Source organism: Wolbachia endosymbiont (group A) of Sphaerophoria taeniata (genome assembly GCF_947250735.1).
Taxonomy (GTDB): domain Bacteria; phylum Pseudomonadota; class Alphaproteobacteria; order Rickettsiales; family Anaplasmataceae; genus Wolbachia.
In genome coordinates, this window is sequence record NZ_OX366344.1 from 57672 (window position 1) to 115342 (window position 57671).

General features: G+C 34.2%; 50 protein-coding genes and 9 pseudogenes (2 of these 59 cut by a window edge). 35 read left to right on the top strand and 24 right to left on the bottom strand.

Annotated elements, in window-relative coordinates:
• From OOK84_RS00255 to OOK84_RS00325, 15 genes are all read left to right on the top strand, one after another.
• Nucleotides 1-45 carry the 3' portion of a head decoration protein gene (locus OOK84_RS00255; RefSeq protein ID WP_047759659.1) on the top strand. It extends 324 nt beyond the left edge of the window, so only the last 45 of its 369 coding nucleotides appear in the window; its start codon lies beyond the left edge, outside the window; the stop codon is at nt 43-45.
• A gap of 32 nt (nt 46-77) precedes the next feature.
• The gene (locus OOK84_RS00260) at nt 78-1082 is read left to right on the top strand and encodes a major capsid protein (RefSeq protein ID WP_264731784.1); all 1005 of its coding nucleotides are present in this window, start codon (nt 78-80) and stop codon (nt 1080-1082) included.
• A gap of 109 nt (nt 1083-1191) precedes the next feature.
• Nucleotides 1192-1497 (top strand): head-tail joining protein, encoded by a 306-nt coding sequence (locus OOK84_RS00265; protein ID WP_264731785.1) that lies wholly within the window; start codon nt 1192-1194, stop codon nt 1495-1497.
• Complete coding sequence (locus tag OOK84_RS00270; protein WP_264731786.1) at nt 1498-1986, top strand: phage tail protein; 489 nt, start codon at nt 1498-1500, stop codon at nt 1984-1986.
• Between the two features lie 9 nt (nt 1987-1995).
• Nucleotides 1996-2475 carry a hypothetical protein gene (locus tag OOK84_RS00275; RefSeq protein WP_264731787.1) on the top strand — a complete coding sequence of 160 codons (480 nt, stop codon included), beginning with the start codon at nt 1996-1998 and terminating at the stop codon, nt 2473-2475.
• Nucleotides 2462-2926 (top strand): phage baseplate assembly protein V, encoded by a 465-nt coding sequence (locus tag OOK84_RS00280; protein WP_264731788.1) that lies wholly within the window; start codon nt 2462-2464, stop codon nt 2924-2926. Before OOK84_RS00275 ends, OOK84_RS00280 begins: the two co-directional genes overlap by 14 nt.
• A 5-nt stretch (nt 2927-2931) precedes the next feature.
• On the top strand, nt 2932-3186 hold the full coding sequence (locus tag OOK84_RS00285; protein ID WP_264731789.1) for a PAAR domain-containing protein: 255 nt from the start codon (nt 2932-2934) through the stop codon (nt 3184-3186).
• Nucleotides 3187-3190: 4 nt separating this feature from the next.
• A complete protein-coding gene (locus tag OOK84_RS00290; RefSeq protein WP_264731790.1) occupies nt 3191-3526 on the top strand; it encodes a GPW/gp25 family protein in 336 nt (111 codons plus the stop codon).
• 2 nt (nt 3527-3528) lie between these two features.
• Nucleotides 3529-4329: a baseplate assembly protein gene (locus OOK84_RS00295; RefSeq protein WP_264731791.1), complete on the top strand. Its 801-nt coding sequence runs from the start codon at nt 3529-3531 to the stop codon at nt 4327-4329.
• A complete protein-coding gene (locus tag OOK84_RS00300) occupies nt 4329-5489 on the top strand; it encodes a phage tail protein (protein WP_264731792.1) in 1161 nt (386 codons plus the stop codon). Before OOK84_RS00295 ends, OOK84_RS00300 begins: the two co-directional genes overlap by 1 nt.
• Before the next feature lie 168 nt (nt 5490-5657).
• Nucleotides 5658-6368 carry an ankyrin repeat domain-containing protein gene (locus OOK84_RS00305; protein ID WP_264731793.1) on the top strand — a complete coding sequence of 237 codons (711 nt, stop codon included), beginning with the start codon at nt 5658-5660 and terminating at the stop codon, nt 6366-6368.
• A gap of 38 nt (nt 6369-6406) precedes the next feature.
• Nucleotides 6407-6868, top strand: coding sequence for an ankyrin repeat domain-containing protein (locus OOK84_RS00310; protein ID WP_174515822.1), 462 nt, complete (start codon nt 6407-6409; stop codon nt 6866-6868).
• Between the two features lie 4 nt (nt 6869-6872).
• Nucleotides 6873-7304: a DUF2924 domain-containing protein gene (locus OOK84_RS00315; protein WP_155968579.1), complete on the top strand. Its 432-nt coding sequence runs from the start codon at nt 6873-6875 to the stop codon at nt 7302-7304.
• A gap of 9 nt (nt 7305-7313) precedes the next feature.
• On the top strand, nt 7314-8813 hold the full coding sequence (locus OOK84_RS00320; protein ID WP_264731794.1) for a recombinase family protein: 1500 nt from the start codon (nt 7314-7316) through the stop codon (nt 8811-8813).
• Nucleotides 8814-8924: 111 nt separating this feature from the next.
• A complete protein-coding gene (locus OOK84_RS00325) occupies nt 8925-9056 on the top strand; it encodes a hypothetical protein (protein WP_264731795.1) in 132 nt (43 codons plus the stop codon).
• 18 nt (nt 9057-9074) lie between these two features.
• On the opposite strand, the gene OOK84_RS00330 is transcribed toward OOK84_RS00325, so the two are convergent.
• Nucleotides 9075-11081 (bottom strand): ankyrin repeat domain-containing protein, encoded by a 2007-nt coding sequence (locus tag OOK84_RS00330; protein WP_155968577.1) that lies wholly within the window; start codon nt 11079-11081, stop codon nt 9075-9077.
• A 216-nt stretch (nt 11082-11297) separates the two neighbouring features.
• Between OOK84_RS00330 and OOK84_RS00335 the strand changes: the two are divergent.
• Nucleotides 11298-12038, top strand: a pseudogene (locus OOK84_RS00335) (IS110 family RNA-guided transposase); the annotation flags it as partial.
• A 189-nt stretch (nt 12039-12227) separates the two neighbouring features.
• Here the strand turns inward: OOK84_RS00335 and OOK84_RS00340 are convergent.
• Complete coding sequence (locus tag OOK84_RS00340; RefSeq protein WP_264731797.1) at nt 12228-12581, bottom strand: hypothetical protein; 354 nt, start codon at nt 12579-12581, stop codon at nt 12228-12230.
• 8 nt (nt 12582-12589) lie between these two features.
• Nucleotides 12590-14371, bottom strand: coding sequence for a hypothetical protein (locus tag OOK84_RS00345; protein WP_264731799.1), 1782 nt, complete (start codon nt 14369-14371; stop codon nt 12590-12592).
• A 324-nt stretch (nt 14372-14695) separates the two neighbouring features.
• Between OOK84_RS00345 and OOK84_RS00350 the strand changes: the two are divergent.
• A pseudogene (locus OOK84_RS00350) lies at nt 14696-14833 on the top strand (IS982 family transposase); the annotation flags it as partial.
• Between the two features lie 392 nt (nt 14834-15225).
• Here OOK84_RS00350 and OOK84_RS00355 read toward each other — a convergent pair.
• The 6 genes and pseudogenes from OOK84_RS00355 to OOK84_RS00380 form a co-directional block, all read right to left on the bottom strand.
• Nucleotides 15226-16701 (bottom strand): recombinase family protein, encoded by a 1476-nt coding sequence (locus tag OOK84_RS00355; protein WP_264731800.1) that lies wholly within the window; start codon nt 16699-16701, stop codon nt 15226-15228.
• Between the two features lie 2 nt (nt 16702-16703).
• Nucleotides 16704-17135 (bottom strand): DUF2924 domain-containing protein, encoded by a 432-nt coding sequence (locus OOK84_RS00360; RefSeq protein WP_264731802.1) that lies wholly within the window; start codon nt 17133-17135, stop codon nt 16704-16706.
• Nucleotides 17136-17139: 4 nt separating this feature from the next.
• Nucleotides 17140-17601: an ankyrin repeat domain-containing protein gene (locus OOK84_RS00365; RefSeq protein ID WP_174515822.1), complete on the bottom strand. Its 462-nt coding sequence runs from the start codon at nt 17599-17601 to the stop codon at nt 17140-17142.
• A 38-nt stretch (nt 17602-17639) separates the two neighbouring features.
• Nucleotides 17640-18350: an ankyrin repeat domain-containing protein gene (locus tag OOK84_RS00370; RefSeq protein ID WP_264731793.1), complete on the bottom strand. Its 711-nt coding sequence runs from the start codon at nt 18348-18350 to the stop codon at nt 17640-17642.
• 168 nt (nt 18351-18518) lie between these two features.
• Nucleotides 18519-19679, bottom strand: coding sequence for a phage tail protein (locus OOK84_RS00375; protein ID WP_264731792.1), 1161 nt, complete (start codon nt 19677-19679; stop codon nt 18519-18521).
• Nucleotides 19679-20098: pseudogene (locus tag OOK84_RS00380) on the bottom strand (baseplate assembly protein); the annotation flags it as partial. The gene OOK84_RS00375 and the pseudogene OOK84_RS00380, both read right to left, overlap by 1 nt.
• Nucleotides 20099-20279: 181 nt before the next feature.
• Between OOK84_RS00380 and OOK84_RS00385 the strand changes: the two are divergent.
• Complete coding sequence (locus tag OOK84_RS00385; protein WP_264731805.1) at nt 20280-21161, top strand: Rpn family recombination-promoting nuclease/putative transposase; 882 nt, start codon at nt 20280-20282, stop codon at nt 21159-21161.
• A gap of 289 nt (nt 21162-21450) precedes the next feature.
• Here OOK84_RS00385 and OOK84_RS00390 read toward each other — a convergent pair whose 3' ends face one another.
• Nucleotides 21451-27081 (bottom strand): ankyrin repeat domain-containing protein, encoded by a 5631-nt coding sequence (locus tag OOK84_RS00390; RefSeq protein ID WP_264731807.1) that lies wholly within the window; start codon nt 27079-27081, stop codon nt 21451-21453.
• 47 nt (nt 27082-27128) lie between these two features.
• Nucleotides 27129-29783, bottom strand: coding sequence for an ankyrin repeat domain-containing protein (locus tag OOK84_RS00395; protein WP_264731809.1), 2655 nt, complete (start codon nt 29781-29783; stop codon nt 27129-27131).
• 126 nt (nt 29784-29909) lie between these two features.
• Here OOK84_RS00395 and OOK84_RS00400 point away from each other — a divergent pair, with 126 nt between their 5' ends.
• The 8 genes and pseudogenes from OOK84_RS00400 (at nt 29910) to OOK84_RS00435 (ending at nt 33448) form a co-directional block, all read left to right on the top strand.
• On the top strand, nt 29910-30164 hold the full coding sequence (locus OOK84_RS00400) for an ankyrin repeat domain-containing protein (RefSeq protein WP_041581417.1): 255 nt from the start codon (nt 29910-29912) through the stop codon (nt 30162-30164).
• Nucleotides 30165-30203: 39 nt separating this feature from the next.
• Nucleotides 30204-30320, top strand: a pseudogene (locus OOK84_RS06700) (hypothetical protein); the annotation flags it as partial.
• Nucleotides 30294-30704, top strand: coding sequence for an ankyrin repeat domain-containing protein (locus OOK84_RS06705; RefSeq protein WP_406719230.1), 411 nt, complete (start codon nt 30294-30296; stop codon nt 30702-30704). The pseudogene OOK84_RS06700 and the gene OOK84_RS06705, both read left to right, overlap by 27 nt.
• Nucleotides 30705-30728: 24 nt before the next feature.
• On the top strand, nt 30729-30893 hold the full coding sequence (locus OOK84_RS00415; RefSeq protein ID WP_319803094.1) for an ankyrin repeat domain-containing protein: 165 nt from the start codon (nt 30729-30731) through the stop codon (nt 30891-30893).
• A gap of 19 nt (nt 30894-30912) precedes the next feature.
• A complete protein-coding gene (locus OOK84_RS00420; RefSeq protein ID WP_251373708.1) occupies nt 30913-31035 on the top strand; it encodes a hypothetical protein in 123 nt (40 codons plus the stop codon).
• Entirely contained in the window at nt 30981-31889 is a 909-nt protein-coding gene (locus tag OOK84_RS00425; RefSeq protein WP_264731817.1) for an ankyrin repeat domain-containing protein, read from the top strand. Before OOK84_RS00420 ends, OOK84_RS00425 begins: the two co-directional genes overlap by 55 nt.
• Before the next feature lie 33 nt (nt 31890-31922).
• Entirely contained in the window at nt 31923-32282 is a 360-nt protein-coding gene (locus tag OOK84_RS06710; protein WP_333782285.1) for a hypothetical protein, read from the top strand.
• Between the two features lie 332 nt (nt 32283-32614).
• A complete protein-coding gene (locus tag OOK84_RS00435; RefSeq protein WP_264731820.1) occupies nt 32615-33448 on the top strand; it encodes a transposase family protein in 834 nt (277 codons plus the stop codon).
• 64 nt (nt 33449-33512) lie between these two features.
• Here OOK84_RS00435 and OOK84_RS00440 read toward each other — a convergent pair whose 3' ends face one another.
• The 4 genes and pseudogenes from OOK84_RS00440 to OOK84_RS00460 all read right to left on the bottom strand — a co-directional run bounded on the left by OOK84_RS00440 (nt 33513) and on the right by OOK84_RS00460 (nt 39093).
• Nucleotides 33513-34094, bottom strand: coding sequence for a hypothetical protein (locus OOK84_RS00440; RefSeq protein ID WP_264731822.1), 582 nt, complete (start codon nt 34092-34094; stop codon nt 33513-33515).
• Nucleotides 34095-34126: 32 nt separating this feature from the next.
• Nucleotides 34127-35067, bottom strand: a pseudogene (locus tag OOK84_RS06795) (IS5 family transposase).
• Nucleotides 35068-35110: 43 nt separating this feature from the next.
• On the bottom strand, nt 35111-36400 hold the full coding sequence (locus OOK84_RS00455) for a hypothetical protein (protein WP_264731824.1): 1290 nt from the start codon (nt 36398-36400) through the stop codon (nt 35111-35113).
• Nucleotides 36401-36963: 563 nt separating this feature from the next.
• Complete coding sequence (locus OOK84_RS00460; RefSeq protein WP_264731826.1) at nt 36964-39093, bottom strand: hypothetical protein; 2130 nt, start codon at nt 39091-39093, stop codon at nt 36964-36966.
• 181 nt (nt 39094-39274) lie between these two features.
• Between OOK84_RS00460 and OOK84_RS00465 the strand changes: the two are divergent.
• Nucleotides 39275-39556 (top strand): annotated as a pseudogene (locus tag OOK84_RS00465) (IS110 family transposase); the annotation flags it as partial.
• Between the two features lie 860 nt (nt 39557-40416).
• On the opposite strand, the gene OOK84_RS00470 reads toward OOK84_RS00465, so the two are convergent.
• From OOK84_RS00470 to OOK84_RS00480, 3 genes are all read right to left on the bottom strand, one after another.
• On the bottom strand, nt 40417-42534 hold the full coding sequence (locus OOK84_RS00470) for a hypothetical protein (RefSeq protein WP_264731828.1): 2118 nt from the start codon (nt 42532-42534) through the stop codon (nt 40417-40419).
• An 8-nt stretch (nt 42535-42542) separates the two neighbouring features.
• Nucleotides 42543-43934 carry a hypothetical protein gene (locus OOK84_RS00475; RefSeq protein WP_264731830.1) on the bottom strand — a complete coding sequence of 464 codons (1392 nt, stop codon included), beginning with the start codon at nt 43932-43934 and terminating at the stop codon, nt 42543-42545.
• Nucleotides 43935-44207: 273 nt separating this feature from the next.
• On the bottom strand, nt 44208-45161 hold the full coding sequence (locus OOK84_RS00480) for an Rpn family recombination-promoting nuclease/putative transposase (RefSeq protein WP_264731832.1): 954 nt from the start codon (nt 45159-45161) through the stop codon (nt 44208-44210).
• Between the two features lie 409 nt (nt 45162-45570).
• Between OOK84_RS00480 and rnhA the strand changes: the two are divergent.
• From rnhA to OOK84_RS00505, 5 genes and pseudogenes are all read left to right on the top strand, one after another.
• A pseudogene (gene rnhA / locus OOK84_RS00485) lies at nt 45571-45997 on the top strand (ribonuclease HI); the annotation flags it as partial.
• Between the two features lie 92 nt (nt 45998-46089).
• Nucleotides 46090-47907 carry a DNA mismatch repair endonuclease MutL gene (gene mutL, locus OOK84_RS00490; protein ID WP_264731833.1) on the top strand — a complete coding sequence of 606 codons (1818 nt, stop codon included), beginning with the start codon at nt 46090-46092 and terminating at the stop codon, nt 47905-47907.
• 67 nt (nt 47908-47974) lie between these two features.
• The gene (gene wmk / locus OOK84_RS00495; RefSeq protein ID WP_264731835.1) at nt 47975-48913 is read left to right on the top strand and encodes a WO male-killing family protein Wmk; all 939 of its coding nucleotides are present in this window, start codon (nt 47975-47977) and stop codon (nt 48911-48913) included.
• 171 nt (nt 48914-49084) lie between these two features.
• Entirely contained in the window at nt 49085-49750 is a 666-nt protein-coding gene (locus tag OOK84_RS00500) for a JAB domain-containing protein (protein ID WP_264731837.1), read from the top strand.
• A 170-nt stretch (nt 49751-49920) separates the two neighbouring features.
• A pseudogene (locus OOK84_RS00505) lies at nt 49921-50946 on the top strand (hypothetical protein); the annotation flags it as partial.
• Between the two features lie 237 nt (nt 50947-51183).
• On the opposite strand, the gene OOK84_RS00510 reads toward OOK84_RS00505, so the two are convergent.
• Nucleotides 51184-52206 carry an IS110 family RNA-guided transposase gene (locus tag OOK84_RS00510; protein WP_264731025.1) on the bottom strand — a complete coding sequence of 341 codons (1023 nt, stop codon included), beginning with the start codon at nt 52204-52206 and terminating at the stop codon, nt 51184-51186.
• Between the two features lie 223 nt (nt 52207-52429).
• Here OOK84_RS00510 and OOK84_RS00515 point away from each other — a divergent pair.
• The 3 genes and pseudogenes from OOK84_RS00515 to wmk (OOK84_RS00525) form a co-directional block, all read left to right on the top strand.
• Nucleotides 52430-52621, top strand: a pseudogene (locus OOK84_RS00515) (hypothetical protein); the annotation flags it as partial.
• 86 nt (nt 52622-52707) lie between these two features.
• Entirely contained in the window at nt 52708-53616 is a 909-nt protein-coding gene (wmk, locus tag OOK84_RS00520; RefSeq protein WP_264731841.1) for a WO male-killing family protein Wmk, read from the top strand.
• A 46-nt stretch (nt 53617-53662) separates the two neighbouring features.
• Nucleotides 53663-54649, top strand: a complete 987-nt coding sequence (gene wmk, locus OOK84_RS00525) for a WO male-killing family protein Wmk (protein ID WP_264732617.1) — start codon at nt 53663-53665, stop codon at nt 54647-54649.
• 95 nt (nt 54650-54744) lie between these two features.
• Here wmk (OOK84_RS00525) and OOK84_RS00530 read toward each other — a convergent pair whose 3' ends face one another.
• The 5 genes from OOK84_RS00530 to OOK84_RS00550 form a co-directional block, all read right to left on the bottom strand.
• Complete coding sequence (locus OOK84_RS00530; protein WP_264731843.1) at nt 54745-55659, bottom strand: patatin-like phospholipase family protein; 915 nt, start codon at nt 55657-55659, stop codon at nt 54745-54747.
• 8 nt (nt 55660-55667) lie between these two features.
• The gene (locus tag OOK84_RS00535) at nt 55668-55889 is read right to left on the bottom strand and encodes a hypothetical protein (RefSeq protein WP_264731845.1); all 222 of its coding nucleotides are present in this window, start codon (nt 55887-55889) and stop codon (nt 55668-55670) included.
• A 67-nt stretch (nt 55890-55956) separates the two neighbouring features.
• Nucleotides 55957-56490 carry an ankyrin repeat domain-containing protein gene (locus OOK84_RS00540; RefSeq protein ID WP_155968672.1) on the bottom strand — a complete coding sequence of 178 codons (534 nt, stop codon included), beginning with the start codon at nt 56488-56490 and terminating at the stop codon, nt 55957-55959.
• Nucleotides 56491-56542: 52 nt separating this feature from the next.
• Nucleotides 56543-57487 (bottom strand): contractile injection system protein, VgrG/Pvc8 family, encoded by a 945-nt coding sequence (locus OOK84_RS00545; protein ID WP_264731847.1) that lies wholly within the window; start codon nt 57485-57487, stop codon nt 56543-56545.
• Nucleotides 57488-57671 carry the 3' portion of a tail protein X gene (locus OOK84_RS00550; protein WP_264731849.1) on the bottom strand. The gene runs 26 nt beyond the window's last position, so the window shows 184 of its 210 coding nt (coding positions 27-210); the start codon falls outside the window, past its right edge; it ends in the stop codon at nt 57488-57490.

A 57671-nucleotide genomic window follows, 5' to 3' on the forward strand; every position in this document is an offset into this window, starting at 1 on the left:
AAGCAACTTGAAGCACGAGGGATCATTGTCCGCAAGGGAATTTAACTAAAATTAATAGGAAAAAAAGGAGAGAAAAAATGCAAAATCCATTTACAAATACAGCATTTAGCATGACGGCACTAACAAATGCGATAAATATATTGCCGATAAATTATGGACGAGTTGAAAATCTAAATTTGTTTCCAAGTAGGTCAGTAAGATTTAGACATATTACCATAGAAGAACACAACGGAGTATTAAGTTTATTACCAACGCAAGTACCAGGGGCGCCAGCAACAGTAGGAAAAAGAGGAAAAAGAAAGGTAAGAACATTTACGATTCCACATATTCCGCATGATGATGTAGTGTTACCAGAGGAAGTACAGGGAATAAGGGCATTTGGATCAGAAAGTGAACTTAAAGCGCTAGCAGACGTAATAACTGACCATTTACAGCTAATGAGAAACAAACATGCAATAACATTAGAGCATTTGCGAATGGGAGCGCTGAAGGGAATAATTTTAGATGCTGATGGGTCAGAATTATTAAATCTGTACAACGAATTTGAAATAACACCAAAAGTAGTAAATTTTGCCCTTGGAACAGCAACAACTGATGTAAAACGTAAGTGTCTGGAAGTATTGCGGCATATAGAAGATAACCTAAATGGTGAATATATGACTGGAATTCATGCCTTGGTAAGCCCTGAGTTTTTTGATGCACTAACTTCTCATGCAAAAGTAAAAGAAGCATATGAAAGATGGCAAGAAGGAGCAGCACTTCGAAATGATATGAGATCAGGATTTACGTTCTGTGGAATTACATTTGAGGAATATAGAGGGCAAGCAACTGATCCTGAAGGAACCGTAAGAAGATTTATTGAGAAAGATACAGGGCACTGTTTTCCACTAGGAACAGCAAGCACATTTACAACATATTTTGCACCAGCAGATTTTAATGAAACAGTAAATACTCTTGGACAGCCACTATATGCAAAACAAGAACCAAGGAGATTTGATAGAGGAACAGATTTACATACGCAGTCAAATCCTCTGCCAATGTGCCATCGTCCGGCCGTTTTAGCGAAAATAGTAACAACATAGTAGGGTCCCCACATAGAAAACTCTATTTATGACCTTAAAAATATACCATAAAAATATAAGATATGCAATATGTTTAAAATAATATGTAAAGACTTTTAGAAAAAATGGTATGCAGGAAAATATAAAGAGATTATTTAAAGATTGTTTTGCCCATTTAGGAGAGTTAGCTTTGTATAAGTCGAAAAATAAGGCGTACATGGTACAAGTATTAAAGCAAGAGCCAGATAAATTATACGAGATTGGTGAAGGGCAATTTGTAGGAGAAACTTTAGTGTTGGAAGTAAGTGCGTTTGATGTACTGCAGCCAATTGTAGGAGATATTTTTGTTATATGTGACCGTAAATATAAAGTATATTCTTCACCGCTGCAAGATAATTCAGGAATGGTATGGAAAATTCGAGCGTCAGGAGTATAAATGCGTATTAACACCGGTAGTATTGTACAAAGTATAGATACTGAAAGGAAAAAAGTGGAAAAAGCGACAGTGAGAGCATTAAACAAAACAGCAATATGGCTAAAATCAAAAACAGCTAAGGAAATCAGTGAGGAAAAGAAGATAAAATTAAGTTTGATAAGAAAGAGATTAAGAATTTTTAAGGCGAAAACTAGCAGATTAGAAGTGTTAATTAGAGCAAATCTCTATGACATTAGAGCATCGGCAATTGGCAAAATACAAAAAACAAGAAGAGGATCGAAAGTAGGAAAGCATGAGTTTATAGGAGGATTTGCAGCAGTTATGCCAAAAGGAAATAGCGGTATGTTTAAACGTGAAGGAAGGGCAGCATTGCCAATAAAGGAAGTTAAGTTGCCATTAGAACCTGAGGCTTCAAGGATAATAGGGAATCTTGTTAATTATGAAGTTGAAAAGGTATTTGAAAAATATTTTATACATTACATGAGTTAAATTATATGCATGACAAAGTTCTGGAAAGATTTACATCAAGCAATTTGCAGCACACTGAAGGAAGAAATACCGGCTATACAGACATGTGAAATTTATCCAGCAATAAGAAAAGAATTATTAGCGCCAGCGGTATTTGTAGAGCTTGTGAGTTTAGAATCGGGAAAAGATCCTGGAACAGAAGAATTAGCGCTAAAAGCAAGATTTGAAGCAAGGGTTGTAGTTGATGGAACAGTCGAGGATTCCTCGGTAGTTGTTAGAACATTAGCTACAGAAGTAGCAAGAGTAGTAAATAAAAATACTTGGAACGTGAAGAGTGTTTCACCAGGAGAATTTATCTCTGCGGAAATTGACGGATTTAGGCCAGAATTGGATGCGTATTTAGTGTGGTTAGTGGAGTGGACTCATGAAGTGCATGCGGGTAAATCAGTATGGTCAACTGGCATAATGCCACATGTTATTGAGATAGGTGAAGTGCATGTTAGACCATAGTTTTGCAATTTCAGAGCTAAATAGAAAAGTAGCGAATATCATTCGTATAGGCCTAGTTAAAGAAATAGACTATGAAAAAGCAAAAGTAAGAGTGAAAATAGGAGAATTTTTAACAGATTATTTACCATGGATAACAAGCAAAGCAGGAAAAGATAGAGATTGGTCTCCTCCAGATATTGATGAGCAGGTTATGGTATTTTCTCCTCTTGGTGAATTATCATTAGGAGTAGTGTTAGGAGGGATATACCAGGAAAAATACCCTGCACCAGAGAATAAAAAAGAAATAAATAGTGTGAAGTTTCAAGATGGAACAAAGTTGTCATACGATAAAGATAAACATCATTTAGAGATTGAAGTAGTAGATAAAATAACACTGAAGGCTGGGGAATCGAGCATAGAGATGACAAAAAGTGGAATAAAACTGAAAGGAAGTAGAATAGACCTAAATTAAAATACATGCGAAAAACAGTAGCTTGTGTAGGAGATTATTGCAGTGGGATACCAGCTCATGTTTGTATGAGTGGAAGCAGCAATGTTTTTGAGAAAGGAAGATCTGTGTGTCGAAAAGGTGATATTGCAACTTTGGGAGAGACGATAGTACAAGGTTCAAACAGAGTATTTGTGAATGGTATTGGTGTAGCGAGAACAGGAGATTTAGTATCGTGTGGTTTTCATATGATGGGTAATAGTAAAAATGTATTTGTAGGGTAAAAAGATGCGCGGTATGAGTGCTACTAGTGGAAAGGAGTTGGAAGGTTTAGACCATCTTAAACAATCGATAATTGATATATTAACCACTCCAGTAAACAGTAGAATAATGAGGAGAAGTTATGGTTCAAGGCTACTTGAATTAGTTGATAAACCGATAAATAGAGATTTAACACTTGAGATATATGCAGCAACAGCAGAAGCTTTGGAAAAATGGGAAAAAAGGTTTAAATTAGAAAAAGTAAAAATTACAGAAGTAAAAGAGGGAAAAGTAACGCTTGACCTGGAAGGATTATACGTGCCAAGTGGGAAAAACATTCGCTTTGATGGGGTTGTGGTATAAAGATGCAGCAGCCAAATATTATCGAGCCACTGAACTTTGAGGAAATCTTTTCGAGAATGAAGGAAGAGTTAGTGCGTAGAGATGAAAGTTTTACAGCATTAGTAGAAAGTGACCCAGCGATGAAGGTATTAGAAGTAACAGCATGGAGGGAATTGTTACTAAGACAAAGAATAAATGAATCAGTAAAGAGCAATTTACTAAAATTTGCAACGGGAGAAGATCTTGATAATTTAGCTAAGTTTTATGGAGTGGAGAGGCAGAAAGAAGAAGAGGATGAACGATTTAGAAAAAGAATTAAAGCAAAGATAGTAGGCTCAAGCACGTGTGGAAGCAAGGAGTATTATAGATATCATGCACTGTCGGCAGATAGTAGAGTAAAAGATGCATTAGTAGAATCACCTATACCAGGAAAAGTACAAATTTCAATCTTATCAACACAATTATCCACAACTGGCATAGCGTTAGAAGAGCTACTTAAAATTGTAAAAAAGCAGGTTACTAGAGATGATATAAGGGTTTTAACAGATACGATAACAGTAATTGGTTGCAATATTACGGAAATAGATATTCACAGCAGAATGAGCATAAGTCCTGTAATATCGAAGGAGGAAATCAAGAAGCAGTTCATTAAGAAGTTTGAAGCAAATAGAAGACTGGGATGGAATGTTACAAGATCATGGATAATAGCAAATCTATTTGTAGAGGGTGTAGAAAATGTGGAATTAATCGAGCCAAGAGAGGATGTTATGGTGCTAGGTAACGAGTGTGCAAATTTGGGAAATTTAAAGATTGAGTTGAATTAATGTTACTGCCACCAAATGCAACAAAACAGGAAAAAGCGCTAGTAGATGCGATAGATTATAAAGTAGATCCAGGCTGTATCAGAGGATTTAAGTTTAGTCTTAAAGAAGAAACATTGCCGTGGTTGATTGAGGAATATGAATTGGGGGAAATTTTACGTTGGATAAAAGATAAAAGAAAAGCCGTAGTAGAAGGAGTAAAATTTCAAAGACTGAGAGGAACTCCAGCATCACTCAAAATAGCACTAAAATGGGCAAATATAGAAGATATTACAATTATTGAGGAGCCACCTGGCAAGCACTTTTTTGAATTACAGATAGGAATAAAAGATGTTCCAAATGACTTTTTTGTGGATGCAGTAGTAGAACTTGCAAAACTATCGTTACCAGCAAGATCGCGGCTAATGAGGATTTTCAATGATCACTATAACGTTGATAGGTTTATTTTAGATGAAAGTTTATTCGGCAGCTTATTGTCAGACTATTCAGGTAGAAAAGTTGAAAAAGATGGACCAGTACTGTCATTTGGTCGGAAGAATACATTTGAGCTAAAAAGCTTAAATCCAAATTTTAAGTTTAGCACTTTTCGGATTCATTATGAGCAAGCATTTAGTAATGACATATATCGATTAGATGTAGCAGTACTTGGAGAAACAGAGCCTCACACAAAGGATTACAAAGGCATCTATGAAAGGAGTCATCAGTGGTACAATTTAAAAGCACTATATCCATTACCACAAAGTTTATTACCAGAAATAAAGTTTGCTAAGGCACAGATAGTATTATCGGACAGTTGGAATTTAGGAGAAATAAACACATGTTTTCCAGTTGGTAGTATAGAGGAAAGAGGAAATAAATTTGTATTGGGAAGCGATAAACTTTCAGGGCAACATTGGAGTTTAAAACACAAGCCAATTTTAGAAAGATTCAGCATTACTCACAACTATAAAGTAGAAAATTATACAGATCAGAAGGTCAGAAAATATGTTTTAGCAGAACACAACGTTTACTATAAAAATGATTTGGATTCAGAGCAAAAAGACTCAATACACGAATTAGAAAAGCACATTTTAGTATTTTACCCGGGAGTACTGAAGTGGCATGAACATCGACATTTGCACAGAAGTTGGAAAGATAGTCAAGCAATATGTATAATAAGTTAAATATTTATATTTAGATCCTCACATATTATATTAATATTAGGTTAAAGTGTATGAAATAAAAAGAAAAAGACTTGCTTTCTTATGCTAAAAAGGACATGACTTGAATAGCAGCAGGTAAACATAAGAAATTTGTCTGGCGCTAGAAAAGCTAATTTTGTGAGGTATGAAATGAGTTTTAGCAAGAGTAAGTTTTTTAAAGAAGTATCAAGTAACGGATTTAAAGACATTAATAAAAGAAATGAAGAAGGAGAGACGATATTACACCAAGCAGTAGAAATCTCCGATTACAAAACAGTGAGGTTCTTAATAAAAAAAGGAGCAGAGGTAAATGCAAGAGATAAAAATGGTTATACACCTCTACACTGTGCAGTATTCGCAAAGAGTTTAGAAAATGTAAAAGTGCTGCTAAGGTCGGGAGCAGAAGTAAATGCCACTCAATATGTCACTGGATGTACGCCACTCCACTCTGCGTGCAAGATGGGAGGAGCAGGAATTGAAATAATAAAAGAGCTAGTAAAGGCAGGAGCTGAAGTTAATCAACTGAATAAGTATGGTGCAACACCAATGTACTATATCTGGGAAAGTGAAAAGTATTCTCTGTGTGATAGTAAAGAAAGTGAAAAGGCAAGTAAATTTTTGAGAGAACAAGGAGGAGTAACAAAAAGTAGAGAACTGACGTGCTATGGAATAGAGAGGTTAGTAGGAGAAATAGCAGACATGTTGAATGGAAGCTACATGCCGGAGCTAAAAATAATAGAGATAGGAGAAATAAGGAAGAGAGACAAATCGCTAATAAAGAAAGAATGTCAAAATTTAGCAAGCAAGATAATGAGCCAAGTGAACGAAATGATAGATGAGGTGGTGAGAAAGAAGGCCTAAAAGAGGGGTTAAAATTTAAAGAAAAGGTGAGGTAGATTATGAGTAAAAAAGAAAAAGAGGAGTCACTATTAGAGAACTCAAGTAAAAATATTTATGAAAGAGACGAGAATGGAAGAACAGTTCTACATTATGCAGTAGACGCAAAAACAGTGAGGTTATTAATCGAAAAAGGAGCGAATGTGAATGCAGCAGATGTAGAAGGATACACAGCACTGCACTTAGCGGTAACGGAGAAATATCTAGAAACCGTGAGAGAATTGATAAAATCAGGAGGGAATGTAAATGCTGAGGAATATGGAAGTAAATGCACTCCATTGCACCTTGCATGTATGGTGGGGAAAGTGGAAATAGTAAAAGAGTTAGTGGAAGCAGGGGCTGAAATAGAGCAAGCAGATAAATTTGGAATGACAGCGATGGATTATGCTAAAAATAGCAAAAAGATAACCGAGGTATTAAAGAAAGAAACAGACAGAATTGAAAAGCTATTTATGAAGGGCTAAAAATATGGAGAAAGAAATAGAAAAGAAAGTAATGAATTTAGAGAGAAAACCTTTGGATGAGCTGAGAAAAATATGGAAGAAGGTATTTGGGAAAGAGGCACCTAAACACTCAAAGAAATATCTGATACCTAGATTAGCGTATAGAATGCAGGAGGAAGCATATGGAGAAATGTCAAGAAAAGGATTAAAAAGACTAGAGTATCTGGCAGATCGGCTAGAGAAGGGAAAAAGAATAAGTAGCGATAAATTACCAGTAGAAGGGACAGAATTAATACTAGAGAGAGGGGAAGAGACTCATGCAGTGATGGTAACAGATAAGGGTTTAATCTACAAAGAAGAGTTTTATACATCATTGTCAGCAGTGGCAGGAAAAATAATGGGAATGAGCTACAACGGACCTTTATTATTCGGGATGCGTGATAAAAGTGGAAATTGAGGAGAGAGAATGCTAAAAGAGGTGAGATGCGCAATATATACAAGAAAATCAAATGAAGACGGTCTAGAGCAAAAGTTTAATAGCCTTGATGCGCAACGAGTAGCATGTGAAAAATATATAAAGAGCAGAGAGGGCTGGGTAGTATTGGCCAAAAAGTACGATGATGGAGGATTTTCAGGGAAAAATTTAGAAAGACCAGCAATAAAGGAATTGTTTGAAGATGTAAAAAAAGGAGAAGTAGATTGTGTAGTAGTATATACATTAGACAGACTATCAAGAGAAACAAAAGACAGCATCGAAGTAACGTCATTTTTTAGAAGGCATAGAGTAAATTTTGTAGCAGTAACGCAGATATTTGACAATAATACGCCAATGGGAAAATTTGTACAAACGGTATTATCAGGAGCAGCACAGCTAGAAAGAGAAATGATAGTAGAGAGAGTAAAAAATAAAATAGCAACATCAAAAGAACAAGGATTATGGATGGGTGGAACTTTACCGCTAGGGTATGATGTAAAAGATAAAGAATTAATAATAAATGAGAAAGAAGCAAAAACAGTAAAGCATATATTTGAAAGATATTTGGAGCTGAAGTCAATGGCAGAACTGGCAAGGGAGCTAAATAGAGAAGGTTACAGAACAAAATCAGATATCTTTAAAAAGGCCACGGTGAGAAGAATAATAACAAATCCAATATATATGGGAAAAATACGGCATTATGAGAAAGAGTATGAGGGAAAGCATGAAGCAATAATAAAAGAGGAAAAATGGCAAAAAGCGCAGGAATTGATAAAGAATCAACCATATAGAAAGGCGAAATACGAGGAAGCGTTGCTAAAGGGAATAATTAAGTGCAAGGGCTGTGATGTAAACATGACTCTGACATACTCAAAAAAAGAGAATAAAAGGTATCGATATTATGTGTGCAACAATCATTTAAGGGGAAAGAATTGTGAATCAGTAAATCGAACAATAGTTGCTGGAGAAGTGGAAAAAGAAGTGATGAAGAAAGCTGAACAGCTATATGAAAAATGGGGAGAAAAAGCAGAAGAATGGAAAAATTTAAGTTTTGGAAAGCAGAAAGAAATAGTGAAAAATTTAATAAAGGGAGTGATGGTGAGAGAGGATGGAATAGAGGTGCATTCTGAATCAGAGGAAAAATTTATACCAATAAAAAAGAAAGGAAATAAATGTACAGTAGTAGAGCCAGAAGGAAAAACAAATAATGCGCTACTGAAAGCAGTGGTGAGAGCACATTCCTGGAAACGTCAACTAGAGGAAGGAAAATATGGGAGTGTGAAGGAGCTGAGCATTAAAATTAATATAGGTACAAGACGAATACAACAAATTTTAAGATTAAATTATTTAGCACCAAAAATTAAAGAAGATATAGTAAATGGGAGGCAGCCAAGGAGTTTGAGGTTAGTGGATTTAAAAGAAATACCAATGTTATGGAGTGAGCAAATAGAAAAATTTTATGGATTAACGTTTATAAAAGTAACAATATGAAAAAATGTCGAAAAAAGTATGTGCCAGAAAATTAAAAAAGGTTATTACAAAAGGAGCTACTACAAAGGGCTACACAAAAAGATGCTGAAATTGATATAGAAAAGTAAGTCAATGTTACAGAATCAATTATGTGAAAATATCAATATAAATAATGAAGATTTTAGCATACTGGATGCAACAATGGTAGAAAATGATCCAAAATCTATAAATTATAGTAGTTTATATTTAAATAATAATCTTTAACCTTTATGGCAAATTAATCTACCTAGAAACTTCTCTCCTAGGATCAGAAGTCCTTCTTAATTCTTCACGTTCTGTCCATTTGTTGTTAGACTCGCTTATTACTTCAGGACGCATTAATCCACCAGATCTAGCAAAAACACCTTGATCTATAGCTTCAATAACCGATAAACCTCCCAATAAGCAGTTTTGCCCTATTTCTTCATGACTTGCTATTTCTTCAAATAGATCTTCATCGCTCACTTCTACTCTTATCAATTTTTTATTGTTCTCATCAGGATATAATCTAACTTCTAATTCTCCTAAACTAGTATAAAAAGTTAATACTATACCGCTGCCTTCTGTAAGGTCTATGTAATTCCTTTTGCCATCTTCAGTTTTAATTTCTACTTCACTATTGCCGATCTTTACTATATTTCTTCCACACTTTACATCTCCATGGATTAGTCCTAAATCCCTTGTTCTATTTGTGATTTTTGCAACATCTATTATACTATCCTCTGAGTATTCTAAGTAAGATACACTGTTATCGATTTTTCCATCACACAGTTGACCACTGGTAGCATCCTTTGCAACTCTAAAAAATTCTTCAGCATAATTAATGTACTCTACATGAGCCTTGATTACATTAGCTTTATGATCTTTAAACTCTCGTTCCATTGTATCAATGACTTTTAAACTATCTGAGTTTTTTAACTTTGCTCCTCTCGATATTAATGCACATACTATATCACTGGCAATTCCATAGCTTCTTTCTAGCTGAGCAATTTTTTCTAGTACGTGATCTGCAAAGTAATAGTCTTTGTCTTTAGCAAAATTTAATCTCATTCCAGAAGCTATAATCTCATTTACAACTTCCTGTAGTTCAATCATGCTTTTAGCTTTTACTACCTTACTCAAAAACTTATTTAGCTTAGCAAGTTGATTTGTTTGATACATCTCTGATAAGAGACTATCACATTTTTCACAATTATCTTGCTTATTACCTACAAAGTCAGTTGCTCCTGCTTTTAAGAGTAAAGCTTTTACATCAGGAAATTGACAAAACGGCCAAATTGAACTATCACCTTTAACATTTAAAACTATCTTTAAATCTTGGTTATTTTTATGTTTATCTAAAAATTTTTTCAGATCTTCAACACCTGGACCATAAGGATTATCCCAATCTTCATCAGAATCTGTAGCTTTAACCATTTTACGTAGTTGGTCTCTTAACTTTTTTTGGTTGTCAGTTAAAAAACACTCTATAATATTGTTGCTATCAATTGCAATTTGCAGTGGGGTTTTTCCATTGTTATTTTTTATGTTTAAATCAGCTCCTTTGCTTATGAGTAAATCCATAACCTTTCTGCTATAATCATTACAATTAGCAGCATAATAGTGTAAAGGTGTATTACCTTTTTTATCTTGTATATTTGGATCAGTTTTTGCATCTAAGAGATACTTTAGACCTTCATACTTACTGGAATAAATAGCAGTATCATGCAAAAGTGTTTTACCTTTATTATCCTGCATATTTAAATCAGCACCAGCTTTGAGAAGAGGATGAATGGCTTCATCGTGTGCGACAAACACATTCAATACTGTTGTTCCTAGATGCCCTCTTTTTAGATTAAGAACGTACTTCAGGTCTTTATTTTTCTCGTTACTTTCTAAAAACTGCTTAAGATTTGAAAATGAGTCATAATTTCCCATATTAAAATCTTTTATAATACTATTGAGTAATTTTTGATTTAACTTTTTTTGACTTTCTTCCAGTTTTAAGTTAGGTGCATGAATAAGCCACTCATCTATTAAATCCTCTAAGTATTTTTTATCATCTATCAAACTTCTATCAGCCCAAAATAAATCTCGCTTAATGAATTCATAATAACTATCTACTGGTAATTCAGTTGCTTCTGTTTTTGGACTACCTATTTCTGAACACTCTTGTCCAGCACTTGGGTCCCACTTCAGTTTTTGCTCATCAGTGCGTTTACTTTGTTCACTGATAGGTTCTGCAATATATTTTATTGACTCTGTACCCATATTACCTGCTAGCTCTAGATATAGAATATATTATATAGAATGTGTAGTATGTGTCAAGCTAATTTCAACATAATCTTTTTACTACTCATATTTTTGTTAAGTTTTTATGGTGAGTACTGCTAGGTTAAAAGTTGTTTATTACTGAAAGTTTTAGCCAATTTTACTATAGATCAACAAAATTGAGAACACCAGCTATATTTAATATATAGGAATATAAGGAGTAAGCTGATACGACAAAAGAATGATCAGACCGATGCAGAAGTTATTGCTGATTATTGCCAAAGACAGGAACCTTCTAGTTGGACACCACCTTCTCCTGAAATGAAAAAATTAAAACATCTTTATCGTTGCTCAGTTGCGTTAAAAGATGAGTTAACATTAGTAAATAACCACTTAGAAAAAAAAGAGAGACTGCCTAAAGAAGTTGCAAATGCTTGGGAAGACCTTGCAATGAATATAGCTCAAAAAATAGAAACAATAAAAAACTCCGTACGTGAACTATTAAATCAACACAAAGAATTGTTGGAAAATTTTCAACTTCTATTGACTATTCCAGGCATAGGAGAAGAATCAGCAATAGCTATTTTAGCTGAAGTTTCTGATATAGAGGTTTTTAGAGATGCCAGGCAATTGGCAGCATATACAGGAGTTATACCACGAAATATGACGTCAGGTTCCTCTGTATATGCCAAACCCAGATTAAGTAAATCCGGTTCACAAACATTACGTAAGGCACTTTTCTTTCCTGCCATAGTAGCTAAGAATCACAATCCTATCATTATGAGCTTTTGCCAAAGATTAAAGGAAAAGGGTAAGCATAATATGGCCATCGTTGGTGCTGCAATGCGTAAGCTACTCCATATCATTTTCGGTATTCTGACATCCAAAAGTGCTTTTGATCCTAACCATATCAAAAACTACAGGGCTAGGAGGTTGACTGAAGGTTTAGTACTTTAAAATCAAAAATGCTTCCTATCTATCTTATGTAAAGTGGTATCTTACACAAATTTATTGAATGTTGTTGGTTAGTGGATATGTTGATAAGTAAACTTCATCTGTTTTGTGCGTATAAAACTAATTTACTTATCAACATATCCACTAACTATAATCTGTGTACTGTTACACAATTGGAAGTATTTTTTGATTTTATGATGCAACTTGGGAAATTTTTATAATTTTTTTGTTGACTAACAAGACGGTATCTCCTTTTTCACTCTTAATTTTTGCAGCAACATGTAATTCATCTTTCATTTTAATTATGCTAACTAAATTAAAGCAGCAATCTTCTAACCTAAGTGTTCTATCAAGTCCTGCACTCTTTAAACTAGAAAACATTCCAAGAAAGAAGTTCATAAAGAATTTTTCCTTTTCTGGTGCAGCTGAAGCCCCACTCGGTTTCGGTATTTGATCTAAAAACGATTGAAATCTTTCTTGAAATTTTTTATTATTGTTGCTTGCATCAAACAGATGTTGTATTAATTCTTTCTTATCACCATCCATACCAGATCCTATTTAGATACTTTTTTCTCAATAGAACTGGACTGCTGCACTTCACTCAAAGATGATGACACAAAATCACCAGCGTTCCTGCTAGTAACATCAGGTCTACCTTTTTTAGTAGAATGCATCATGCTACTTAGAAACGATGGTACGCACCCAGCATAAGCCTTGATAGCTCCAGATCTATGTTTTTGCCCAGGAAGCAGCGAATCACTATAAGCCCTGGTCCTAGGTTGAGCTTCTCCAACAGGATCTACAACATCGGAAAGTGACTCAGACCTAGCTCTAGGTTTAGCCCAATCACATAGCTGGAATCGATCCATTTTACTCTTTATATCAATACGCAAACCATCATCTGAAAGTAATTCAGAGATTCTCATCATCGATTCTCTTATCTTAAATTCCTCATGGAGCCTAGATGCTTCATTCCATTTATCTCTATCGAGAAGGTTTTGCTCTAAAACTTTTTCTGTAGCTTTTACAAAACTACTACTATACTTAGTATCATCATCCAGGACCTTACTCAACAGATCTTTTCTATCTTGCATGTATAAAGCGCAACAGGCTCTACTTGAATTGCGGAATGACTCAGCTATTTTCTCACGCCCCATCTTACTTGCAGAATTTAGTATCTCCTCCAGAGGCTCAAATGCACCTACCATAGCAAGGTCTAATAACGTATCGATTAATCCAGACCTACCTCTACTCAAATCATCGAGACAGAGCCCTCTAAGATTTTTAAACCCTTCCGCTTTCCAGACCCAGACTAAAAAATCAGCTCCGATTCTCATCAACTCCCTACTAGGTGCAGCACTAACCCTAGAACCCATTCCACAAACAAGGTGATTCTCAAATTCTTTACGTGAAATACTCTCAGGTTCCAAACAATCAATTAACTTCTCGACATACCCAAACAAATACCCATTTTCCAGCCTATCTAATATAGAATAACAGCCATGAATCTCAAAATCTTTCTGTAGAAGCACCTTATAATTATCAACACTGAGGTTAGCAAGACAAAAATCTATGACATTAGCATTGCTATGCTTGAGGCTGAAACTACCAGATGAAGTAGCATAAAGCGCTGTGTCAATTAAAATTTGATCAAGTTCACCCTCCTTTATTTCTTCTTTTTTTTCTTTTAACTTATTAAAAAAGAATTCAAGAGCCTCTATACACCCTTCCTCTTTTGCGCATTCAAACCCATACTTCCATAAATCAACTTGGCTTCCACAGTCTAAGTTTTTACGATAATTCTTATTATATTTCGCTATCAACTCTTTAAGATTATCTAAAACCCCCTTGTTAAGTTTGGCCTTATATTTACCTTTCTCATCTACAACATGGATATAATGTGACCAGAACTCCATAAGCCTAGAATATCTGCTCAGTGTGTCTTTAACAAACTCTTCTTCTGACTCTGAATCACCCTTGTATTTATCTAGCAATGGAAAAGCACCACGTATACTTTCCTCTGAGCAAAGCCAACAAGCAACTTGATATCTATCGTAGTCATCCAATAGGTAGCCCTTACCGTCTATTTTTGCTATTCTAAGCAATTCATCCAAAACATACACTCTATTAAGAATAAAGTCACCGCATTTTCTCTTTACCCAATATTTTGCATCCGAGAAATTATTTAGCTTTTTAGCAACGTAAGAGAGATCTGAACTCGTTAGAATCTTCGTACCAAATGGTTTATACCATTCCTTGATCTGAAGGCGCTTTACAGCATAACCTGGATCACTTTCTGGAACTGAATTTATAAACTCTTTTTCCTGTTCATTCATAGATCACTGCACCCCTATTTCGTGTAAGTATGCTGAATTATATGACATTTTTTTTGCATGTAAATACTTATCTTAAAACGCTAACTATGGATTAGCCTGATGTAAACTCCTGAGATTCTGTGTTTTTTCACTAATTGTAATAACATAAAATCACTTTCACTTCAGATATTTTATAAACTGCTGATATTCATTGCTTTTTGACCTGCAATCGGTAATTTAGCAAAGCTGTTACTTTCTGTTATATATGGATTATCGATCGTATAAATTACTGATTCTCGCTTATTTTTTCGATATTATACTAAATTTCCAATCCATAGTTAGCGTTTGAAAAACAAGTTTGAGATTGAGCATACAAGAAACAGATCACCAACAAATTTCCTAATTCATGTTTTTTCTGTCCTGATTTCCTATTCCATGCAGTCGAAAAAGTCCTCTATTTCTATGCCTTTCTTTGTTGGCTAATCCATAGTTGGAGTCTGTAGTATCAAAACATGGTTCAGCGGAAGATGTACTAGCTTCTCTATCGAAGGAAGTTGGTTCTACAGTAGTTTCTACTGAATCATTTTGGACTTTTTCGCTACTTTCAAATATTGGTTGTTCTGTGTTAATATCCTCACTACTTTTATTGGTATCTTCATATAGCTGAGTGTCGGTCTCTGTAGCTTTATCAACACTAGTTTGCCTTTTTATTTCAACTTTAACTTTCTCAACATCTGCCGGCATATCCCTTGATCCCTCTATATCATCTCCTTTTGCATTAGTGGCTCCCTTCCAATTTTTGAATTTTTTAGCAATAGCTTTCCCTATCTTTTTCATAATCTCTATTACAATTTATTGTAGTGGATGTGCGTAATTTAACCGTAAAATTTCTTCAACTGCTCACTCCACAACATCGGTATTTCTCTTAAATCAGATAGCTTCAAACCTCTTGGCTGTCTTCCATTTACTATGTCTTCTTTAATTTTCGGAGCTAAATAATTTAACCTTAAAATTTGTTGTATACGTCTTGTACCTATATTAATTTTGGTACTCAGTTCCTTCACACTTCCATATTTTCCCTCTTCTAGCTGACGTTTCCATAGATGGGCTCTTACCACTGCTTTCAGTAGCACATTGTTTGTTTTGCCTTCTGGTTCTACTACCGTGCATTTGTTTCCTTTCTTTTTTATTGGTATAAATTTTTCCTCTGATTCAGAATGCACCTCTATTCCATCCTCTCTCACCATTACTCCCTTTATTAACTTTTTCACTACTTCTTTTTGCTTTCCAAAACTTAAATTTTTCCACTCTTCCGCTTTTTCTTCCAAATTTTCATATAGGCGTTCAGCTCTTTTCATCACTTCTTTTTCCACCTCTCCTGCTACTATTGTTCGATTTACTGATTCACAACTTTTTCCCCTTAAATGATTGTTGCACACGTAATATCTATACCTCTTATTTTCCTTTTTTGCATATGTCAGCGTCATGTTTACTTCACAGCTCTTGCACTTAATTATTCCCTTTAGCAGCGCTTCCTCGTATTTCGCCTTTCTATATGGCTGATTCTTTATTAATTCTTGTGCTTTTTGCCATTTTTCCTCTTTTATTATTGCTTCATGCTTTCCCTCATACTCTTTTTCATAATGTCTTATCTTTCCCATATATATTGGATTTGTTATTATTCTTCTCACCGTTGCTTTTTTAAAGATATCTGATTTCGTACGATACCCTTGGCTATTTAACTCTCTTGCCAACTCTGCCATTGACTTCAGCTCCAAATATCTTTCAAATATATGCTTTACTGTTTTTGCTTCTTTCTCATTTATTATTAATTCTTTATCTTTTACATCATACCCTAGCGGCAAAGTTCCCCCCATCCACAACCCTTGCTCCTTTGATGTTGCTATTTTATTTTTTACCCTTTCTACGATCATTTCTCTTTCTAGTTGTGCTGCTCCTGACAATACCGTTTGTACAAATTTTCCCATTGGCGTATTATTGTCAAATATCTGCGTTACTGCTACAAAATTTACTCTATGTCTTCTAAAAAATGATGTTACTTCGATGCTGTCTTTTGTTTCTCTTGATAGTCTGTCTAGTGTGTACACTACTACACAATCTACCTCTCCTTTTTTTACATCTTCAAACAATTCCTTTATTGCTGGTCTTTCTAAATTCTTTCCTGAGAAACCTCCATCATCGTACCTTTTTGCCAATGCTACCCAGCCTTCTTTGCTCTTTATATATTTTTCACATGCTACTCGCTGTGCATCTAAACTGTTAAACTTTTGTTCTAGCCCATCCTCATTTGATTTTCTCGTATATATTGCACATCTTACTTCTTTTAGCATTTTCAACTTCCCTTTTGATCACGCAAACCAAACAGGAGCGGCCCATTGTAACTCATTCCCATTATTTTTCCTGCTACTGCTGACAATGACGTGTAAAACTCTTCTCGGTAGATTAAACCCTTATCTGTCACCATTACCGCATGCGTCTCTTCACCTCTCTCCAATATCAACTCTGTTCCTGCTACTGGCAACTTGTCACTACTTATTCTTTTTCCTTTCTCTAGCCGATCTGCCAGATACTCTAGTCTTTTTGTCCCCTTTCTTGACATTTCTCCATACGCTTCCTCCTGCATTCTATATGCTAGTCTCGGTATCAGATATTTCTTTGAATGTTTAGGTGCCTCTTCCCCAAATACCTTCTTCCACATTTTTCTCAGCTCACCCAAAGGTTTTCTCTCTAAATTCATTACTTTCTTTTCTATTTCTTTCTCCATATTTTTAGCCCTTCATAAATAGCTTTTCAATTCTGTCTGTTTCTTTCTTTAATACCTCGGTTATCTTTTTGCTATTTTTAGCATAATCCATCGCTGTCATTCCAAATTTATCTGCTTGCTCTATTTCAGCCCCTGCTTCCACTAACTCTTTTACTATTTCCACTTTCCCCACCATACATGCAAGGTGCAATGGAGTGCATTTACTTCCATATTCCTCAGCATTTACATTCCCTCCTGATTTTATCAATTCTCTCACGGTTTCTAGATATTTCTCCGTTACCGCTAAGTGCAGTGCTGTGTATCCTTCTACATCTGCTGCATTCACATTCGCTCCTTTTTCGATTAATAACCTCACTGTTTTTGCGTCTACTGCATAATGTAGAACTGTTCTTCCATTCTCGTCTCTTTCATAAATATTTTTACTTGAGTTCTCTAATAGTGACTCCTCTTTTTCTTTTTTACTCATAATCTACCTCACCTTTTCTTTAAATTTTAACCCCTCTTTTAGGCCTTCTTTCTCACCACCTCATCTATCATTTCGTTCACTTGGCTCATTATCTTGCTTGCTAAATTTTGACATTCTTTCTTTATTAGCGATTTGTCTCTCTTCCTTATTTCTCCTATCTCTATTATTTTTAGCTCCGGCATGTAGCTTCCATTCAACATGTCTGCTATTTCTCCTACTAACCTCTCTATTCCATAGCACGTCAGTTCTCTACTTTTTGTTACTCCTCCTTGTTCTCTCAAAAATTTACTTGCCTTTTCACTTTCTTTACTATCACACAGAGAATACTTTTCACTTTCCCAGATATAGTACATTGGTGTTGCACCATACTTATTCAGTTGATTAACTTCAGCTCCTGCCTTTACTAGCTCTTTTATTATTTCAATTCCTGCTCCTCCCATCTTGCACGCAGAGTGGAGTGGCGTACATCCAGTGACATATTGAGTGGCATTTACTTCTGCTCCCGACCTTAGCAGCACTTTTACATTTTCTAAACTCTTTGCGAATACTGCACAGTGTAGAGGTGTATAACCATTTTTATCTCTTGCATTTACCTCTGCTCCTTTTTTTATTAAGAACCTCACTGTTTTGTAATCGGAGATTTCTACTGCTTGGTGTAATATCGTCTCTCCTTCTTCATTTCTTTTATTAATGTCTTTAAATCCGTTACTTGATACTTCTTTAAAAAACTTACTCTTGCTAAAACTCATTTCATACCTCACAAAATTAGCTTTTCTAGCGCCAGACAAATTTCTTATGTTTACCTGCTGCTATTCAAGTCATGTCCTTTTTAGCATAAGAAAGCAAGTCTTTTTCTTTTTATTTCATACACTTTAACCTAATATTAATATAATATGTGAGGATCTAAATATAAATATTTAACTTATTATACATATTGCTTGACTATCTTTCCAACTTCTGTGCAAATGTCGATGTTCATGCCACTTCAGTACTCCCGGGTAAAATACTAAAATGTGCTTTTCTAATTCGTGTATTGAGTCTTTTTGCTCTGAATCCAAATCATTTTTATAGTAAACGTTGTGTTCTGCTAAAACATATTTTCTGACCTTCTGATCTGTATAATTTTCTACTTTATAGTTGTGAGTAATGCTGAATCTTTCTAAAATTGGCTTGTGTTTTAAACTCCAATGTTGCCCTGAAAGTTTATCGCTTCCCAATACAAATTTATTTCCTCTTTCCTCTATACTACCAACTGGAAAACATGTGTTTATTTCTCCTAAATTCCAACTGTCCGATAATACTATCTGTGCCTTAGCAAACTTTATTTCTGGTAATAAACTTTGTGGTAATGGATATAGTGCTTTTAAATTGTACCACTGATGACTCCTTTCATAGATGCCTTTGTAATCCTTTGTGTGAGGCTCTGTTTCTCCAAGTACTGCTACATCTAATCGATATATGTCATTACTAAATGCTTGCTCATAATGAATCCGAAAAGTGCTAAACTTAAAATTTGGATTTAAGCTTTTTAGCTCAAATGTATTCTTCCGACCAAATGACAGTACTGGTCCATCTTTTTCAACTTTTCTACCTGAATAGTCTGACAATAAGCTGCCGAATAAACTTTCATCTAAAATAAACCTATCAACGTTATAGTGATCATTGAAAATCCTCATTAGCCGCGATCTTGCTGGTAACGATAGTTTTGCAAGTTCTACTACTGCATCCACAAAAAAGTCATTTGGAACATCTTTTATTCCTATCTGTAATTCAAAAAAGTGCTTGCCAGGTGGCTCCTCAATAATTGTAATATCTTCTATATTTGCCCATTTTAGTGCTATTTTGAGTGATGCTGGAGTTCCTCTCAGTCTTTGAAATTTTACTCCTTCTACTACGGCTTTTCTTTTATCTTTTATCCAACGTAAAATTTCCCCCAATTCATATTCCTCAATCAACCACGGCAATGTTTCTTCTTTAAGACTAAACTTAAATCCTCTGATACAGCCTGGATCTACTTTATAATCTATCGCATCTACTAGCGCTTTTTCCTGTTTTGTTGCATTTGGTGGCAGTAACATTAATTCAACTCAATCTTTAAATTTCCCAAATTTGCACACTCGTTACCTAGCACCATAACATCCTCTCTTGGCTCGATTAATTCCACATTTTCTACACCCTCTACAAATAGATTTGCTATTATCCATGATCTTGTAACATTCCATCCCAGTCTTCTATTTGCTTCAAACTTCTTAATGAACTGCTTCTTGATTTCCTCCTTCGATATTACAGGACTTATGCTCATTCTGCTGTGAATATCTATTTCCGTAATATTGCAACCAATTACTGTTATCGTATCTGTTAAAACCCTTATATCATCTCTAGTAACCTGCTTTTTTACAATTTTAAGTAGCTCTTCTAACGCTATGCCAGTTGTGGATAATTGTGTTGATAAGATTGAAATTTGTACTTTTCCTGGTATAGGTGATTCTACTTTTGCTAAATCTTTTTGAGTATAACCTCGCTTTAACCTCCCGCTCCTTACTTTTTGTGCTATCTGATACCTTATCGAGATATTTGCCATAAATATTATACAGGTTAACATAAATCAACTACGTTTAATTGTTGAATATTTCTTCAAAATTGTGTATAATTATTAATGCTTTTTAACTTACTTTCTCATGGCTCTTTCGAAGTTTCTCGATCCAAAAAATGATGTTGCGTTTCGGCGTATCTTTGGTACTGAAAAGAATAAAGATATCCTCATTCACTTCCTCAATGATATTCTGAGCTTTACTGGCAAAAACGCAATACAGGATATAGAGTTTTTAAGTACTATTCAAGATCCTGATATTGCCTCTAAAAAACAAAGTATTGTTGATGTCCTCTGTAGAGATTCTTCAGGTGTTCAGTATGTTTGCGAGATGCAGGTCGCTAAAACTAAGGGCTTTGAAAAACGTGCACAATACTATGCTGCTAAGACTTACTCAAGACAAGCTAGTAAGGGTGATCAATACCATGACCTTAAGGAAATTATCTTTATTGCTATAGCAGATTGTATTTTATTTCCTGATAAATCTGAGTACAAATCAAAGCATACTATTCGAGATGAAGAGACTAACGAACACGATTTAAAAGATTTTTACTTTATATTTATTGAGTTGCCTAAATTTACAAAAACCAAGGAAGATCAGCTTTCAAGTATAGTTGAAAAATGGGTCTACTTCTTTAGATATGCAGACGAAACTAGTGAGGAAGAGCTAGAGAGAATAATAGGAAGTGATCTAATAATTAAAAGAGCATATGAAGAACTAAATAGGTTTAACTGGTCAGAAAAAGAATTTATTGCTTATGAACAAGAGATCAAGCGTATTCGTGATGAACAGGCTGTTCTTGCTCAAAAACTTGATGATGCTAAACATGAAGGCATCCAAATCGGCCATCAAAAAGGTAAAATTGAAGTTGCAAAAAACTCACTCAAGGCTGGTGTTTCTATAGATGTTATAGCTCAAATTACCGGTCTCTCTCATTCTGAAATTTTACAACTCAGGGAAAAAACATAATATTCCTACTTATTCACTTCACTTTTTAATATTTATGAAAATCTTTCCTAAGTCGAACATACCACATAATTAAGAGTCTAGTGAACTTTCTAAAACAATTATAAATATTATACACAAAATAACATAGATTACTACCATGACTAACCCTCCTATTCAGCCTTCCATATCAAAGATACATACTGTAAGTTTAATATGGATAGTACAGGTTGTTTCCCTAATTATTTTGGCTACCCTCACTTTAAATTTTCCACTACTTGGCATATTATAGCTCCACCTCTTATATTATAACCTACCTATTGAGATTACCTCCAAGCTTAGTTACTCCTATCTCAGAAAGACAAGTTGATACTTTTGAATGGCTTTGAACAGAAGCATTACTCAAATAACTTTGAGGTTCTAAACTCATTTGCTGTTTCTTTGCACCACCAACTTCTAATGTACCATCTCTGTCGTGTAATATCTGCTCTATTGATTGATTTAGCAGCCCATTATTAAATTGCGCTATAAACTTGTCAAACTTTTTAGAACTTAACTTACCAGCTTCTTTACCAGGACATGCTTTCTCTACATACGATTTTAAAATCCCTGAAATTTCATTAAATTTACCACTCATGACTTTTCTAGTAATCTCTTTCTGCATTCCCATATAATCAATATTTAACCGGTGCATTGATATTTTGCTACCCTTTGCAGCTTGCTCTACTACTTTCTCAAATCTCTCTGTAATATTTAACGCATAACCTCTTGCTTCTAATAAAGGTACCTGCTGCTCTACTGTGGAAATATACTTTTGTCCCGTAATTTTTCTCACTAGCACATCAAGTAACATTATTGCACTATTCACATCTGCTCTTGTGTCAACTTGTGAAATTGAACTCGTAGTCTTCGGCTTTTCCTCAACTAAAATAACTCTAGAATTAAATAATCCACCTATAGAGTTTTTTATCCAGCCAAATAAATCATTTATACGTGAAGATAGCCTTGTACTACTACTTACTGCTTGATTACTTAATTCTCCGACTGCATGTGATAAATCCTGCTCATGATGGTGACGACGATGACGTCTTTTGTGCTCGTGTCTATGCTTGTGACCTATAGGTTGATCAGATAATATCACTTCCGTACTTCTTTTCTTATTGAAAACATCATTATAGACTTGATCCTTATATTCTTTTTTTACAACATTTATATCCCTTGCAGTATTTATTTCTTCTTGATGATCTTTTAGCGTTATTTCCTTATCAGCAAACTTGATAGATAATGTTTCCATTTTAGGTGTTTCATAGAACTTACTCAGCACTATTGTACACAGATCATTCTTAGCAACATTAGCATCAAAAGCATTAGTTATTACTAGGTCATTACCATTATTACTCACAAACTTATAGTTTCCTGCTCTTTTTGCTGTTCTTAGTTCAGTGTTTTCCTCTATATCTTGACTGTTTACGATAATAATTTCTTTATCTCTTTCAAATACTAAAGGTAATGGTTTTAAACTCCACTCGTTGTTATCAAAGTTTATTCCCATTGGCACATTATTCAAAATTATGTGAGCCTTGTCATGCCAATTAACTCCATCTTTTAGCCTTACAGTAAAACACTCGTGCTTTTTCATTCCACTTACAAACGAATCTTCTGTTTTCTTTAATTCAGTTATTTCTCCTTTTAATAGTAAATCATTTGCTAATTTTATAATTTTTAATTCAAAACTTTCTTTATTAAGCAACTTACCTCTTGCTTGTTGTACTAAATTTCTCAAGTCAATTGTATCTACTGAACTTTCTACATCAAGATCGTAAATTACTACTTCGGGAACCTCAAGTTTCTTATCTCTAGAATCAATTACATATACATTTTCACCACCATTTCCAACTAGATGGCTTTTATATAGAGGATTATTATGTATTACCTCATAATTACCACTTCCTATCACCACCGTTTCATCATTGGGCAACGATTGTATAAAGAATGACATTTTGTTTAATCTATTTGCTACACTTAAGTAACTCTTTATAATTTCATCAATAGATTGATTAGTATTCTGCAGCATATATAGATTACCTTTATTCCCTACTTTTATTTCACTACCGCTGCCTAATCTATAAGAAGGATTTGATGCACCAGAAATTGTTATATTAAATTCTTTATTCGACATTGGTGCAAAATTGAATGTAATTACATGTGAAGTCTTATTTAGTACATTGATATTTCTTACATTAATATTTTTTATCTCAACTGGTTCATATTCAAATGTAAAAGTATTATTTACATTCAAATCTTCAGAAGAATAAATAAAATCAACTTTAGCACTACCAAGCCCATATGGTACAGTATAATGAAAGTTTCCCTCTAATGCTCGATTATGTATAACAGTATTAGGCCTTACCACTATCTGCATTTCATAGCCACAATTTTCATCGTATATTTCTATTTGATCTTTAAACCTTTCACTACCACCTTTTCCATCCACAAACTGTGTATCACATTTGCTAAATATACGTTCTGCCTTGGCTTTTCTACCAATAACTTTGTCAATCCCAAACGCTTGAAATATATGATGATTATCGTATATTATGTCTCCACTATTTAAAACTACGTCTATATTTTTAGAGTTCAAAGCAAATCCTGTAAGATCTAAAGTATTAATTCCACCTTCTCCAAATAAATATCCTTTTATAGCACTTCCCTGTAAAATGAATATATCATCTTTATTGCCACCATAATATCTTTTGAATCCATCATTTACTACAAAGATATTTCCACTATTCACAAATCCTTTTGCATAATCATCACCTTCTCCTAAATTAATAAGAGTATAATTTCCAATTTTATTTCTATTTAAATCAGTTACCCCAATTGCACTTTCACAAAAATAGGACCCATAACTTGGAGTAGGTTCATAATCTCCTTGTGGTAAACAAAATAACTCTCCTCCATTTGGGTTACCCGGTCTTGCTCTGCTCCATTTTATATCAGTTCTTTTGCTATCAAGTAGAACTTCATTATTTAAATCTACCTCAAACTTGTTTGTACATTTTCGATAATATTTTGTTACTGCTTGTTCCTCAAGGCACCGACCACCATTTAATCCAAGAGTCCTAATACATTTGGTTGCGTCATATGGTATTAGGGAACAAGAATCTACAACTGACTTACCAGTTGGAAAAATATACCTTTTAATATCACTATGCTGCTGTAAATACTCAAGTCCTTGATTAACCAATTGATTATTAACTTGTTTTTCTTCCATTAACTCTTCTATGTATTGCTGAGGTTCCATACCTATAAATGCACGTAATCCTTCAACAAACTTCTCATTTCCAGTTAAGTGAATAATTTCATCGATTTTATCAACTCTTTTCACTGCCATGTAAATATCAGTGCCAACAAACACTACAGCTCCAATTGTTGCACCAATAGGTCCAGTCACTGATGAAACCCCTTCTAATAGTTCAAAAGCCTCAGCAACCTCTATGCCAATCTCCGTAGCATCAACTCCTAAATAAATACCATCTCCTACTATGCCAACTAGTGCTTCTTCAGTGCCATTTTTATATTCTTTTACCTGATTTATTAAATCATAGACAACAAACGCTGAAGTTCCACGAGCGAGAAAAGGTGATGCTGCTTTTAAAGACCTACTGAGTAAAAACTTTCCTTTCGAGGCTAATTCTAGTCCTTTAATAGATGCAGCTTCAGCAACTTTAGCAAATCCTTGACCACCGGCAATAAAGCCTATATTAACTGCTACCCCTTGATAATTACCATTTAAAAAGTCAGCTAAAACATTTTTAGCCATCATTCCATGCATAGTCATACCAGAGATTCTTCCTGCTCTATTTAGATGATTCATGACTTTTTGGTTGCTAGTTAGCTTATTGACTAGACCTTGAGAGTTACCTGTAACTCTAACTTCATCTGCTAGCTGAATTAGCTGACTACGCTTTCCCTCTGGCAAATCTTTAATGTAATTAACAAACTTTTCGCTATCTATCTTAATCTTACCTAAATCTCTATTCTCATCTTTTTCAACATTAAATTCATCTACATCTTCCCATGTGAATAAACACTCTTTACCACCAACTTCTCTTCTTTTTCTTCCGCTATATCCACTTGTACTGGGTAGGCATTTTTCAGCCGAAACTTCACCTATTTGATACATATTGTCATTCTCTTGTTGTCGATTAATGGGTTTAGACTTAAGAATACCTATAATTTCTTGATAAATTTGTGGATTCTGATTAAATTTTTCTTTAGCTAAATCTCGAGGGGTAAGGTTTCGATTATTTTTAATATCAACTTTAGCACCTTTTTCTACCAGATATTTCACTACATCTAAGTGACCTCTTTTGATAGCCAAATGCAGAGGTGTATTTTTGCGATAATCCTTTACGTCTAAAATAGCACCTTCTTTTACCAGATACTCCACTACATCTAAGTAACCTCTTTCGGCAGCTAAATGTAGGGGTGTAAAACTTGCGTTACCCAAAACACTAGCATGTTTTTCCTTTAGAAGCTTTACTATCTCTAAGTGACCAAGTTGAGCAGCCATGTCCAAGGCAGTACCTTGATTCTTGTCATGGGCATTAATTCGAGTGATAAAATAACTGCTAAAATCCTCATTCTCCATTAGAAGTTTTACCCCATCTAAATTACCTTTTCGAGCAAAAAGATGTAGAAGAGTCCACCCGTAGTCAAATTTAATATCACAATTATCACCTTCTTTTATCAGATACTTCACTACATCTAAATGATTGTTCTTAGCAGCCAAATGCAGAGGTGTATTTTTGCGATAATCCTTTACGTCTAAAATAGCACCTTCTTTTACCAGATACTCCACTACATCTAAGTGACCTCTTTCGGCAGCTAAATGTAGGGGTGTAAAACTTGCGTTACCCAAAACACTAGCATGTTTTTCCTTTAGAAGCTTTACTATCTCTAAGTGACCAAGTTGAGCAGCCATGTCCAAGGCAGTACCTTGATTCTTGTCATGGGCATTAATTCGAGTGATAAAATAACTGCTAAAATCCTCATTCTCCATTAGAAGTTTTACCCCATCTAAATTACCTTTTCGAGCAAAAAGATGTAGAAGAGTCCACCCGTAGTCAAATTTAATATCACAATTATCACCTTCTTTTATCAGATACTTCACTACATCTAAATGATTGTTCTTAGCAGCCAAATGCAGAGGTGTATTTTTGCGATAATCCTTTACGTCTAAAATAGCACCTTCTTTTACCAGATACTCCACTACATCTAAGTAGCCTCTTTTGGCAGCTAAATGTAGGGGTGTATGACTATAAGAGTCTTTCGTGTTTACATTAACCTTTTTTGTTACTAAATACTCTACTAATTTTATACTACCCCTCTCAGCAGCAAAATGTAAAGGTGTCATATCATTTTGACCGGGGATATCAGGATTGACCAGCTTTGCACCTATAATATATTCGACTAACTCTATGTGGTCATTTTCACATGCAGTGTGTAGAGGGGTGTTGCCATATTCATCTAATGGATTTAAATTAATATTCTTTTCATCTATAAGGTGTTTTGCTAATTCCAAGTTACCAAACAAAGCAACAAAATGTAGAGGAGTCATACCATCTCCACATAAGGCATCAAAATCAGCACCATTTTCCAGAAGATTATCTATTATATTTAAGTTATTATTCTCAATAGCAAATCGTATAGGAGAATAACCGTTCTCATTAACAGCGTTGACAACTTTAATTAATTTAGCTGGATAATTCCATTTTTTCAGGGTTTTTAATATATTTTCTACTGCTTCTTCTTTATTACTTTTGACAAGTAGACTCAATGGCGAGTCTTTATATTCACCATAAGTAGAACTAAGATAAGAGTCATCTATCAATTTACTATATCTACTAGAATAATTCAAAATGGAAGTAACGTGAACCATGTCTTCCTCTCTTAGAACAGTGTTGCTTATTAATTTTAGAGCTTCTCTTAGAATTTCTTTCTTTGTTGCTCTTGCAGTTTTAACCTTGTCACTTCTTGAACTAGTCTATGAATACTCAATACGCTTTGCTCTTTTTCACCATTTACCATAGAATAATTTATAAGCAAATGGACAGCTGATTTTAATTGTTCTTCATTACCACCTGCTAAACTTAAAAACATTGCTCTTGAGATGTTCTCGGATGCAAAGTAAGCCATAATATTAAGAATATTTAAAGCTAGCTGCCCATATTCTTTATAGTTTTCTATTTTATTAATCGTAACTTCCCAAGTTGTAAAAGTTGTCTTAATATAGTCATCATTAATCCCGTGAAGTACTTTATAGTTAAGCAAATCTTTTGTCTTTATCTCATATTCCTTTAAATAATCACTAACTCTAAACTCTTCTGTTACTTTTCTATCATTAATATATGCTATTGCTTGCCGTATAGCTAAAGGAAAATGCTGTAGTTTTTCTACTAAGTTTTTTATTTCTTGGTCTTGAAGCTCATCATTTATGAATAGCCCTTTTTTTACAAATTCTATCGAATCATTTAATTTTAACTTATCTAGATCTATAACTTCTATCCCTGCTCTCAAATTTCGATTACGAGAGGTAATCAAAACATAAGGTTTATTAGCTTCAGGTGTGAAAGAATGTAGTGGTAAGAATTTACTGAGATTCTCAAATTTCTCAGCGTTATCAAAAATGAAAAGACTTCTTCGATTAGCAAAAAATTTGTATACATCTTCCACTATAGAAATTATCTGTTTGTCTATACCATCTGCATTTTTTATATTAATTTTCAATTTATCGGAAGCTAGTCTACAAAAAGATTCTGTAAGAGTTTGATAACTTTCAGCATCTATCCATATGATATTGTTGCTGTACTCCTCAGCATATCTATGAACATACTCTCTGGCTAACTCAGTTTTACCAATTCCCCCTAAACCGCTAATTGAGGACCCCTGTGATACTACTCCTATTCTCTCCTTAGTATGCTGCAATGCCAAATGCACCTTATTTAGTTCTTCCTCTCTTCCAGTAAATAATTTTGACGGACTTTTGATATTAAACCAAACATGTTCTTCTACTTGTTTGTTGTTCTGTCCCGCTATAATATGCGAATGCACTTCACTCACCTTTTGCCCTATATTTTTGACTTCTTTTTCTAGTATACTTAAACTATTAACTTCTTGTTCCATTTTCATAAAAAGGTCTTTTACTTTTTCGTTATCAAAAAATCGTCCTTCCTTTTCCTTGAACCAATCTAGTATTGCTTTCTCAAACTTGTTATAAGCGTCTTTACTTAACTGACCGATATAATTAAGTCTTGTATTAAAGTTTTCACTTATTTCATCTTCAAGCATTTTACCAAGCTTGACTTCATTAGGCTGACCCACTGCAAATACTAATTTTTTAAAAAACTCTTTTATTTCCTTATCTATAATATCTACTAACTGTCCACGCACTTCATTTTGCACTTCGTTACCTTGTTTTAAATACGATACTAAGTCATCATTACATTTTATTTTATATCTTATACCAGTATCTGTGTTAAAGAAGCTATCATAATCATCAATTGCCTCAACTAAAACTTTTTTTCCTTTATTCTTTCCAGAACTAACTTCCTTAAGCTTCTTTACTTGATCTTGCACTGAATTATCCATATCAAAACCAATATTAGTACAAACGATAAAATCTTTCAGGTTACAATCTTTAAATTCTTTTTTCTTCTTAATTCTTAAATAAGAAACAAAATACTTCTCTAAATTAAATTCACCATCCTTACTTTTTGTAAGTAAGTCTCCTATTGTGATTTTGTTATTTTTCTCATCTAGTTTATGTTTAGCTTGCAAAAAACGATAATTTTTTCCTTTTGAATCATCATACATAAACACCAAGTCATCAAATTTTTCAGCATCATCCCACTCTGTAGCCAAACGAAAAGAGTATCCTTGATCTAATCCGCGCTTTAAAAACAACATTAACAATTTTAGCTGATAAATACTTCCATGAAGAGTATGCTTTAGCCCAGAAGCAGGATATTTACTTTCTATATTCTCTTCTTTTATTTCTTTAGATTCTTTCATGAAAGAAATTTTTGGCTTTTTTGGAAGATCAACTTCTGGCTTATTTTCCCCAGTATTTCCCCTTTTTAGAACTATTTTTTTCTCCAACTGTAGCACAATATCTTTCTTACCAAGACGTCTAGCAAGATCTAGTGGTATTTTACTGTTATCATTCTTGATTTGAATTGCTCCTTCTGCTAAAAGCAGCTTAACCACTTCAACCTCTTGTTTACGAACAGCTGCATGTAAAGGTGTATTATGCCTAACGTTAGAATCTTGAAAGTTAACATATGCTCCTCTCTGGATAAGGTTTTTAATTTTTTCTAGTTTTTTTAATTCTAAGTCATTACTTCTAATGGCACTCATCAATTCCTGATTAAGCTCAACTTCACTAGTAATATCATCATAATCTCTCTCATCGTTACTATCAGAACGACGGTAGCGCTTTAAGTCACGTTCACTATCAGGCTGCCAATTTAAATCTTCCTCTTGATTAGATAGAGAAGATTGATTAATTTTCTCTACGTACTGCTCCTTTTTCAATAGCTTAACCTTCTTTAAGATTTTTACTGAGCGTTTTATTCTGTACATGAAAAGAACTTATATTAAAACCTACATTATAGGGAATCAAAATCAGCAGAACAATGACTTTATGATCCCAGAGTATATAGTTCGTCTCATAATAGTATAAACAAGCCATAACTACACTTTTTAGAAATGGTTAATTTTCTCATTGCAAATGGAGCAGATATAAATCATAAGGCCATTATAGGCTTTACACCTTTAAATTTTGCATCCCAGCAGGGCTATTTAGATATAGTTAAAACTTTAATTGAAAATGTGGCAGATCTTGATACCAAGACAGATAAACTTAATACACCCTTACATCTAGCAGCAGAAAATGGTCATCTGGATATAGTAAATGTTCTTGTTGAAAAAGGATTAAATGTTAATGCTGTCAATAATGATTGAGCAAGCCCCTTACATTCTGTAGTACAAAATGGTAATCTCGAGATAGTAAAAGCTCTCATTGCACATGGATCTAATATTAATGCTGGATGTTCAGGTATTGGTAATCATGATAAGAGAGTTGATACAAACATTACACCCTTACATTTAGGAGCACAATTTGGTAATTTAGATATAGTTAAGGTTCTGCTCGAAGCGGGAGCAAAAGTCAATGCAAAAACAAGTGATAGAATTACACCTCTGCACTTATCATCTCAAAATGGCTTTTTAGAGTTAGTGGATGTTTTATTGGAAGCGAAATCTGACGTCAATGCTAAGGATTATGAAAACCTTACACCTTTACACTTAGCAGCAGAACGTAATCATTTTGGAGTAGTTAAGTCTCCTCTTCTTGTAAGAGGAATTGAAGTGAACGCTAAAGACTACGATAATTCTACGGCTTTACACATAGGGTCTCAGAACGGTCACTTGGAAGTAGTCAAGCTACTACTAGAAAAAAAAGCTAATGTTAATATTAAAAAAAATGAAGGTTTCACACCTTGACATCTAGCAATTCAGCAAGCTCATATAGAAGTAAGTGATTTTTTAATTAAAAATGGAGCAAACATTAACGTTACAGATGATCAAAATTGGACTCCTCTACATAATGCAGCTTATAATGGTTTTTCTTTAAGAATAGTGGAAAACCTAATTGCAAAAGGAACGAATATAAACGCAAAGAAAGATAGATAATGGTAGGAGAGCGCTACATTTGGCAGCAGAACATAATCATCTAGAGATAGTAAATTTTCTAATTAAAATGGGGCAGATATTAATGCTATGGATAATAGAAACTGGACTCCTTTACATTGTGCAGCTTATGATGGTAACTTAGAAGTGGTTAAATCTTTGCTTGATGCAGGAGGAAAGATTGATACTAAAACAGTCAAAAATACTACTTCTCTACATTTCGCAGTAGACCATGGTCACTTGGAGGTGGTCAAATTTCTTTTAGAAAGAGGGGCAAACGTTAATGCTCTAGATCATACAAATTGGACCCCTCTGCATTTTGCAGCAGAAAGAGGTTATGATCAAATTTCCACCGTTCTGTTGAAACATGGCGCTGATATAAGTGTGGAAGAAAGTAAGGACAGAGGGACATCCTTACATCTTGCAGTTCAATATGGCCACTTTAAGGTAGTTAAAACCCTTATTACAAATGGAGCAGATGTTAATGCAAAAATGGATAAAAATACTACACCTTTACATTTAGGAGCCCAACTTGGTAGTTTAGATATAGTTAAGTACTTGCTTATGAATGGAGCGTATTTTGATGCCAAGACTCAGGTAGATAGATATGCTTTACCATTACATTTTGCAGAGAGAAGCGGAAACTTAGAAGTTATAAAATTACTAAAGATGATCGAAAAATTTTTTAAAGCTATAAAAAGTAATAATCTTAAAATAGTGGAGGGTTTAGTAAAACAAGGTATAGTTATTAATGCCAAAAATACTGACGGATGGACACCATTGCATTATGCTGTTAATAATGGCAGCATGGGTGTTACAAATACTTTATTAATGAATGGAGCTGATGTAACGCAGGTTACCAATAAAGGGAATACACCTTTACATATTGCTGTTTTGAAAGGTTACAAAGAAATCGTTGAGGTTCTATTACAACATGTAAGTTGTGATAAATTAATTGACTTTATAGATGCTGGAACCACTACTAGTAATTCTACATAACTTCACGTTGCTGCTAAGAATAGCTCATTAGATATTGTCAAATCTTTACTTAAACATGGTGCAAATTATCATATTCAAAATAAGGAAGGTAAAATACCATTTAGTCTTTCTGAAGATAAGAGTATTGCTAAATTACTGAAGCTAGTTGAAGAACTCTTTGAAGGTGCAAAAAATGGCAATGTTGAAATTATCAGTAAGTTGAAAGCGATAAAACCTGATGAACGTGTAGCTGTAACAAATGCTCGTAATAATCAAGGGAATACATTGTTGCAAGTTGCTATAGTTAATAAACACAAGAATATTGTAAGTGAGCTGTTAGAGATGATAAAACAACCAGATCAAGCTCTACAAGATGTCAAGATAGAAAGCCAAGTTAGAGACCTAAAACTTTAACAAAGATTTTTTCAGTACACTTTTATTAACTTGGCAGTGCATTTTATTAAGAATGTGTAGCTTTTTCCACAATAGTCCAAACATGTCATAATACGCTGCCAGCCTAATGACTTACAATAGCCATCATAAACACGTATCTTGCCCCGTTCAGACTATTATAAGAAGGGCTATAAACGTCACGGCTATCTCCGGAAGCCAAACCAGCTAGCGTGGGAAGCATTTGTGTTGGTGGTCGTTTTTTGATAAAAATCATAAGACCTGCTGCAAAAGGTAATGACAAAATGATGTGAGAGAGGTAGAAGAAGAATAAGCAGATTGAGTAAGGTAAAAAAATGAGCTTTAGTTACTACAACATGAAGAAACACCCAAGAAACTTTCGTAATATAATAGGCTTAACTATAGAAGAGTTCGAAAAGGTGGTGGAAAAAATGAGGCCTGAGTGGAAAAAAGTTGAAAAACAGAAAAAGTGCCATGGCAGAAGACCACAACTACCAGCCCTAGAAGATAAGTTATTTTGCGTAATTTTGTACTATCGCACTTACATAACACATAGATTTTTAGGCTGCCTGTTCAATGTGCACAACGCAAATGTATGTAGGTTACTGAAGAAAATAGAGCCATTACTTGCCAAAAAAGTTACTATAACAAAAGATAGAGGTATGACACCAGAAAAAATACTCAAGATTCTGGCTGATGTTACAGAACAGCAAATACAGAGGCCAGAAGATAGTAAAAAACGGAAGAAATCATATTCAGGAAAAAAAAGAACCAACACTATGAAAACTGAGATTGTTATCGAAGAAGGTGGAAGAATCTTATCAGTGTCAAAGTCATATCGTGGTAGAATTAATGACTTTCGCATAAGGAAACAAGAAAAATATTTACCAATCGATAGCATAAAATATGCCGATTCTGGATACCAAGGTTGGCAAAAATTGCAAAGCAATGTTATAATACCATACAAAAAGTATCGTAAAAAGCCATTAACTCTCGAACAGAAGGACTATAATAGAAGACTAGTATCTTTCAGAATGAGAGTAGAAAATAAGATCCGCGGGATAAAGATATTTAAGGTTATGTCACACGTTTACTGCAATTTTCAGAAGAAATACAACTTGAGATTTAATATTATTGCTGGCATTGTAAATCTTAAGCATGAATTTTAGTTAACCTTGATTTTAGCAGTCCTTCTTCCCTTTTGCTTACCCTTTGATTCGCAGTAGGTCTATATTACCAATCCCAGGAAAGCGGAGCATTTGGATCATCTGGAATTTCAAAAAGAGGTTGAGATATTACTTCTCTAACAGCTCCTTGAAAAGTTGGATCAGAAGCATTAGCAGACGCTAGTCCTTTACTGCCTAAGAACTCTTTTGCTGTTCTTTTATTGTTATCATATGCGTGGTCATTAGCATCAAGAAATCCTGCTAATTTTTCCACAAGAATTGATCTTTTCTCATCTGTATCTTCTGTTGCAGCAAGTATTTTTTTTGCTACTTCTTTATCATTTCCTATAGCATTAACTAATGTTTTATTCTCATCAGCAAGCAATTTAGTAACTACATTATCAACTGATAAACTTTCTCCTTCTCTACTAAGATCTCTTTTTACAATATTGGAAAAATTCTTATCATTACTCAAAGCTACCACCAATGCGGTGCTAAAATCTTGATTAATTGCCAAGGACTCTTGTAAACCTTTATTGCGTGCAACTTCAGTGACTAATGCATTTTTATTTGTACCAATAAGTAATTGAGCAGCTACGGCATCAACTGATGGACTTTCTCCATCTTGACCAGGGTGGCTTTGTTGCATCACACTTTATGAGATGGTGATTTATGGTAAATTCATGTAACTATCTCAAATTTAGCCATACCAATATCAGTGAATTTATTAAGCAAATAGCATTTGATTAGCAGTTCTTTTTCTCGATTTATCTCAGATTTATTCCTAAAACTAAATCCGAATATTTGCTTTAATCTTGAGAAAAACCCTTCAATATAAGATCTTTTCCCATAATTTACTTCTTTTTTCCATTCTTTCATGCCATCTTCACCGTATAATTTTATTAACCTAATAGCAGCATTCCTGTCAGACATATAATCTATTTCTGGATGTTCTGCCGCATTGTTTATTGGTGGAATTTTTGTCTTTATATCATATTCGTTACACAACTTATAAAACTTGTGCCTATCACATGCCCTATCTGCATATAGTACTTTTATGGCATGCTGAAAATCAACTTCTTTTAGCAAATCACAAGCTCCATAGTGATCAGAGTAGACACCGTTACTGTATTTTACAGCTATGGCTTTTTTGTTGTTTATATTCAACATTACGTGCAATTTTCTCGTTTGCTCATAGCCACGATATTTTCTGTCAGTGCTATTTTCCTTGCTGTGTGTTGTTGTATATACTAATTCCTGTACTGTCTATAGCAATTTCGATATCTTCCATATTATTTTTATCAATTCTGCAATCATTTATCTTAATATTAAGTTTCTTTTGATGCTTGTGAATAGCTGATAACTGCCAAATCTCTTCCTATTTGTTGCAAATACCCTTTTATAAACCCGACTGTTTGTCTTAAACCAATTCTAAAGAAACTGACGATTATATGCACCAAAATCACAACTTTATCACTATAAATATAGTTGCCGCCCTGCATTTTTGGACAATTCTCGTACCAATTTTCTATGGCGTCATTGATATAACAAAAAATGCTTCCTCTTTCTTGGAGAAATTTGTTATATTCATGGCAGTTACTGACTCTCATTTTTTGTGGCATATTTTTTCTTCAACAGTTAAATGGCTATTTATAATGAATTTTGTCAGTAACTGCCAGTTCTTTTCACTTGAGCGATGCAACAAAGCCGACCAGGGTCCCCTTTTGGACCTATTACCTTTTCAGGATTTTCTTTTAATTTTTTCGCTATGCCTTCCTGTAAAATAGGACTATTTACTAAGATTTCTCTATTTTCATCATCCTTTGCCCCCAGAACCGCTTGTCCTAGTGCATCTGCTTGATTAGTAATCAATTCTTGAGCTACTAAATTAGGTGCTGTGCTTGTTCCATCTTTACCTGCTGGACCATCTGCCCCTCTCGGTCCCTGCATGCCTTTCTCACCTAGGAAATCTTTTGCTGTCTTACCGTCATATGTTTTATCATTATCATCAATTTGATCAAGAAATTTGCCCAATTTCTCTACTAAAACTGATTTCTTTTTGCCTTCTCCTATATCTTCTGTTGCATCTAGTATTTTTTCTACAAAGTCCGGGATCATTATATTGGAGCCATTAATTTTAGCAAAATTACCTTTTTCAGCCAAGAAATCTTTTGCTGTTTGATCGTTATTATTACCATACCAAATTGCTTGCTCATCAAAAGCCTTTCCTAACTCATTCACTAATACTGATCTTCCGTCTATGCGCTTGCCTAGTATCTCCCTTGCTAACTCCTGATGTTTTGCAATCGGGAAGAATCTCTCATTTGCCTCTTGCTTAGTATATGTAGAGAAAGTATCAGTTTTGACTGTCAGTTTCTTATCCATTTCTTCCTTGGTATATACCCTATCAGCGTTAACTCGAGTTGCTAATTCAGTATCTATAGCTTGTTTAGTATATACATTATCAATATCAACTTTAGTTTTCAATTTGTCATCTATATTTTGCTTGGTATATACACTATCAGCATTAGCTTTCTTATCTAATTCAACTTTGTCAGCTTTTTTGCTTAATTTGTCACTTATATAGCTAGACGTATCATCTTTCCTAGCAAAAGTATTAGCTAGTACAGTATCACAAATTCTGTTATTACTGTCGTCTTTTGCATACATTATCGCTTCTACTATAGGTTGTTCTGATACTTTTTCTTCAAGCACTGTTTTACCACTACTATTTTTTACATTCAGCAAACTTCCGAGAGCCTCTGCTAAACTTTTTATTGTATACTCCTCTTCTTTATCCTTATTAGTTGGTATATATTTTAATTTAAGATGATCACCACGTGCATCTAAAGTATATTCATTACCTAAACCGTCGCTTAAGGTTATAATTTTAATATCGTTTAAACCTGATATCTGATTGCCTTGATTATCTTTAAATTCTATACTAGCTGTCATGTCACTTACTTAATCGGAAAAACCATAAAATACATCAAAAATATTTAATTCCTATTAAGAGTTGTTTCAAATGTATGTTCCAAAAATTAACTTGTTTCTTCTGTTATCCCAAACATAGATTATCACTAACTTAGTGACATATTTTGCTAAAAATTTAAATTATTCAACCATTTTTAGCAACTAAAACCACCTCTCGTGAGAACTGTTCGTTTTGGGATGTGTTGGTCTACCAAATGACACGTGTGAACCTTTCTATATAATAATTCTACTATACCATAAAAACAGCTATATTAGCCAACTTTTTCCATATTTAGATATGAACTAATTTTCTCAGCCTTGTTGCAATAATTTCAAGCTTTTATTTTTATGATACTATTTTTACGCAGCTTGTTCTTACAAATGTGTGCACTGTTTTACAACTTTAGAAAGAGTCAATAAACAAATTTTTTGTGACGCTGCTTGGTGTGATATTCCCCTAAAAACATTTTAGATACCTTGCACTTTTATTATAGATTGTCTTTAACGCAAACTTTCAAACTATTAAATCCGTGTCCACCCTGTAGTTAAAGAAGGGTATTTCTCAACTGTTCAGTAAATGTACTTAGCTGAGGATTTTGTAACGATAATTCAGACAGTTGACTTCTAAGACTTACATCTGTTGAACTGTGTGGAACACCAGCAAGAATAATGTTTTCACTTAATAGTATCAACTTATCTTTACTACCGGCATTCTTATTGAAAGAGACCCCGATAAACGCCACATTCTTACCCTCTGTTATTGATTTGATATTTCGACGTTCTGCGTACCCTGCTGCTATCTGCCTATCTGCTTCTCCTAGCTTTTCATCGTCTCCACCCTTCTTTTCGGAGAATTTTAGCTCAAACCCCATAGAAATAGATTCTTTTAGCTCTCCTGCTTTCTTATTTTCATCAGGATTTTTGTTATCTATAATTTGCATCATCATATCAACCCTCTTCCCCTCTCCCACCTGAAACTCTGTAAGTACAGCAATTACCCTATCTCTATCTAAATCACTTAGTCCGGTAAATAGCCCGTCTAAAAAAGCTTTAAACATACTTTCACTACCAATCATTGATACAAAACCTTGCTTAGGTATTCCATCTTTATCACACATTAATTCTTTAATCGTATCAAATAAGTTTTTGTATGCACCTAAGCCAAACTTATTGTCATTTCCTAGCTGCCCTTTCTTTTGTTTTATTTCTTCCCCCAACCATGTATATTGATAATCTATTGCTTCTTTAAACTTATTAGCCAACTTGGGTATCAGATTGACCGATTCTACACTTCCTTTGAACTTATTCTGAAGCGTGCTAGATCTTGTCCTTTGTATCTCATTATGAAACCCTTCAAAATATTCTGTTGGATCTTTATTCTCAATTTTTACTAAGTTCTGACCCTCATAAAAAAGACCGGGTGAAAGCGCCGATTGACTAGGACCAGTTTCCTTATAGCCGTTTATGTATACTTCAATTAAATCTTGACACTTAACTTCTGTTAAACCAATTTTACTTAATACTTCTTTATAAAACGAATATTTGTTATACTGAAATCTATCTGTACCACCTTCCTGTATATGAAAAATAAGCACCCTGTTTCGATTATCTTGTCCCTTGACAACAACTATATATGTAGTAAGATGTCCCTCTATATCTCTTCCTTTTATATCTTTTCCTGAATGGTTAAATAAGTACACACTCATACTTTCTGCTTTCTTAGGCTTCTTTAATAAAGACAATTGACCAAGTAAAAAACGACTTAAGTAATATCTTGTATATTGCTCTGAAGGAAATGTATAGTATAATTGCCCTAACAGATTTTTTACTTGACTCTCCTTATCCTTGCACTTTTCATCACTATAAACTATATCAAGTAAGGACTGCACAAAAGGCTCTTCATTTCTTTTTATCTGAGATGGTTTATTAGAAATTATATACGAATCCTCTTGCTCATTAAGGTTAACACCCATACAAATAGCATACTCGGAGTTTGTTAATAAGCGCATTTTGTTACGACGTAATCCTCTAGCATAACTCGATGCTTCTGTTAATGCATTTTCCACATTATCATTTACTTTTAATTCCATTACTATTGGAATAGCCGTCCAAGAGCGACTTTTTCCTCTCACAAGCAATACAATATCACTATAACCCCTTCCTGTTAATAATTCCAAGTATAACCTTAAGTTATAGCGATAACGGAAGTTCATCAACATACCACTAATAAACCCATGCTGTGCTGCTTCTTTATCACTATTTTGTATGAGATTTTTTTCCTTAAGATCAGAGTAAAGCCCTTTGGCCTCTTTGATTATTTCTTTAATACCCCCTCTACTATCTTCGAAATTACCCGTAGCTAAATCAGCTACTCTGCTTTCCAAATTTTCACCTACTTTGCAACCGATTGTTTTGAAACCTCTGATTTCAGGTGTATCGTTACCTGTTTTATGTTCTACTAAGACCTTAAACTTCCATTTTTGATCCTCTTCTCCAAGTACTTCTCTCCCTATTAGAACCTTAGTTACATTCGACTTTAATTGCCTAACTATGTTCTCCATATCTTGCTGCAGTTGATCTTCGGTTCTTTTTTCACGACCCTCTGCAAAAACAAATAGGCGGATTTCTTCTTCTTGTATCTTGTCAAAAGCATCTAATGTTTTAAGCTTAAGCATTAGGTGGAGAAGGGAGGAACTCTGTGCTTCTTCTTAGATATAAAATCTGTAGAGGAGATAAGAATTCCCTTCTCAAAAGTATAGGCTGGACGGTATCGTAGAAAGACCTGAATGGTTCTAATTCTGTATTCACAAGACTAGCCTTACTTTTCATTTTTAATGGTAACGTATGGGGTTATATATGATCAACAACTTTTTGGGCATAGATATATCAAAAGATCGCTTTGATGTTTTTCTCTCATTTATAAGCAAAAAAGGAAAGCGTGAAATTAGAAAAAGAAGCTTTAAGAACGATGATCATGGGTTTCAAAGTCTACTGAATTTTCTACACAAACATAATGTAGAAAAAGTAAAAACCTGCATGGAATCTACTGGTTGTTATAGCGAAGCACTGGCTGAATTTCTACACAATGCTGGACATTTTGTAAGTGTTGTAAATCCTTATTGCATAAAATCTTATGCGATGCTTTAAAGGAGTACGGAAACTGCTGAAGTTTTTACAGCAAACCTGTATGGAGCAACTTTAGCAGAATAAACAAATACATGCCAGTATTAGTAAAGAATTATTTATAAGTCAATTAACTTTTTCAAAAAATATTTTAGTGAGGATACCATGCTAGCTAGTGTTATAAAGAATTCAATTGTTTACTCCTTCAAAAAAGATCGTATATTTTTGAGAACAAGTTGCGTAAAAATGGAGTTACGAAAATAGAATTTTGAAATCTTTGCAACAAAGTTAGGCAAAATAGTTCATATGTAGATGTGGGTGAAATGGGCTAATGTGGTTAGTTTTAGCATATAATAAAATTACCGTATAAAAAAGTTCGTACGGTACACATGGTAGACCAACGCATTCCAAAGAAAAAACTTCTCACGTTCCTTGATTTTAACCACTGGAAATAGTTATTTTATTTAAATTTTTAGTAAAATATATTACTAAATTAACATTAATTCATTTGATATGAGAAAGAAAAATTGAGGTAAGTCTATAGTAAAAATAGATAGCTGTTCAAATTTTCAGCTTTTTGCATAAAGTACTAAAAACTAGACAAATTATATATTTAACCTATCTTAGCATTACGACTTTGCCTACGTGACCACTTTCTACCACGCTGCTAATAGGTATTAAATTAGGCAAATCTTTTGTCAGTAAATTTATTTGACCTGATAAGGCTGGCTTTAGCTTAAGAAGACATAAAATAAACCCTATTCTTCAAAGAATCTTATTTTTCTTCCTTCAACCTTACCTACACTCTACTGGACTTAATATGTATATTTCACTATAAGTACATCCAAACCCTGAGCACTTCCATTGATAAAAGATCATCTGTAAAACTGTCCTAAGTTATCTCTTACGTTAAGAACATCCCTAACTGATATTAGAGTATCTGGTCCTCGTGCACCGTTATTGAATACAGCATATGATAAAACCATTTGATCTCCATCAGTAATACGTTCGCATCCTCCACATTGTGTATATCGTTGTAATTGTCGATTCGCTTCTGCACTTTTTTGCCGTACCTGCCCTGCAGTTCCAGCAAATTTTAGCTCTATCCCAATTGGATGAGTATCATCTCTTTCCACAAATCTTGACAACACTAGATCTATTCTTCCACCTCTTTCTAATTGAAACTCAATAACTACTCTAGCAGGATTGCCAAGAGTATAAAATAACCCATGTAATACAGCTTGAAATTCAGCTTCACTTGTTACCAATCCTTGCCTTAATGGTTGTATAGCATTTTGCTCTAACAATGGAAACAACACATTAGAAATTTCCTGAAATAATTCCGTATGCCTATTGACATCTTGCCAGCCGGTATTCATCATTACACTTGCAGCTGCGTGTACCTGTCCAACACCACCTATTCGTGAAAGATTACCGTGGAAATGCCCACGATTTCTTGAATAATCATCAGGTGACTGAAATGGTGTTAAAATAACGTTTATTTGAGGATTATCATCAACCATTTCACACAATACTTCACGCACTCTAGCACCTTGCCAATGTGGACGTGATAAATCTAAGGCCATTACTGGAAACTGGTGACGCAACATTCGACGGATGTTAAGTACAACTAGTGAGTTAATACTTAGTGCAAACAAAACCATTGTCAGAGCGCGTTCTCGAACATTTACTCCTGAGGCCCCTTGTCTTACTGGATATAACATTCTATCGTCATTATGGTAATTGAATAGGTATTTTGTTACTCTTACCAAATTTCCCCCTATCCGAGCAGTACCTTTTTCAAATGCAATATTTGCAAACGCAAACCTAGATGTGTAGGAAAATGGATTAGAACCAGGTACTGCACGTGTGCAAGAGGCTGGATACAATAAATAATTTTCTACATCTCTTGCAACTTCTCCCTCAGTAGGATTAAGTAATCTTCTTACCAAAGAAGGTTCTTGCTCTAGAAAGTGTTCTGTACCAAGCTGCAGACGTTGAGCATTATGGTTAAAGTTTAGCCCTACACAAACAGCATTTCTTGACGAGGTATGAACAGATACAGATGAAATAGGACAGTTTCTAACATAACCCCTAGCTTGTTCCAATGCTTGTCCAGCGTGTTCTTGACCTGCTTTGAGTTCAATTATAATGGGAACTGAATTATTTAATTTTTCCTGACCACGCACAAGCAAAGTAATATCTGCATATCCTCTACCTATAAGTAATTCTAGGTAGATATCAGCCATAGCGCGGTACCTAAAATTTAATAAAAATCCGGATAAAAAACCATGATCGTCAGACTCGTTATCAAAATTCAATTCTTGGCGATATTCATCGTAGACATTGACGATGTATTGTAAAATTCTTCTAATGTCTCTTCTTACTTCTAGACTGTTATTATTTGCTAACCCATTTACTCGATCTAATAAGTTGCCTTGCTGCATGATTGGAACAATTTCTCTAAAATTATTGATGGGAGATGCATGATTTCCATCAAAATCCCTTCCTTGAGGAAAAAATACACACTCTTCTCCCCGCTGAAATATTTTATACTCTTCCCAAGCCAGATCCTCCTGTAAGTGCTGTAACTGATTCTCTTCTACCCATAGCCTTTCTTCTTCACTGAATCTTGATCCAGGACTGTTCTCATTATCAGCAATAGTGTAGCATCTTACTATTCTTATGCCATCTTCATCTACGTCATTAGTTAGAACAGCAATTTTTAGATTTCCTTTCCCATTATTATAGTTATCAAAACGAAAGTAAATTCTTTCACCATTTGCAATACCAGGGTCAAAATCTATAATACCAGAATCAAATGCAGTAGCAAACATGCCGAAAAAGAATGCAGGAAAAAAACGACTCCTACCAACCGAGTGTAAAAAAGATGGACACTGGTCTAAAAAAAGTCCAACTTTTCTATTTAGCTCATCACAATCTCCATTTAACAAATCTTGAATTAATTCAGTATCTTCATCATCATTCCGCATAAACACTCCTAATTATAACTACGACTAGACACACCACTAACACCAGCACTTTCTAACACGGTCTGTGGATCACTGAAACCACTACCTTCAGGAGACAAATGTGCAGACCTCCCTAGCTGAGAAAATAATCCCTCTGCTACCCTGCTATAGTCGATACCATCTTTCATACCTGACACATAAACCGTTTTTAGATCATTAGTGATACCATCTTTAAATAATTTTAAATCCTTATCTGAACAAAAATCTTTGACAAATTGCAAAATTTCCAGCACTTCATGCTTCTTTACAATTTTATTACTGCTATTATCACGTTGCCAATCAACAATTAACCCTGCAAGCACATCTGTTATCGGATCTATGTTCTTGGAAAATTTAACCACAGCTTTTTTATGCTCATCAAAAAGATCGCATTTCCAAAGATTCACAATAATCATTCTTGCCTTAATTTGAATATCTATCTCAGGATCCTCTAACATCGAATTTGAAAGCGAGGAAAGGAGAAACGCGTAACCACAATGTGAAAGTATTTTCTTCTCTTCAGACACTAAAACCTTTTCCTGAGATAAGTGCTTTATTACATCTTGAACTGTATCAACGAAACCACACTGTATTAATGTGCTAAGAGGCTGATACATAGCTCCTTTGCCTTTATCTGGTAACTCAAGTAGTAATTTATGCTTTATTGGATCAGTGATTATTTCATGCAGAAGAAAATCTAAAACGGTAGCAACATTATGGTTAGCTTGAATAGCAGATAAATTAGCAACAGCTTTAACCATCAGGTTATCAATCTTTTTCTTTCTTTCCTGATTTATACGACGATGGAAGTATTCTACTCCTTCACTCCATTTAAATCCCACAGCTTTATTAAAACCCTCTACCGCATTATCATGCTTTTTAAATTCTCCAGATTTTTTATCAATCCAAAAGCTAAGTACAGGATCTTCACTATTCATAGCATTTAACAATTCATTTCTAACATATTTGCGGTTGTTAGTTGCAGGCCTGCCATCATCATCTACTTCTTCAGAAGAGAAGCCACTTTTGTAAGACTCAAGTTGTTCCTGAAAAAGCTGAGGAATCTTATCTGTCACGCAGTACCTGCATGCCATATTATATCTACAAAGTGGATTATTTATTTCACCTATTTTTTCTTCAGTTAACATTCTTCCTAGAGTAGCAGTGTTTAACCTTGTACCTGACCAACAATTCTCATCACGAAATACGTTGTATAAGAATTGTAGTTCATCATCTTTAAGATATTCTACTTCTCCAGTATAGGTTTTTACCCATTTTTCGATAGCTAAACGCCTTCCGGCAGCAATATTAGAATCTGAATATTTAATGATATCCTGTAATTTCTTAAGTATTGTAGCATGGCGATCTGTCCATCTTGGCATTGTACCTCCTATATAAAAATATTTGCTGCATTATGCAAAAGTTAGAATCAAATAGCAACACTAAAATTATCAAGGACAAGAAAAATTTTATGAAAAACATTTTTTATATTTAAATATCATCTATTTTGCACTTAACTGATGCGTAGAATTGGTGAGAAAATCAAATAGGCCATAGCGAGAATAGCAGAAGAGTTAGATGTAGGCTTTAATATATTAGACTAATGGATAAAGAAGTATAATAAGTTGAAAAGCGCTCTAAGGGAGCTACAGTACTTAAGCTTTTTCCTTGAGCTGTGAAATATCAGCTTGAGAAAGGCCTGTAGATTCAGCTATTAAGTCAACAGACACGCCAGCCTTAAGTAGGTTTTTGGCCACAGCTATTTTAGCTTGTTTTTCGCCCTCTTCCTTACCTTTTTCTGCACCAATTTTAATACCTTCCGCTTTACCTTTTTCATGGCCGATTTGGATGCCTCTTTCTTCTCCAACCCTAAGGCCCTCGTCAAATTTTTGAGCTAAAGCAGCTACCTCATCCATTATGCGTTTTTTCATTTGTTCATATGCTAGTAACTCTTCTTCTGACCAATTAAACTTATTCATCTCTTCATAAGCTCGTTTTATTATTACGTCACTACCAACTATCTTATCTAGATCCTCTTCCCTTGTTTCTCCTGCATAGCGAAAAAAGTAACACCATTTTTCTACTATATTTTCTAGTTGGTCTTCTTTTGTCTTTGTAAATTTTGGTAGTTCTATGAATACGAAGTAAAAATCCTTTAAGTCATGTTCAAAGCTATTTTGATCTAAAATGACATGATTAGATTTGTACTCAGCTTTATCTGGAAAAATAATACAATCAGCAACGGCTATGAAGATAATTTCCTTGAGATTATGATAATTATCACCTTGATCTGCTTGACTTGAGTAGGCTTTAGCAGCATAATACTGAGCACGCTTTTCGAAGCCTTTGGTCTTAGTGAACTGCATCTCTATAATGTATCTTGAACCTTGAGAGTCTTTACAAAGAACATCGACAATACTTTGCTTTTTAGCGGCAATCTCAGGGTCTAAAATGGTAGCTAAGAATTCAACATCGTGAATAGCAGCTAAGCCAGTAAAGCCTAAAATATCGTTCAAGAAATGAATGAGAATATCTTTGTTTTTCTCAGTGCCAAATATTCTTTTAAAGGCATAATCATTGCGTGCATCAAGAAACTTCGAAAGAGCCATGAGAAAGTAAGATAAAAAGCATTAATTATTATACACAATTGTGAGGAAATGTTCAATCTTTTTATTGTTTTAAATGTGTTGATGAAAAAACGTCTGTCAGAGATCATCTGAGAATTGCATTTAAGGCTTTAGATGAAAGAGGGGATATCATCTTTTTATAGTTGCCTTATAAAAGGCCTTAAAACCCCAGCAAATGAATTGATGAGCTATTAAGAGCTTAAAAATATTTATTTTCAGTGTGAGAGACTAACCTCCTAATAAAAATACGAGCCTAAAAGCTCAATTACGATTTACCTAACATCGTGAGGACAGGTTTGTCCATCTCTCACACCTTATATTTTAAAATATTCAAAAAATAATATCAACATATTTTGGTAGCAAATTTACGTTGAATCTATATCCTGTAAGTATGGGCGAAAAAAAGAAGGTTATAATATATACAGATGGATGGAAATCCAGGGCCTGGTGGATGGGCAGCCGTGGTAATGTATGAAAATAAAAGTGTCTTTATCAAAAAACGTATCTCTGGAGGTGAAGAGAACACAACAAATAACAAGATGGAGCTAAAGGCTGTAATTAATGGGCTAAAGATGTTAAAAATTTCCTGCAGAGTTATTGTACACACTGATAGTCAGTATATTAAACAAGGTATAACAGGATGGATCAACAAGTGGAAAACAAATGGTTGGAAGACAGCTGATAAAAAGCCAGTAAAGAACAGGGAATTATGGCAGGAGCTAGATGAAGTTGCTTTACAGCATGATGTTAATTGGAAGTGGGTTAGAGCTCACAGTGGTAATACCTATAATGAAGAGGCAGATAGACTTGCTAGAAAGGAATCTAAAAAGCTAAAATATAGAGATTGTGAGATCAAGAAATCACAAAAAAATAGAGGGAGCTCTAAGTTTCATAGATTGGAGGGAGTGTTATGGCAATAATTCTTTTAGACACAAAAACTATAAATCGTATAGCAGCGGGAGAGGTAATAGAAAGGCCAGCGAGTGTAGTAAAGGAATTAGTAGAAAATGCAATAGATGCTGGAAGTTCAGAGATAGAGATCAAAATAGAAAGTGGTGGACGTAACCTTATAACTGTGACAGATGATGGAAATGGAATAGAAAAGGACGACTTAGAACTAGCATTTATGAGGCATGCCACTTCAAAATTAAGCGATAGTGAGTTAATAGAAATCAAGCACCTTGGGTTTAGGGGAGAAGCTTTACCTTCAATTGCAGCAGTAAGCAGAATGAAATTATCGTCTAAGGCAAGTGGAGCAAAGGAAGCATGGTCTATAAGGTATGAGGGAGGAGAAAAAATAAGAGAGATTACCCCTTGTTCTTTGTTGCAAGGTACATATATTGAAGTTCGTGACTTATTTTTTGCTACACCAAATAGACTAAAGTTTCTAAAAACCGAAAGGGCAGAAACACAAAGTATTGTTGATATTGTGAATAACTTAGCGATGATTAATTATAGTATTGGGTTTACTCTCACTTCTGGTAATAAAAAGCTCTTAAAATATGTTAAGCAAACTTCGCTGTTCAACAGATTATGTGAAATAGAAGAAGAATTTCAAAGCAATTCACTGGAAGTTAAAGAGGAAGAAGAAGGCATCAAACTTAAGGGACACATCTGTAAACCTAATGTCAATCGTGGCAACTCAACTCAGATTTATACGTTTGTTAATGGAAGGCCAATAAAAGACAATCTACTTGTTGGTGCAATTAGATATGCGTATCACGATTTTATTCCAAACAATAGGTATCCTTTTGCAGTGTTGCATTTAGAAGTACCATATGACCAAGTAGATGTAAATGTGCATCCAAATAAATCGGAAGTAAGATTTCAGAATAAAAGGCTAATATATGAAATAGTGAGAAGAGGGATAATAAAAACACTATCAACGAGATTTGCAGCGGGTGATCAAGGTATTGAAGAGGAGCTAATTTTTAATGATAGTAAAAGCCAAGAGCAGGTTGATAGTCAAGAGAAAAAAGATCAAAAAGAGTTTTATGAAAAGAGACCAAGTCTTTTAGAAAATCGTCTAATGAAAGAATTCAATGCACCAGATGAAAGAAGGCAAAGCTTACCAGAAACGTTTAAATATGGAGAATCTCCACCCCAAAAGGGAACGATGGTTTTAGAAAGGAAGCAAATTGATTTAATAGAGGATTATCCTCTGGGATATGCACGCTGTCAGGTCTACAATACTTACATTGTTGCTGAGGCTAAAGGCAAATTAATTATAGTAGACCAGCACGCAGCTCATGAGAGGTTGATCTATGAGTGCTTAAAACAAAAATCAAGCATAAAAAGGCAAAAGCTTCTTCTTCCTGAAATAGTTGAGATTAAAAACCAAGCAGGAATGGAGATGGTTGAAATGTATAAAGATAAGCTTTTCGAAATGGGTTTTGGTATTGAAATAGAATCAGAAGATAAAGTAAGGGTGAAAGAAATACCTGCAATTTTAGGAACAATAAATGTGAAAGAGATGGTGATGAATATAGTTGATAGATTAATGGAGATAGGAGATACGCTACCTATAGAAGAAAAAGTGAACAAGATACTAGCTACCATTGCGTGCCATGGGTCAATTAGAGCTGGAAGGGAAATGAAGTTGGAGGAGATGAATGAGTTGATGAGACAAATGGAGGAAACACCGTATGCTGGGCAATGCAATCACGGAAGACCAACGTATATAGAAATGAAACTAAGTGATATAGAAAAATTGTTTGAAAGGAGATGAGTTCAGTTTGTCAAAAAGGTTCCCAATTAAGTATACGTAACGGCTCTTCTGATTATGAGTATAAAATGTGAAAAAAGAGAATAATTACTCTAATTTTTTATATTATAAAGTAGTAGGACAGAAAGTAAGAAGTTGTAGGATAGCAAAGGGGTATACTCAAAAAGATTTAGCAAAAAAAATCGGAACAACATATCAGGTAATACTGCAATATGAAAAAGGAACACGCAGAATTTCAATTAAGAAATTATATGAATTAGCAGAAGCATTATCAACAACTGCTAGAGATCTAGCTTGCGGACAAGAAGTATCAAATGAGGAAAGGTATGAGGAAGAAGAGATATTAAATCTAGTAAGAAGACATAAAGAGATTAAGGATCAAGAATTACGTGAGACGTTTTATTTATTAACTAAATTCATCCGTATTAGTGAGGAAGAAAGTGGAAAGGCAGTAAAAATAGAGGTGGCAAAGGGTTTAGTTAAGGAAGGAGTTTCTGCTCATGTTATCTATCAAACGACCAGTTTATCTATTGATGAATATGATAATGATGAGAAAAAAATTTCCATTCCGTATAAAGTAGGTCAAAGAATAAAAGAATGGAGGTTGAGAAGAGGATACACTCAAGAAGATTTAGCAAGTAAAGTGGGTATAATAAATCAAAGAATATATGAATATGAACAAGGACGAGCTGCTGTTTCACTTGAAATGTTAGATGAAATAGCAAAGGTACTATTAATTAATATTACAGATCTGCTTCCAGAAACAAGAGAAAATGAGAATAGTGAAGTGGAACTATCAAGGTTAATAGAAGAATACAAAAAGATTAAAAGCCAAGAACTACGTAATGTACTAATAAAATCTCTGTTTGAAAGCATACAAATTTGCAAAAAGAAAGTGAAGAAAGTAGAAAAGATGAAAATTGCAAAGAATTTAGTTAAGGAAGGAATTTCTATCAATATTATTTTAAAAACAGTAGGCATCTCTTTAGACGAAATTCAACAAATTTAAAATAAAAAAATCAGTATCTATTAATATCTTTACTTTTTGATGAAAAAATAAGTAAAAAAGATTGAAAAATTGATTTGACTTCACTCAAAAGCTATGGCTTTATGCCAATGCTGACAAAAAAACAGCAGTAAATATATAAAAACATTTTGTTATTAGTGAAGGGTAATTTTTATGAATAATAAGAAAGATCGTAGAGAAGAAATAGAATTCAGAGCATTAGAAAGCAACGGTAAAGCACTACTTGATCGTGAAGTAATAGAAACGTTTCTAAGTGCAGTGCATGACAGGGAAGAAGCTCGAGTTATTGCTAGAAAGCTAATAGATAATTTTGGAATAGGAGGAGTTCTAGGCCAGGAAATAGATGACTTGAAAACTATAGAAGGGATAACTGACTCTACAGTAGCAGTAATTTTATGCCTAAAGGAAGCTGCAAAGAGGGTACCAAGAGAAGAGTTAAAGAAAGGACCTGTAATGGATAACTTGGAAACCATCGTAAAATATTTGAGGGTGAGTATTGGTTATTCAGAGGAGGAAAAGATGAAAATAATATATTTTGATCAAAAGTGCCGTTTAAAGGGGGAAGAAGTGTTTACTGGTACAGTGGATAAGGTACCTTTTTACATAAGAGAAGTAACAAGAAAGGCATTAATAAGAAAAGCGACGTCAATAATAATATCGCATAACCACCCAGAAGGAAGGTTAAAGCCATCTGATGAGGATGAAGCTGTAACTAAAGACTTGGCTAAAGCTTGTCAGACTATAGGAATTAGGTTACTGGATCACATTATCATTACAAGTGTTGGATATTTTAGTTTTAAAGAGCAAGGACTGTTATAAAGCAGATATTTGAAGATTTTCATGAGTTGTTTAACTACTTGAATGAAGAAAGTATTTGCAAATGCATTAATCATTACTTATAATTAATGAGAAAGTATATATTAAATTAATTATAAAGTAATAAAGTCAGTTGTAGACTTAGTAAAGTATATTTAATAGCGGAGGCTAATATGAGTAATAAAATAATTGTACCTTTTGATGATCAAGAAGGAGGTACTTACGAGTTAAACATTGATCTTGATAGATTATCAAAAGGTGAGGTGTTAAATGCTATTGTAGGAATTGGTCGTACTAAGGAGCAATCCACCTTTATAAGCAAAATTAATAAGGCTAAAAAGCCTGAAGAAATAGCACCTTTCCCTGGTAGAGAAGTTCGCGAAAACAAAATCAACTATGGGAAAGGATTTGACTATGTTTATGGCACAAAACCTGTAAGCAATCAAGCAGATTATCCAGAAGGGTTGAATCCATTTGCTTCAGCTTTGAAAAAAATAAAGCCGAGTGCAGGTGAAAGTGGAACTTTGAGCTGGTTTAAAAGTGAAGTGGTAGAGACAAAGAATGTAAATGAATTGCACAAAGTTATAGACAAAGTACTAGCTTCTGGAGCAAGGCTAAATGCATGTAATGATGGAGAGTGGAGCCTCGCGGAATATGTGATACTGGGCACACATTTTCATAAATTTGATAAGGCTGATCGTAAAAAGCTAATACGTAAATTAATGCTAAACGGTGCAGAGTTTCATGATACTTTATTGGAGAATAAATTGATAGGTGAAATCTATAATGAGCTACAACCAGAAGTTCAGCCACAGATAGATGAGAGACTAGAAGAACTAGAGAAAGCTGGCGAAAGTGCTGTGCAAGAAGGAGAATTAATAGATGTTGAGATAGATAATACAACATCGTATATAGAATTTTCTGGGGATAGCAAGGTAGAGGTAGCCAAAATACTGAGAGAGTTAGGAAGTAATATTTTAAAAATTGGCAATGATGCAGTTGAGGTTAAAAGTGAGAAGGGAGGTATAAGAAACTATATCGATATGTCAGATGAAAGCTCTATTATATTAGAATTTCCTACAAGCATTGGTAAGCTAGATATTATATTGTACCATGATGTAAAAAAATATGATCAAGTACAAGTAAGAGTAGAAAACAAGGAAATGTGGGCTGAACTACAACAAAGAGGAGATACCGTCTTGTTAGTCAACAAAAAAATTATAAAAATTTCCCAAGTTGCATCATAAAATCAAAAAATACTTCCAATTGTGTAACAGTACACAGATTATAGTTAGTGGATATGTTGATAAGTAAATTAGTTTTATACGCACAAAACAGATGAAGTTTACTTATCAACATATCCACTAACCAACAACATTCAATAAATTTGTGTAAGATACCACTTTACATAAGATAGATAGGAAGCATTTTTGATTTTAAAGTACTAAACCTTCAGTCAACCTCCTAGCCCTGTAGTTTTTGATATGGTTAGGATCAAAAGCACTTTTGGATGTCAGAATACCGAAAATGATATGGAGTAGCTTACGCATTGCAGCACCAACGATGGCCATATTATGCTTACCCTTTTCCTTTAATCTTTGGCAAAAGCTCATAATGATAGGATTGTGATTCTTAGCTACTATGGCAGGAAAGAAAAGTGCCTTACGTAATGTTTGTGAACCGGATTTACTTAATCTGGGTTTGGCATATACAGAGGAACCTGACGTCATATTTCGTGGTATAACTCCTGTATATGCTGCCAATTGCCTGGCATCTCTAAAAACCTCTATATCAGAAACTTCAGCTAAAATAGCTATTGCTGATTCTTCTCCTATGCCTGGAATAGTCAATAGAAGTTGAAAATTTTCCAACAATTCTTTGTGTTGATTTAATAGTTCACGTACGGAGTTTTTTATTGTTTCTATTTTTTGAGCTATATTCATTGCAAGGTCTTCCCAAGCATTTGCAACTTCTTTAGGCAGTCTCTCTTTTTTTTCTAAGTGGTTATTTACTAATGTTAACTCATCTTTTAACGCAACTGAGCAACGATAAAGATGTTTTAATTTTTTCATTTCAGGAGAAGGTGGTGTCCAACTAGAAGGTTCCTGTCTTTGGCAATAATCAGCAATAACTTCTGCATCGGTCTGATCATTCTTTTGTCGTATCAGCTTACTCCTTGCATAAGATTTTATGCAATAAGGATTTACAACACTTACAAAATGTCCAGCATTGTGTAGAAATTCAGCCAGTGCTTCGCTATAACAACCAGTAGATTCCATGCAGGTTTTTACTTTTTCTACATTATGTTTGTGTAGAAAATTCAGTAGACTTTGAAACCCATGATCATCGTTCTTAAAGCTTCTTTTTCTAATTTCACGCTTTCCTTTTTTGCTTATAAATGAGAGAAAAACATCAAAGCGATCTTTTGATATATCTATGCCCAAAAAGTTGTTGATCATATATAACCCCATACGTTACCATTAAAAATGAAAAGTAAGGCTAGTCTTGTGAATACAGAATTAGAACCATTCAGGTCTTTCTACGATACCGTCCAGCCTATACTTTTGAGAAGGGAATTCTTATCTCCTCTACAGATTTTATATCTAAGAAGAAGCACAGAGTTCCTCCCTTCTCCACCTAATGCTTAAGCTTAAAACATTAGATGCTTTTGACAAGATACAAGAAGAAATAGGAAAAAATTGTCTTTTTGCTGGAGTAAAACTTAAAGAAGCAGTAGAAAAGGGAAGTTTTATGAGGTGTGGCATATGGAATAGCAAGCAGCTTATGAAGGAGGTTGATAGCCCAAGTGAAAAATTGTCTTCATGGGTAGATAAAGTACGTGAAAATAGTAAAGAAACTTTTAGGGGGCTTTAATTCATTTATTTTAAGGTTCCAGAGTCTACCATTATATCTGGAGCCTTTGAGCTATAGTAGAAAATATTATATGTATGGTTCTTTGTATGAAAAAAAGTCTAGACTGTGAGGTAGGGCAAAAAGTGAAAAGTTGGAGGTTAGAGAGAGGGTATACTCAGAAGGATTTAGCGGAGAAGGTTGGTGTAAAGTACTGGGCAATACTGCAATATGAAAAAGGGAGTCGTAAAATTCCAATTAAGAAATTATATGCTATAGCAGAAGCATTATCAGTAAATGTTAAAGGTCTAGTTTGTGGAGAGACGCTACCAAATGAAAAAAGATATTTTGAAGATGAAGAAATATTAAATTTAGTAAAGGGTTATAAAGATAAAGAATTAAGCAAGGTATTTTATTTATTAACCAAATTTATTCGTTTGAGCGAGGAAAGAAGCAGAAAAGCGGTAAAAATAGAAGTAGCAAGGGGTTTGATGAAAGTAGGAGTTTCTGCTCATGTTATCTCTCGAACAACTAACTTATCTATTGGTGAGTATGAGGAGAACAAAATTCCCATTCCATACAAAGTAGGGCAAAGGATAAAAGAGTGGAGATTGATACGAGGATATACACAAAAAGATTTAGCGAATAAAGTTGGCATAACAAATCAAGGAATATACGAGTATGAACAAGGGAGAGCTGCTGTCTCACTTGAAATGTTAGATGAAATAGCAAAGGTATTATCAATCAGTATCATAGATCTACTTCCCGAATCAGATGAGGATAGTGAAGCGGAAGAAAAGCTATCAAAGTTGATAGAAGAATACAAAAAGATTGAGAGTCGGGAATTACGCGATATGCTAATCAAGTCTTTATTTGAAGGTATACATGTTTGTAGAGAAAAGGTCAGAGAGGAAAAGAAGATTGAAGTTGCAAGGAATTTAGTGAAAGAGGGAATTTCTGTTGATATTATCTTGCAAACGACAGGCTTATCAAATTATATGATTGAGAAATTTTTGTGATTTCATAAAAACTTAGCCAATAGTGGATTTTTTTGTGATAGAATATATGTTTGCTTCTGTAGGAAAAACAGCTTTTAGAGGATTTATCTATGATAATTCAGAGCATATTGGCTCAGTAAGCTACGAGCTAGGGAAAAAAATAGAAGGTTGTAGGATAGTACAAGGGTATACTCAGGCAAAATTAGCAAGAAAAATTGGTTTAACACATAAGGAAATACATAACTTTGAACTAGGGTGCAAGGCTATTACAATCAAAGAATCGTATATAATAGCAGGAGCATTGTCAGTCAATGTTATAGATCTACTTCCAGGACCAACAGTACTAAGAGAAAACAGTTGGTATGAAGATGAGGATAAAGAAATAGTCTATCTAACAAAAATACATAGAGAAATTAAGGATCAGGAATTACGCAAGAAGCTGTATCCATTAGTAAGGTTTGTATATATTAGCGAGAAAATTAGCCAAGAAGAAGCGAAAATAGAAGTAGCAAAGAATCTAGTGAAAGAAGGAGTTTCAGTTGATATTATTTCCCAAGTGACTCGCTTATCTACTTACGAATATGATGATATAGAGGAAGAAATTTGTACTGATTCTATACTCTACAAAGTGGGGAAAAGGATAAAAGAGCAGAGATTAATACGGGAATACACTCAGGAGGACTTGGCAAATAAAATCGGTTCAACACCTAAAGAAATACACGACTATGAACGAGGATATACAGACATTCCAATTGAAATATTATATAAGATAGCAAAGACATTATCAGTTAACATTAAAGCTCTTGGACTAACAGAATGTGAAAATGAGCCAATTTTGCGGTTTGTAGGTAAATGCGAAAAAATTAAGGATCAAGAATTATTGGATACGGTAGCCAGATCTTTATCTGAAGGAATGCAAACTGGTAAAGAAAAAGTTAAAAAAGCAGAGAAAATCAGGGTTGCAAAAGATCTAGTTAAGGCAGGTGTTGCTATTGATATTATTGTGCGAGCAAGTGGCCTAACTGCTGATGAGTTGGGTGAGTGTGAAAATTGAATGTGTTTAAGATATAAGTAAAGTTAGTTAATGATTTAACCAGCAGAATTTGCTAACCAACTTTTTTGGCTCAGTTGAATTTTGCTTGTTATAAATTAAGATATGAAATCGCAAAGTTTATCTATTAATTTCTGGTTGTCCTCTATCATTGCATTTGCCTCTTGCTGAAGAGATTTGATATTTTTGAGTGTAATATTGTCCATCTCAGTCGATGCTACTTTCAATTGCGATTGTATTCTTATATATTTATCGTCTATTACTTGTTCTAGTTCATAATCAACGCAATCCAATCCAGAGGCAAACATCACATTCAGTAGTGGCTTGATCCACCCTATTTTGCCAAATTTCCTTGAGTTAGCATACTTTATACTTCTATCTGTTCCACCAGTGCCTATTGATAGCAGTATAATCTCATCATTTGGAAATAACCTCTTACCACTTGCATATGCACAAGCCGCTGGATTATTTGCAAACACTCCACCATCTATCAATACTCTCTCTGTTTGGCTAATTTTCAGACGTTTTGGTGTGAAGTACGTTGGAGCAGCTGTTGTAGCTCTGAGTGCATCTTTCAACTTAATGTTTTTTTCTTTCCAACTTTTGAAGAAAAATTCACAACTATTGTGAATGTCATAACTGGTGAGTAGTAGATTACTCGCAACATCGGCCATAGTACTTTCACCAAAGTATTTGTTGAGAATAAATTCCATATTTCTATATGAGTACTGAGAACCACTCAGCCAAGAAGCAATTGATTTTCTCCAAAATGATGATTGAAAGATATATGCTCCATACTCTTGGTAAAGTTCAACCAAATCATTGGCAGAGTATTGAAGTTTATTGCTTTTACAAAGTCCAGCAACAATAATCCCACCGGTTGAGGTTCCTGCCATTAAATCAAAAATCTGGGAAATTGGCTTTTTTGTCCTAGATTCAATTTCTGCTAGAATAATGGCAGGTATTATCCCTCTAATGCCACCTCCATCTACAGATAAAATGTACTTTGTCACTGTAAAATTTATTTATGTTTGTGAATAGCTTCAAGTTCGTTGACTTCTTCAGTGAGGTTTTTCACTCTCTCTTCAAGTCGATAGACTATTTCGATTAGTCCTTGGTTTTTTTCTATAAATTTATCATGGATATGTACACGTAGGTCGAGTTTTGCCAACCACCAGATTAACCCTACAGTCTGTACAACTATTGTTATTATTACCGCTATTGGGATTTTTTGCTTTTTCATGTGAAAATATTAACTTGTTATGGATAGTTTTGGAAATTTATATGCAGATTATAGAAAACTTACAGCTTTAGTGATTACTTTTTGTTGATTCGTATCGGTCCTCTGCTTCTGCAAGTAGCTTAATGATTTCATCATAAGGTTTGTCCTTATTATGCCGTGATCTTAATACAGCAATTTTCCTTGGTGTTTTTCCATCTGTATCTCTAATGGTAGGGTCTGAACCTTTGTCTAATAAAAATCTAATTATCTCCAATTTGCCTTCATATGTAGCTGCATGTAAAGGTGTCCATCTTTCATATTTCGTAGCATTTATATCAACTCCTTTTTCTACTAGGAATTTTACAACCTCTGCACATCCCTCTTCTGCAGCATAATGTAGTGCTGTTAATTTAGGGATCTGCACATTAATATCTAATAGATTTTCTACTAAGAATTTTACAGTCTCTAAGTTACAATTTTGAGAAGCAATGCGTAATATCGTTTTATAATTATCTGCAGCCTTTGCCTTCATGTAGGAATAGGTAGCAATAATACATACTATTACTGTTATAAGCCACCAAAAATGCAGCTTGTTTTTTGTATCTTGACCCAATTTATCCATATTCAACATCTTTTTAATATTAAATAGATCATTTACTCATTTTTTATTAACATTACTTACTCAAAGATGCTGACAACATAGTAAGGTAACCTGAGCTATTTAAAGTATGCTCCGCTCTATTAACTATCCATTCACCATCTACCGCTTGGTTAAAGTCTATAAGATTAAGTTTAGCTTCTGCAAAAATTTGAGGATTACCAGGCATAGTTATATCTAAAGCTTCATTTTTACGCTTCAATTGTTTCAACTTGGCATTTGCTGCACTCAGCGCTGACTCTGCATTAGAGTAAAGTTCCAGCATAATATAACTTGGCTCGCTACTACCAACTGTTTCTTTAATAGTTTCGCCCTTTTCATAGCTATGCCACTTTGCCACTACTGAATTATACTTATCACGTACGGTAAAATGTACTTTCCAGTTAATTGTATCTTGAGGTCTAATAGTCGTTGTTCCTAAAGCTTTTCCTGTGGCTGATTTTGCCATATTCTTTGAAATAAACAATATATACCCACCAGCTAATTTTGCCATTGCTTCACGCTCTGTTGCGATCTTTGTTAACAGACTTATATCACTTTCATCTGCCTGATTAATATGGGGTATCAATACATTCTTAAATTCCTCAGCGACTTTGTATCCATATCCATGTTTTTGGGCTATTTCTTTTACTAAGTTTTCTATGGTAATTTGGCGCCATTCTTTTGATACTTTTGCCTTCAAAGATATTCTTAAATTTGTTGCATGAGCTTTGATTAGTAGAGTCTTAGGTGGACCCTGTATAGTCACTTCGTTGACTGTATATATACCCATTGGAAAGATTCCAATTTCCTTATAACCTAGTGCTATGTTCAATTCATTCGGAATATCTATGTCTTCATCCCTGTAATCAACACACACTTCAACTACATCATCTATTATTCCTGATTCATCTGTAAGGTGCAATGATATAACTCTATCTTTAATTGATTCACATTTATCTATTATAAAATCTGGCTGCATTTATTCCCAGACCTTTAATTTTGACTTTTGTACTATTTTCTTAATAGTAGGAAGCTTTATCTTTAATCCTACAGGCAAAAAGCTTCTGTATTCTGCCAAACCTAAGTTCTCTGCTAGTACTAATTCCACTACTCCATCAGTAAATCCGTAATGTTTCCAGCAAATCAGATCTAACATCTCATTT

Excerpts from the sequence above, each read along its gene's own strand:
- OOK84_RS00510 (WP_264731025.1), bottom strand. The coding sequence starts at position 52,206 with ATGATCAACAACTTTTTGGGCATAGATATATCAAAAGATCGCTTTGAT.
- OOK84_RS00395 (WP_264731809.1), bottom strand. The coding sequence starts at position 29,783 with ATGTACAGAATAAAACGCTCAGTAAAAATCTTAAAGAAGGTTAAGCTA.
- OOK84_RS00260 (WP_264731784.1), top strand. The coding sequence starts at position 78 with ATGCAAAATCCATTTACAAATACAGCATTTAGCATGACGGCACTAACA.
- OOK84_RS00330 (WP_155968577.1), bottom strand. The coding sequence starts at position 11,081 with ATGGGTACAGAGTCAATAAAATATATTGCAGAACCTATCAGTGAACAA.
- OOK84_RS00305 (WP_264731793.1), top strand. The coding sequence starts at position 5,658 with ATGAGTTTTAGCAAGAGTAAGTTTTTTAAAGAAGTATCAAGTAACGGA.
- OOK84_RS00315 (WP_155968579.1), top strand. The coding sequence starts at position 6,873 with ATGGAGAAAGAAATAGAAAAGAAAGTAATGAATTTAGAGAGAAAACCT.
- OOK84_RS00470 (WP_264731828.1), bottom strand. The coding sequence starts at position 42,534 with ATGCGGAATGATGATGAAGATACTGAATTAATTCAAGATTTGTTAAAT.
- OOK84_RS00265 (WP_264731785.1), top strand. The coding sequence starts at position 1,192 with ATGCAGGAAAATATAAAGAGATTATTTAAAGATTGTTTTGCCCATTTA.
- OOK84_RS00280 (WP_264731788.1), top strand. The coding sequence starts at position 2,462 with ATGTTAGACCATAGTTTTGCAATTTCAGAGCTAAATAGAAAAGTAGCG.
- OOK84_RS00440 (WP_264731822.1), bottom strand. The coding sequence starts at position 34,094 with ATGCAACAAAGCCACCCTGGTCAAGATGGAGAAAGTCCATCAGTTGAT.
- wmk (WP_264732617.1), top strand. The coding sequence starts at position 53,663 with ATGTTTGCTTCTGTAGGAAAAACAGCTTTTAGAGGATTTATCTATGAT.
- OOK84_RS00345 (WP_264731799.1), bottom strand. The coding sequence starts at position 14,371 with ATGAATGAACAGGAAAAAGAGTTTATAAATTCAGTTCCAGAAAGTGAT.
- OOK84_RS00370 (WP_264731793.1), bottom strand. The coding sequence starts at position 18,350 with ATGAGTTTTAGCAAGAGTAAGTTTTTTAAAGAAGTATCAAGTAACGGA.
- OOK84_RS00500 (WP_264731837.1), top strand. The coding sequence starts at position 49,085 with ATGAATAATAAGAAAGATCGTAGAGAAGAAATAGAATTCAGAGCATTA.
- OOK84_RS00535 (WP_264731845.1), bottom strand. The coding sequence starts at position 55,889 with ATGAAAAAGCAAAAAATCCCAATAGCGGTAATAATAACAATAGTTGTA.
- OOK84_RS00460 (WP_264731826.1), bottom strand. The coding sequence starts at position 39,093 with ATGCTTAAGCTTAAAACATTAGATGCTTTTGACAAGATACAAGAAGAA.
- OOK84_RS00290 (WP_264731790.1), top strand. The coding sequence starts at position 3,191 with ATGCGCGGTATGAGTGCTACTAGTGGAAAGGAGTTGGAAGGTTTAGAC.
- OOK84_RS00425 (WP_264731817.1), top strand. The coding sequence starts at position 30,981 with ATGGATAATAGAAACTGGACTCCTTTACATTGTGCAGCTTATGATGGT.
- OOK84_RS00540 (WP_155968672.1), bottom strand. The coding sequence starts at position 56,490 with ATGGATAAATTGGGTCAAGATACAAAAAACAAGCTGCATTTTTGGTGG.
- OOK84_RS00355 (WP_264731800.1), bottom strand. The coding sequence starts at position 16,701 with ATGCTAAAAGAAGTAAGATGTGCAATATATACGAGAAAATCAAATGAG.
- wmk (WP_264731841.1), top strand. The coding sequence starts at position 52,708 with ATGAAAAAAAGTCTAGACTGTGAGGTAGGGCAAAAAGTGAAAAGTTGG.
- OOK84_RS00275 (WP_264731787.1), top strand. The coding sequence starts at position 1,996 with ATGACAAAGTTCTGGAAAGATTTACATCAAGCAATTTGCAGCACACTG.
- OOK84_RS00360 (WP_264731802.1), bottom strand. The coding sequence starts at position 17,135 with ATGGAGAAAGAAATAGAAAAGAAAGTAATGAATTTAGAGAGAAAACCT.
- OOK84_RS00285 (WP_264731789.1), top strand. The coding sequence starts at position 2,932 with ATGCGAAAAACAGTAGCTTGTGTAGGAGATTATTGCAGTGGGATACCA.
- OOK84_RS00480 (WP_264731832.1), bottom strand. The coding sequence starts at position 45,161 with ATGGCTCTTTCGAAGTTTCTTGATGCACGCAATGATTATGCCTTTAAA.
- OOK84_RS00325 (WP_264731795.1), top strand. The coding sequence starts at position 8,925 with ATGTTACAGAATCAATTATGTGAAAATATCAATATAAATAATGAAGAT.
- OOK84_RS00390 (WP_264731807.1), bottom strand. The coding sequence starts at position 27,081 with ATGGTTCACGTTACTTCCATTTTGAATTATTCTAGTAGATATAGTAAA.
- OOK84_RS00270 (WP_264731786.1), top strand. The coding sequence starts at position 1,498 with ATGCGTATTAACACCGGTAGTATTGTACAAAGTATAGATACTGAAAGG.
- OOK84_RS00545 (WP_264731847.1), bottom strand. The coding sequence starts at position 57,487 with ATGCAGCCAGATTTTATAATAGATAAATGTGAATCAATTAAAGATAGA.
- OOK84_RS00385 (WP_264731805.1), top strand. The coding sequence starts at position 20,280 with ATGGCTCTTTCGAAGTTTCTCGATCCAAAAAATGATGTTGCGTTTCGG.
- OOK84_RS00310 (WP_174515822.1), top strand. The coding sequence starts at position 6,407 with ATGAGTAAAAAAGAAAAAGAGGAGTCACTATTAGAGAACTCAAGTAAA.
- OOK84_RS00320 (WP_264731794.1), top strand. The coding sequence starts at position 7,314 with ATGCTAAAAGAGGTGAGATGCGCAATATATACAAGAAAATCAAATGAA.
- OOK84_RS00375 (WP_264731792.1), bottom strand. The coding sequence starts at position 19,679 with ATGTTACTGCCACCAAATGCAACAAAACAGGAAAAAGCGCTAGTAGAT.
- OOK84_RS00340 (WP_264731797.1), bottom strand. The coding sequence starts at position 12,581 with ATGGATGGTGATAAGAAAGAATTAATACAACATCTGTTTGATGCAAGC.
- OOK84_RS00295 (WP_264731791.1), top strand. The coding sequence starts at position 3,529 with ATGCAGCAGCCAAATATTATCGAGCCACTGAACTTTGAGGAAATCTTT.
- mutL (WP_264731833.1), top strand. The coding sequence starts at position 46,090 with ATGGCAATAATTCTTTTAGACACAAAAACTATAAATCGTATAGCAGCG.
- OOK84_RS00300 (WP_264731792.1), top strand. The coding sequence starts at position 4,329 with ATGTTACTGCCACCAAATGCAACAAAACAGGAAAAAGCGCTAGTAGAT.
- OOK84_RS00475 (WP_264731830.1), bottom strand. The coding sequence starts at position 43,934 with ATGCCAAGATGGACAGATCGCCATGCTACAATACTTAAGAAATTACAG.
- OOK84_RS00365 (WP_174515822.1), bottom strand. The coding sequence starts at position 17,601 with ATGAGTAAAAAAGAAAAAGAGGAGTCACTATTAGAGAACTCAAGTAAA.
- OOK84_RS00435 (WP_264731820.1), top strand. The coding sequence starts at position 32,615 with ATGAGCTTTAGTTACTACAACATGAAGAAACACCCAAGAAACTTTCGT.
- OOK84_RS00455 (WP_264731824.1), bottom strand. The coding sequence starts at position 36,400 with ATGACAGCTAGTATAGAATTTAAAGATAATCAAGGCAATCAGATATCA.
- OOK84_RS00400 (WP_041581417.1), top strand. The coding sequence starts at position 29,910 with ATGGTTAATTTTCTCATTGCAAATGGAGCAGATATAAATCATAAGGCC.